This window comes from Halopseudomonas litoralis, from assembly GCF_900105005.1.
Taxonomy (GTDB): Bacteria; Pseudomonadota; Gammaproteobacteria; order Pseudomonadales; family Pseudomonadaceae; genus Halopseudomonas; species Halopseudomonas litoralis.
Map to the genome: position 1 here is coordinate 2,919,937 of NZ_LT629748.1, position 57,491 is coordinate 2,977,427.

Below are 57,491 nucleotides of genomic sequence, written 5' to 3' on the forward strand. Positions count from 1 at the left end.
GTGCAGCGTGACGATGCGCGGCAGACCGGCAACACTGCTGACGAAAGTCGCGATATCGTGATAGTTGCCCTGCACCACGATGCGGATCGGCAGTTCGATATAGAACTGCTGAGCCACTTCCGGTTGCAGGGTTATGGATTCGAACTCGAGACCGCTGTTCAGGCCCATCTGGGTGATATCTTCAAGCAGGCCCGGCACTTCGGTGTCGCTGGGCAGCTGCTTGAGCAGCGTACCAAAGCGCTCCTCGATTTCGACCAGCTGTTCCTTGTAGGCATCCAGATTGGCAGCCCTGAAGGACTTGTCTGCAAACTCCTTGCGCAGCGTCACTTCCTGACCCTTGGTACGTTCAAGACTGGTCTGCAGGTCCTTCAGGTGAAAGTGGTAACCGAGAAACAGCAGTACCGCGAAGACGAGTATGCCGACGATCACCTTCAACGCCGCAGGCCACGATCCTATATTGTTGAAGTCAAGATCGTTGATATCGACCTTCTTCAAGCTTTCCATGGATTGAGCAAAACTCATTGCTGCTGTTCTCCCTCAGCGGCTGGCGCACCCGGCTCGGTCTGGCGGACCGACATCTCGAATACGTTGGCCTGATCCAATGCTCCCTGGGTAACCGCTTTCACTGCGGTCAGATTCGGTGATGCCAGCCAGTCGGAAGCGTCCATCTGGCGCATGAGATTGGAAACCCGGCTGTTCGACTCGGCGCCGCCCTTGATGCTGATCACCGGCCCCTTCATGTTCACCGAGGTGAAATAGACGCCCTCGGGCAATGTGCGCGCCATTTCGTCGAAGACGCGGACGATGATGGGGCGGTTGCCTTGCAGGTCCTGGATGATCTTCATCCGGTCGAGCAGCTGGGTCCGACGGGCCTGCAGCTGTTCGATTTCCTTGATGCGTCCATCCAGCAGGCTGATTTCCTTACGCAGGAAATCATTGCGGGCATTCTGCTGATCGATCTTGCCGCTCAGATTGCGATCGCCGAGGAATATCAGCAGACCGGAAAACAGGACGATGAGCACCAGGATGCTGAGAAATTGCTTCTTGCGCTCTTCCCTGAGCTGCTCGCGCCAGGGTAACAGGTTAATGCGAGCCATCAGTCGAAACTCCTCATTGCCAGACCACAGGCGATCATCAGTGCCGGCGCGTCATTGCTGAGCGCTACCGCATTCACCTTGTTCGACAGGGTCATATTTGCAAAGGGGTTGGCCACCAGAGTGGTGGTGCCGAGTTTCTGCTGGATCAACTGGTCCAAGCCCGGGATCGAAGCAGTACCACCGGCAAGCAGGATGTAGTCCACATCGTGGAACTGACCACCGGCAAAGAAGAACTGCAGAGAACGCGAAACCTGCTGTGCGACTGCATCCTTGAACGGCCCCAGCACTTCGCCTTCATAGTCATCCGGTAGCCCGCCCTGCTTCTTGGCAAGACCGGCTTCGTCCTGGGACAAGCCGTAGCGGCGCTGGATCTCGTCGGTCAGTTGCTTGCCGCCGAACAGCTGCTCACGGGTATAGATGGTGCGCCCTTCGCTCAACACGCTCAGGGTCATCATGGTCGCGCCGATATCGATCACCGCAATGGTCAGCTCGCTCGGATCGCCGTTGAGCTGATCGATCACCAGTTCGCAGGCACGCTCCATGGCGTAGGCCTCGACTTCGACGACTTTCACATCGATGCCGGCAAGCGCCAGCGCGGCCTCACGGATATCGACATTTTCCCGGCGACAGGCGGCCAACAACACCTCGACTCGTTCGGGATTGCGCGGCGAGACACCCTGCACCTCGAAGTCGATGGAGACCTCGTCAAGCGGGTAGGGAATGTACTGATCAGCTTCCAGCTTGATCTGTTCTTCCATCTCGTCGTCATCGAGGCCGGCGTCCATCTCGATGATCTTGGTGATCACCGCCGACCCAGCCACGGCCACGGCCGCCTGTTTCAGAGACGTACGCGAACGTGCCAGCACCTTTTCCAGGGTCTGACCCACGCCTTCGAGCTCGATTATGTTCTTTTCCGCCACGGCACCCGGTGGAAGAGGTTCCACCGCGTACGCTTCCACCTTGTAGCGGTTTCCTGAGCGGCTGAGTTCAAGCAGTTTCACGGTGGTGGAACTGATATCGACACCCAGCAGCGTATTCGCTTTCTTCTTGATAAGCCCTAGCACAGCCAATTCCCTATCAGCATCCGCCACTTACGGGCGGTTTATATTTAACCGCATTAAATAACAGTCCTTGTCCCAGTGCAAATGGCTAAACCCAAAAAAATACGCTTATAATGCGGACTGTTAACCCGTTCTCATCACTATCTTACATTCACCGGCTTATTCAACAGGGAATGATCAGATCCCTCATGCGCGTGCTAATCATCCTGTTCTGGCTGCTCGTCGCTATCGCAAGTGCTCCTTTACTCGCGCTCAGCGGCGTCGCTCTGTATCTGACTCCGGCATTACCAGATGTAGATACACTGCGCGATGTCAAATTGCAAACTCCATTGCGCATTTACAGCGCAGACCACAAGCTGATCGCCGAATACGGCGAAATGCGGCGTTTACCAATAAGCTTCGAGCAGGTTCCTCAGGGCTTCATCGATGCCATCCTGGCGGCTGAGGATGATAACTTCCTCAATCATCATGGGGTCGACCCCATGAGCCTGCTGCGAGCGACTTCGGAGTTGCTGACTACCGGGCAGATCCAGACCGGCGGCAGCACCATCACCATGCAGGTGGCAAAAAACTACTTCCTGACCAGCGACCGGGTGTTTTCACGCAAGCTCAACGAGATCCTGCTGGCGCTGCAGATCGAACGCAATCTCAGCAAGCGGGAAATCTTCGAGCTGTACGTCAACAAGATCTACCTCGGTAATCGCGCCTACGGGATCGAGGCCGCCGCCCATGTGTATTACGGCAAGCCGATTTCAGAACTGCCATTGGCCCAGCTGGCCATGATCGCCGGTCTGCCGAAAGCGCCGTCCGCGTACAACCCCGTCGCCAATCCCGAACGGGCCAAGATCCGCCGTGACTGGATTCTGCAGCGCATGTTGTATCTGGGCAGCATCGACCAGGCCGCCCATGATGAGGCCGTGGCGGCGCCGATCACAGCGCGCAACCATGGCGCCAACCCTGAGCTGGAAGCGCCCTATGTGGCAGAGATGGCTCGCCTGGAAATGATCGAACGGTTTGGCACGGAGGCCTACACCGACGGCTATTATGTGTATACCTCGGTCGATAGCCGCCTGCAGACGCTGGCCAACCAAGCTTTGCGCGGCGGCCTGATCACTTACGATCAGCGCCACGGCTACCGCGGCCCGGAAGCTCGTCACCCTGACGCCAGTGCGCAGCAACTGCCGGAACTGCTCAAACCCTATCGCAGTGTGGGTGGTCTGCGCCCGGCGATCGTCAGCGAGGTCGACTCTGACTCCGCAAAGATCATGCTGGGCAATGGCGACAGCGGTACCATCGCCTGGGAAGCCATGCGCTGGGCTCGGCCGTACCTTAGCGCCAACAGTATGGGCCCGAACCCGCGCCAGCCGGCTGACATCCTGCAGCCCGGCGACGTAATACGCGTTCAGCGGTTGGAGGAAGACGGGCAGTACAAGCTGGCGCAGGTACCCAAGGCACAGAGTGCGCTGGTGGTTCTGTCGCCCCAGGATGGCAGCATCCAGGCGTTGACTGGCGGCTTTTCCTTTCTGCAGAGCAACTACAATCGTGTTACACAGGCGCGCCGGCAACCGGGCTCGTCATTCAAGCCATTCCTCTACAGCGCCGCACTGGATCACGGCTATACGCCCGCCAGTCTGACCAATGACGCCCCGTTGGTGTTCAACGATGGCAGTCAGAACGATGAGTGGCGGCCAAGCAACTCCAGCGGCGACTTCCTCGGCCCGATCCGGCTGCGCGAAGCGTTCTACCGGTCACGCAACCTGGTCTCGATTCGCCTGATGCAGGACATCGGTGTGGATGAGGCCTTGACCTATATGGAACGCTTCGGCTTCAGCCGCGAGGAGCTGCCGCGCAACCTGTCCGCGTCGCTGGGCACCCCTGAACTGACTCCGCTGCAGATCGCCACGGGCTATGCCGTCATCGCCAGCGGTGGCCATGCGGTCAAGCCATGGCTGATCGAGCGCATCGAGAACAGCGAACAGAAGGTGATCGACTTCGCCCGCCCGGCAGTCACGCCGCAGGCGCTGGCCGACCAGCAACGCCGGATCGATGCCTATGTCGGGCTGACACCCGGCCAGACGCCGCCCGAGGCCGAGCTCGCACCTGAGGTAATCGACCCGCGCACGGCCTATCAGATGACCAGCATGCTCAAGGACGTCATCACCCGAGGCACCGGCTCGCGCGCGCGGACCATGCAGCGCAGCGATATCGGCGGCAAGACCGGCACCACCAATGAACAGAAAGATGGCTGGTTCGCCGGATTCAACAGCGATTATGTAGCAACGGTATGGGTCGGCTTCGATCAGCCCAGCACCCTCGGCCGCCGCGAATATGGCAGCACCACTGCACTGCCGATCTGGGTGCAGTTCATGAGCGACGCGCTGAAAGACAAACCCGAGCACAGCCAGCCGCAGCCCGATGGCCTGGTGACGACCCGCGTTGACCCCATGACCGGCCGCAGCGCCCGTCCGGGCACACCCGGCGCCTTCCTGGAGGTTTTCAAGGAAGAGGACGTACCGCCACCGACCAGCGAGCTGGAAGCTGGCGGCTACAGCAGCGACGGAGGCATCACCCCTCTGGAATTGTTCTGACAGCCAAAATGCATTTGCGTGGCATACCATAAGCACCGGTACTGCCCCGCCATTCGCCACGGCAAGCTTGCTGCTTTTCGTACCCAACCGCTCTACTCTGACCTTGCTCCTACAATAACAAGCAAGGTGTCGAACATGCATGAGCATGAATATCTTGAGCGTCTGCGCGAGCTTCAGCGCCAGGCCTGGCCCGCTGGTCACGCCACCGAACCGCAGTATCCGCTGGGCCAGCGCCCGCTGACCGACTACCTGCGCCATTGGGCCGAGGTATCACCGGACAAGCCCGCCGTCCGTTATTACGGTCATGATCTGAGCTATGCCGAACTGCACGAGCTGAGCGACCGCTTCGCCGCCCTGTTGCTGGATCAGGGCGTACAGCCCGGCGACCGCGTTGCCGTATTCATGCCCAACTGTCCGCAACTGCACCTGGTGTTCTATGGCATTCTCAAGGCCGGCGCGGTACACGCCCCGGTCAGCCCGATGGCCACACCGACCGAGCTGGCCTACCAGTTGCAGGATTGTGGAGCCAGCGTCATGGTCTGTCTCGACCAACTGCTGCCAGTAGTGCGCCAGGCTGCCAGCGACACGCAGTTACGCGTGCTGATCAGCACCAGCCTGTCGGAAATCTGCCCCGCCGAACCGCCATTTGCCGTACCGGAACTGCTGCAGGCGCCCAAGCTTCCGGTTACCGACAGCATCGATCTGCTGCCGGCTCTCGCGGCAACTGAACCCCGAGCAGAGCTTCCCGAGCCGCAGCTCGACAGCATCGCCGCGCTGAACTATACCGGCGGCACCACCGGCCTGCCCAAAGGCTGTATCCATACCCATGGCGACATGCTCTACACCTGCGCCAGCTTCCTGCCCGCCGCGCTGGGACTGGACAATGAGCGCGTCAGCCTGAACTTCATGCCCGAATTCTGGATCGCCGGGGAAAACGCCGGGTTGCTGTTCCCGGTCTTCGGCGGCACCACCCTGGTATTGCTGGCACGCTGGGACCCGCTGGCCTTCATGGGTGCAGTGCAGCATTACCGGGTCAACCACTGCGGATTGCTGGTCGACAGCGCCGCAGAAATCCTCGATCATCCGCAGCGCGACGAGTTTGACCTCAGCTCCCTGAGCGTCACCAGCTGTGTCTCCTTCATCAAGAAACTCACCCCGGAGTACCGCCGCCGCTGGCGTGAGCTGACCGGTTGCACCCTGTTCGAAACCAGCTTCGGCATGACCGAAACCCATACCTGTGACACCTTCACCGCCGGCCTGCAGGACGATGACTTCGACCTCAAGTCCGCACCGACCTTCGTTGGCCTGCCGGTGCCCGGCACCGAGTTCAAGGTCTGCGATTTTGCCACCGGCGAACTGCTGCCGTTGGGCAGTGAAGGCGAGCTGCTGGTGCGTACACCCTCTCTGCTCAAGGGCTACTGGAACAAACCCGAAGCCAGCGCCGACGCATTGCGCGATGGCTGGTTGCACACCGGTGACAGTGGCGTCATCACCGAACAGGGCTTCATTCGCTACCTGGGCCGGCGCAAGGAAATGCTCAAGGTCAATGGCATGAGCGTGTTCCCCAGCGAATTGGAAGCCATGCTCGGCCAACACCCGGGCATTCTCGCTTGCGCAGTGATCGGCCGCCCGGATGAGCAGCGCGGTGAAACACCGGTGGCTTTTATCATCGCCAAACCGGGCACCGATCTGAGCGCGGAAACATTGCGGGAGTGGTGCCACGAGGTCATGGCCATCTACAAGGTGCCGGAGGTCAGACTGGTTGATTCGCTACCCATGACCGCTACTGGCAAAGTGAAAAAGAACGAACTACAGGAATGGATCTGATGCCCTTCAAACGTCTGCTGATTGCCAACCGCGGCGAAATCGCCATCCGCCTGGCCCGCGCTGCGGCTGAATTGGATATCCCCAGTGTGGCGGTGTATTCCGAAGACGACGCGGGCTCGCTGCACCTGCGCAAGGCTGATGTCGCTGTAGGGCTGCAAGGGCGTGGCGCCACAGCCTACCTCGACGGCCCGCAGCTGATTGCCATTGCCCAGGCGCATGGCTGTGACGCCATTCACCCGGGCTACGGCTTTCTCAGCGAAAACGCCGGGTTCGCCCGCGCTTGCACCGAGGCGGGCATCACCTTTGTCGGGCCCGACGCCGAGGTGCTGGAGCTGTTCGGTGACAAGGCCAGTGCCAGACGCCTGGCCATCAAGCACGACGTACCGCTGATACCTGGCACCAACCAGGCCACCGATCTGGAGCAGGCGAAAGCTTTCATGGCCGGCTTGCCAAGCGGCGCCGCTGTCATGCTCAAGGCCCTGGCCGGTGGTGGCGGACGCGGCATGCGCGCGGTGCACAGCATCGACGAACTGGACCAGGCCTTTGCCCGCTGCAGCTCCGAGGCACGCGCGGCCTTCGGTAATGGCGATCTCTACATCGAGCGGCTGATCCGCCGCGCCCGGCATATCGAGATTCAGATCATTGGCGATGGCCGCACCGTGAGCCACCTCTGGGAGCGGGACTGTACCTTGCAGCGGCGCAACCAGAAAGTAATGGAAGTGGCACCCGCGCCGGGGCTCGATCCCGCGCTGCGTGAACGCCTGCTGGCTGCCGCCGTAACGCTGACCGGTGCCGTCGGCTATCGTGGTCTGTGCACTGTGGAGTTCCTGGTTGACGAAGATAGCGGCGACTTCGTCTTCATGGAGGCCAACCCGCGCATTCAGGTCGAGCACACGGTGACCGAAGCCGTTACCGGGCTGGATCTGGCCCAGCTGCAGATTCGCCTGGCGGCGGGCGCCAGCCTGGTCGATCTCGACGTGGAACAATCACGCATTGCAGCGCCACGCGGTTACGCCGTGCAGTTGCGTATCAATCTGGAAAACATGCAGCCCGACGGCAGCGCCAGCCCCACCGGCGGCACCATCACCGCCTACGAAGCGCCCAGCGGCCATGGTGTGCGCGTTGACGGCTATGGTTACAGCGGTTACACCACCAATCCGGCCTTCGACTCGCTCTTGGCCAAACTGATCGTGCATGCCGCATCCGACTACAAAACGGTGTTGCGCCGGGCCTACCGCGCGCTCTGCGAATTCCGACTCGAGGGTGTCGCCAGCAACATGCCGTTCCTGCAGAGCCTGCTGCAGCATCCTCAGGTGCGCAGCAACGAGGTCACCACAGGCTTCATCGAAGCGCACGCTGCCACGCTGATCGGCGCTGATAATACAATCCACCCGCAGCTGTATGCCGCGAGCCAGATAACCGCAGGCCAAAACCTGTCAGCTCAACAGGTGGCGCCTGACGGCAGTCAACCGCTGAGCGCACCGGTGCAGGGCGTATTGGTGAGCATGGATGTTCAAGCCGGGGACGAAGTGGTCATTGGCCAGCCGTTGGCGGTCATGGAGTCGATGAAAATGGAGTTCGTGATCAAGGCCGATTGCAGCGGCATCATTCGCGCACTCGCCGCCGCTCCGGGGGGCAATCTGTTCGAAGGCAGTCCGCTGCTGTTCATCGAACCGAACGGCGTTGAGCAAGTACAGCAGACCAGCGAAGAGCAGCTGGATCTGCAGCATATCCGCACCGATCTTGACGAGGTTCTGCAGCGCCGCGCGGATCTGACCGATGCCCGGCGCCCCGAAGCCGTAGCCAAACGCCGCAAGACCGGTCAGCGTACCGCCCGCGAGAATCTCGCCGAGCTGCTGGATGAGGGCAGCTTCATGGAATACGGTGGCTTCGCCCTGGCCGCACAGCGCACTCGGCGCAGCCATGAGGAACTGTTGAAGATGAGCCCGGCCGACGGTCTGATCGCCGGTATCGGCGCGGTCAACAGTGACCTGTTTGATGCCGAAACCGCCCGATGCATGGCCATGAGTTATGACTACACGGTCTTCGCCGGCACCCAGGGCGTGATGAACCACAAGAAGACCGACCGCATGCTGGCCCTGGCGGAACAGTGGCGCCTGCCGCTGGTGTTCTTTGCCGAAGGCGGCGGCGGACGACCAGGCGATGTGGACAAGGTCGGTGTCGCCGGACTGGATTGCACTACCTTCATGCGCATGGCCAGGCTCAGCGGCCAGGTGCCGCTGGTCGGCGTGGTATCCGGTCGCTGCTTTGCCGGCAACGCTGCGTTGCTCGGCTGTTGCGATGTGATCATCGCCACCGAGAATGCCAGCATCGGCATGGCGGGCCCCGCCATGATCGAAGGCGGCGGACTCGGTCGCTTCACCCCGGAACAGGTCGGCCCGACCGGTGTGCAAGGGCCCAACGGGGTGATCGACGTGCTGGTCAAGGATGAAGCCGAAGCCACCCGCGCAGCCAAGCAGTACCTGTCCTATTTCCAGGGCGATCTGACCACGAGCGAATGTGCCGATCAACGCCTGCTGCGCCACCTGATTCCGGAAAACCGTCTGCGCGTCTATGACATCCGCCAGGTCATCGAGGCGCTGGCCGATACCGATTCGGTGCTGGAGCTGCGTCGTCAGTTTGCCCCAGGCATGATCACCGCGCTGATCCGTATCGGCGGCAAGCCCTTCGGGCTGATGGCCAACAATCCGATGCACCTGGGCGGAGCCATCGATGCGCTGGCAGGAGACAAGGCGGCGCGCTTCATGCAGCTGTGTCAGGCCCATGGTCTGCCCATGGTATCGCTGTGCGACACCCCCGGTTTCATGGTCGGACCGGATGCCGAGCAACAGGCCACGGTGCGCCATGTATCGCGCATGTTCGTCACTGCGGCCAGCCTGAACATTCCCTTCTTCACCGTGGTGCTGCGCAAGGGCTACGGCCTTGGCGCTCAGGCCATGGCGGCCGGCAGCTTTCACGCACCGATGTTCACCATCGGTTGGCCGAGCAGTGAGTTCGGCGCCATGGGCCTGGAAGGTGCGGTGCGACTGGGCTATGCCAAGGAATTGGCTGCGCTGGAAGACCCCGCCGAACAGCAGGCGTTATTCGACAAGCTGGTAGGCGAGCTGTATGCCCGCGGCAAAGGTCTGAGCATGGCCAGCTTCCTGGAGATCGATGCGGTCATCGACCCGGTGGAAACCCGGGATTGGCTGCTGCGAGGGTTGAGTTCGGCGCCGCCGGAGTCGCTGCAGGCGGGCACCCGGCCGTTTGTTGATACCTGGTAGTAGCCGGTGCGCTATATGCGCAGCCACTGCAACCCCTCAGCCATGACCGGCTGGTGACTGGCGATCAACAGCAGCCCCTGCTGTTGACGCCGCACCAGCGCCGCCATTACCTGTTCGCGGGAAGCGGCGTCCAGTCCGGCGAAGGGCTCGTCGAGCAGCAGTATCGGCCTCTCGGCCAGCAGCAGCCGCGCCAGCGCAATACGCCGCGCCTGGCCACCGGAGACCGCCGAGCCCAACTCACCGGGCAACAGTTGCAATTGCTGTGGCTGCCCCCTGACCCACTCCGCCAGAGCGACGTCCTCCAGCACCTGCCATAACTGTTCATCACTTGCCTGCGGGTTACCCAGACGCAGGTTGGCGGCCAGCGGCAGGGTGAAGATATCGATGTCCTGGGGCAGATAACCGATCACCTCCCGCAGGTCCCAGCCGGCCAGAGGCTGACCATTGAGCAGACATGCCCCACGGGACTCCATGTCCTCACCCGCCAATAGCTGCAGTAGCGTGGACTTTCCACCTCCGGACGGCCCCTGCACGAGCAGCGTCTCGCCCTGCGTCAGTTGCAGATCGATATTGTCTGGGCCATTCAACGCACCCGGCCAGCGTGCGCTGACAGAGGATAGCTGCAGCGACCAGGGCGCCTGCGGCCGCGCTGCCGATGAGTGTGACGGCGCGTCCTCACCCGCCAGGGCATTCAACCGGTCCCGCGCCGCCTGGCTCAACCCCAGCGCGATAAAACTGCCCGCCAGTGGCAGCAGCGCCTCATACAAGCCGAGCACTGTCAGCAGCGCAGCGAGCAACAAGGGCACCGACAATATCCCTTCCGCCATCAACGGCTGGCCTTGCCACAATACCGCCAACAAAGCGTACGCCAGCGCCACTTGCTGGAGCAGCGCCATGCGGCTGGTCAGTCGCTGTTGGTGGTCCTGTCGAGCGAGATGCTCACGGTCTCGCTGCATAAATGCCTTGCCACGCTCACTCCAGCGCTGCCAGATCAGCAGCGGAGTCAGCAACTGCAGGCTATCGAGCAGAAACTCCCGGCGCTCTTGCGCGTGGGCAACCTCATCACGTGCCAACCGCCCACCGCGCCAGTAACCCAGCCAGGGCAACAACCACGCCAACAGCAGTCCAGGCAGCGCCGCCAACAACAAGCTGTGATCCAGCAGTGCCAACCAGGCCAGCAGCATCACCAGCAACAGACTGGCCCAGGCCCAGGGCAGCACGACTCGCAACGGAAACTGATCAAGCAGATCGATATCTGCCACCAGCCGGTGCATCGCGCCCGCGCTGCGCAACGGCAGGCGCCGGCGTTGTGCGATGCGACTGAAGAGCTGACTACGCAGGTCTCGCAGCAGTCCCAATGCGGCATTGTGCGAGGCCAGGCGTTCGGTATAGCGGCCCACAGTGCGTGTCAGCGCCAGCAAACGGATGATCGCGGCAGGCACAAAGATATCGAGAGCATAACCAACGCCCGCCACCGCCATGCCAGCAAGTGCCGCCGCCGTGATGAACCAGCCGGAAACTGCCAGCAGCGCTATTGCCGAGAACAGCGTAACCGCGCCGAGCACACCGGCCAGCCACCAGCCACCCAGGCGGCTGTTGAGCAGGCTGCGCAGACGTATCACCGGCTTCTGCTGTTCAGTCATGTTTTTCTTCCAGGCTGACCCGCCGGTCCAGCCAGTCAAGCCCGACCGCATCATGGCTCACCAGCAGCAGGGTACGGCCCCGGCTGAGCCGCTCCAGCAGATCACCGATCAGCTCCGCAGTCTGCGGATCGAGGTGGGCGTGGGGTTCGTCCAACAGCCAGACCCGCGTATCACGCAGCAGCAGCCGGGCCAATGCCAGACGGCTCAACTGACCGCCGGACAGTCCCAGTCCCCGCTCGCCCAACGGCGTTTCGAGCTGCAGCGGCAATTGCCGCAGTAAAGGCCAGAGCCCGACTTCCTGCAGCACGCCGATCAACTCCTGGTCGCTGGCCTGGGGTGCTGCAAGACGCAAGTTGGCTTCTACCGTGCCTGCAACCAGCTCAGGCTGCTGCGCGAGAAACCCCACATACCGGTGCCAGTCACTGCGGCGCACCGCGTTCAGTGGCAGGTCGTCGATCAAGATCTCTCCGGCATGCGCTACAAAGCCGAGTAGCACATGCAGCAGCGTCGACTTGCCACTGCCACTGGACCCTTGCAGCCATACCCGTTCACCTGCAGCCAGCCCCAGACTCAGCGGCCGCAAGCGTGCTGCCGCGCCCGGCAGATCCACGCTGATATCACGACAGGCAATGGAGGGTGCATGGTCGAGCGTCAGCGGTTGGCTGCCGGGGTGCTGCCATACCTCCAACTGCAGCATGGGCAGCAATTCGGCGACCGCACCCTCGGCCTCCGCCTTGGCATGATAGTCAGTGCCCAGCTGACGCAGCGGCGCATAGAACTCCGGTGCCAACAGCAATATGAACAGTGCACTCTGATAGGGAACCGGAATCTCGCCCTGCGCCCAGGGCAGCATGCCGAGCAATCCCATGCCCAGATACAGGGCAACCATGGCGATGGCAATCGAGGCGAACAGTTCCAGTACGGCGCCGGACAGGAAGGCCATGCGCAACACCCGCATGGTCCGGCTGCGGTAGTCTTCGGCGGCCTCTTCGACCGCCTGCTGCGCTGGTCCCAGCGCCTGCAGATGGCGCAGGGTAGCCATGCCGCGCAACAGATCAAGGAAACGCCCGCTCATCTGTCCCAGCGCCACGAATTGACGCCGACTGGCCGTAGCCGCCGCCTGGCCCAGCAGCACCATGAACAGCGGCACCAGAGGGGCAGTCGCCAGCAGCAGCGCAGCGGCCAGCAGGCTATGCCAGGCTGTCGCCAGCAACAACATCAGGGGCACGATGAAAACCAGTTGGCGCTGCACCTGGTAGCGGCTGATATAGCCGTCCAGCGCATCCACCTGCTCCAGCAGGCGACTGCTCAGTTCGGCATCGACCCCCAGCCCACGGCGCGCCGGCCCGAGCATGGCCAGACGTTGCAGCAGCTGCTCACGCAGCTCCTGGCGTGCCCGCAGACTGGCCCGTTGCGACAGGCGTTCGCGGCCGTACTGCAGGCATGGCCGCACTATCAGGCATAGCGGCAAGCCAATCAGCCATGGCCACCATCGAGAAAGTTCGCGCGCCTGCGCAGCGCCCGTTTGCCAGGCAGTCAACCAGTGGCTGAAGAGGCTGGCCAGCAGCCAACTCTGCAGAATAAACAGGCCCGCCGCCGTGACCGCCAGCAACAGCGCAGCATTCAGCAAGCGCCGCTGCGGCACCAGCAACCAGCGCAGCCAGCCATCACTGCCTTCGGGAGCGGATAATCTGCTTGCGCTGTTCAGTGGTAACCCTCACCCACCCGTACCTTGCCGCGGAACACCCAGTAGGTCCACGCGGTATACGCAAGGATCACGGGAATCACGAACAGCATACCGATCAGCAGAAACAGCTGGGAGCCCGGTGCGGAGGCAGCGTCCCACAAGGTATAGTTCGGCGGCACCACATAGGGCCATTTGGTCACCAGCAGGCCAAGGTAGGTGAAGGCGAACATACCCATGGTGGCGACAAAGGGCATGGATTGCTGACGGCGTCGCAGGCTACGCAATACCAGAAAGGCGAACAGCAATGCCAGTAACGGGAAGATCCAGATCAGGCGGATGACGCTGAACCAGCGCTCGAAGGCCGCAGGGTCCACCGCTGGCGTCCACACACTGACCACGGCGAATACCAACAGCACCGCCGCCAGCAGCCAGGGAGCGATACGGTAGGCCCACTGCTGGATGTAACCTTCGGTCTTCATGATCAACCAGGTGCTGCCGAGCAGCGCGTAGCCAGCCAGCAGGCCCAGTCCGGTCAGTACGCTGAAGGGGGTGAGCCATTCCAGCGCACCACCCACATAACGCCCATCCACCGTATTGAAACCCTGGATATAGGCACCCACTACCGCGCCCTGGGCGAAGGACGCCACCATGGAACCACCCGCAAACGCCCAGTTCCACAGATTGCGCGAAGACGTGGCCTTGAAGCGAAACTCGAAGGCCACCCCACGGAAAATCAGCCCCGCCAACAACAGAAATACGCCGATGTACAGTGCCGGCATCAGCACCGAATAGACCAGTGGAAATGCCGCCAGGAGCCCAGCACCACCGAGAACCAGCCAGGTCTCATTGCCATCCCAGACCGGTGCCACCGAGTTCATCATCACGTCGCGCGCATCTTCATCCGGAGCGAAAGGGAACAGAATGCCCACGCCCAGATCGAAGCCGTCCATCAATACGTACATCATGATGCCGAAGGCGATGATCACCGCCCAGATAATGGTCAGGTCGATGCCATGCATGTCAGTGCCCTCCTTCTTCGATGCTCACATGGGCCGCCGACAGAGGCCGCTTCGGACGCTCGATGTCATGAACCTCATCATGCTGGTCAATACTTTCCAGCCCTGCCCTCAACACCCGCATCAGGTAATACAGGCCGGCGCTGAAGATCACTGCGTACACCATTATGTAACCCAGCAGGGTGAATAACACCATGCCCCCGGTCAGCGACGGCGTCAGCCCTTCCATATGGCTCATCTGCCCATAGACCACCCACGGGAACCGGCCCACTTCGGTCACTATCCAGCCGCATAGCACCGCCGCAAAGGGCGCAAAAGTCATCAACCGCATGGTGTTGAGAAACAGCGGCTGGCGCCAGTAACGCCCGCCGGCACGCAGGAACAGACCGGCCAGTGCGCAACCGATCATCAGCAATCCAATACCGACCATGACGCGGAATGCCCAGAACACTATCCATACCGGCGGCCGTTCCTCGGGCGCCACTTCCTTGAGCCCCGCCACCTCACCATTCATATCATGGGTCAGAATCAGGCTACCGAGTCTCGGGATACCTATCTCGAAATGGTTGGTCTCGTTTTCCTGATCGGGAATGGCAAACAACAGTAACGGCATGCCCTTCATGGTCTCCCAGTTTCCTTCCATGGCGGCGATCTTGGTCGGCTGATGTTCCAATGTGTTGAGTCCGTGATAATCACCAACCACGGCCTGGGTTGGCGCGAGGAACAGGATCAGCCACAAGCACATGGACAGCGCCCGGCGGTTGGCTTCCACATCCCGCCCCGTCAACAGGTACCAGGAACTGACCCCCGCCACCACGAAGGAGCCGGTTAGAAACGAGGCCAGTACCATGTGAGTGAAACGATACGGGAACGACGGGTTGAAGATCGCCTCGCGCCAGCTGCCGACGATGAACACACCCTCTGTCAGCTCGGTGCCGACAGGCGTGTGCATCCAGCTGTTGGCCGCGAGAATCCAGAAGGTGGAAATGAGCGTACCCAGCGCCACCATGCAAGCGGCGAACAGATGCACACCCGGGGGCACCTTGTTCCGGCCAAACAGCAACACGCCGAGAAAGGCCGCTTCCAGGAAGAACGCCGTGACCACTTCATAGCTGAGCATCGGCCCGATGAAATTGGCCGCAGCGTAGGAGAAATTGCTCCAGTTGGTGCCGAACTGGAAGGACATCACAATGCCCGAGACCACCCCCATGGCGAAGGCCACAGCGAATACCTGAACCCAGAAGCGCGACAGCCGCGTCCATACCGGATTGCCGGTCTTGAATGCCAGCGCCTCAAGAAAGGCAATGAAGGTCGCCAACCCGATAGTGAATACCGGGAATATGGCGTGAAAGCAGACCACAAAAGCAAATTGCAGGCGCGACAGCAACAGCGGATCCAGTTCCATCCGTGCAACTCCTTGTCGGAAGGTATGAATGCAGAAGGCCGCGTCAACCGATGATCAAGCCCATCGGCAGCGCGACGCTATTATCTGTGACAGGGTATTGCAGAATGCGTTCCCGGTATTGCACCGGGAACCGGGCAGTCAGAGTAACAACCAGAGCGTGACGCAGACCGGCAGCAGCAACGCGGTTCCTATGCCCATCAGGCTCATTGCCAGCGCGGCGAAGGCACCGGCTTCTTCGCCTTCTTCGAGTGCCCGCGAAGTACCGACCGCATGAGCCGCCAAGCCGAGCGCCATGCCACGGGCCGCCGGATGGGTTACACCGGTCACACTCAATAGCCATGGCCCCATGAGCGCGCCCAGTACGGCGGTGTACATGACGAAAGCGGCCGCCATCGCCGCCACGCCACCCAACTGCTCAGCAACCATCATGGCGATAGGTGTGGTCAGAGACTTGGGTGCCAGGGTCATCAGCATGGCGAAATCCGCTCCCAGCAGCCAGGCCAGCAGCAGCGTGACGACGGTGACAAACACGCCACCCACCACCAGGGTAGTCATTACCGGCCAGAAAAACTGCCGAATGCGCCGCAGGTTGTGATACAGCGGCACGGCCAGCGCCACCGTCGCCGGGCCCAGCAACATGGTCAGCGGAAACACCGCATCTCGGTAGACGGGATATTCCAGCCCCAGCAACCACAAGGCGCCAATCAATAGCACGATGGACACAATCAGCGGATGCAGCAGGGCCATTTGCGTGCGCTCATACAGCGCCAGGCCGAGCTGATAAATACCCAGCGTCAGCCCCACCAGAAATAACGGATGCGCCACCACCGCATCCCAGGCCGTCACCAGCGAGCTGTTCATACTTCCTCCCGGCGGACTTGGCGGCGTATCAGGTGCTGCATCAGATGACCGGCCAAGGGGACCACCAGAATGAATGACAGCGTCAGGCTGACCAGTATCGCCACAGCATCTGCTGTTACTTCGCTGCCGTACATCATGACGCCGGCCGCTGGCGGAATCAGCAGCAGAGGCAGAAAGCGCAGCAATCCCGAGGAGGCCATTTCCAGCGACTCACCCACCTTGCCGCGCACGCGCATGAATACCACCAGCAACGCCATGCCGATGATCGGACTGGGCAGAAAGGGCAGGAACATAATATTCAGAGCCGTGCCAATCAGCTGAAAAACGATAAGCCAGGTTAATCCACGTAACAGCATTTTCAGTTCATTCCAACAAATTGCGTGCTGACAAGATTACCATTCCACGGCCGCTATGGGGCGTTGCCGTGCGCTGTTCGCCGGCATGTGAGCGGAAGCAGTTTTCTTTTGCTGGAGAATCATTAATATGGCGCGCGATTCTCCCCATCCTTCACCCCGGAGCAAATGAATGCGCAAACTGATCAAGGGAGCCGCTGTCGGCGGTCTTGCCGTCGCCAGCGGCCTTGCCGCCGCCTCGCCTCTGCAATGGCAGAACAACAGCCTGACCTATCTCTATGGCAATGACTTCGAAGTGGATCCCAAGACCCAGCAGGCGGTCACCTTCGAGCACGTCAGCGGCTGGAGCTTCGGCGATCTGTTCCTGTTTGTCGACAGCATTCACTACAACGGCGCCAAGGATGCCAACGGCAACAACAGCACCTGGTATGGCGAGGTTGCACCGCGCCTGTCATTCGGCAAGCTGAGCGGACAACAGATCAGCTTCGGCCCGATCACCGACGTGCTGCTCGCCGGTACCTATGAGCGCGGCCGCGGCGACATCAAGAACTACCTGCTGGGGCCGGGCTTTGATCTGGCTCTGCCCGGCTTCGACTATTTCCAGCTGAATACCTATTATCGGCACTCCGATACACCCGAGGGCGTACGCGGTTCCTGGCAGATCACTCCGGTCTGGGCTGTGACCTTGCCGGTGGGCAAGTCAGATGTTCTGATCGATGGGTTCATTGACTGGATCGTTGATAACGACGGTGACGGCAAACATGCCAACCTGCACTTCAACCCGCAGGTCAAATACGACCTGGGCAAGGCGTTGGGCTGGAAGGCCAAGCAACTGTATACCGGTATCGAATACAGCTACTGGAAGGACAAGTACGGTATCGAGAATACCGCTGCCTTCGATACCAATCAGAACGTCACCAACCTGCTGGTCAAGGTGCACTTCTGATCCGGTCCAGTATCTGAACAGCACACCGGCGCTGGCTACAGCGCCGGTGTAACCTTCTCAGCTCAGCGACACCGCCTTCAGAATCCGCGTGCCTATGGTCACCAGCAGTACGGCTGAACCGAACAGCATCAATCCCACTCCCCACCCTTTGTCACGAAAGCTGAAACCGATTCCCAGCATGAGAAAGCCGAACAGCAACAGGCCCAGCATGGTGTGCAGTTGATCAGTAGGGATCATTTATACTCGTCTCTGGATTAACGCTCAGCGGCTGCCTGCCGCAGGCTTGATGGCGACATGGTACTTGCCCGCCATGACAGTGCCAAGGCGAGCATAGCCACCCTGCCGTTATTCCAACGCGCCCAGTGCGGGTCCGGGTGACATCATGGTCAGCAGACCGACAAAATCCTCCAACTCGATATTCTGCCCGTTGAGATTGATCATGCCGTCGGCGTAACGCAGGTTGGAGAGAATATTGTCGCCTTCCAAGATACCGAGCTGCATCATTTCCGCCATGCCCGCGACCATCTCCGCTGCCATCACCGCCTCCTGCTCCACTGCCGCCGCATCGGCTTCTGGCTGGAACAATGCCTTGTAACGCACCATGTCGCTGAGCATCGGTTTGGACAACACCAGATTCGCATCCAGACCGCCCACCAGTTGCTGCGCCAACAGCGCCGGTGGCTGATCGAAGGAATCCGGGCTGTGCAGATCCACACCCAAGGTGAAGCGGCTTTCACCATTCGCGGTCCGGATCGAGAAGTTGTCCAGCGCCAGCCGCGGCTTGCCCTTCAGCAATTGCTGTAGAGCGGCGGCAAATTGCTGCTTCAAGGCCTCTGGATCATCCGGCTCAAGGCCCATGCTCAGCGTGTTGTACATGCCCATCAGCGCCGCAGTCGCCTGCGGGTCAAGCCGGCCAAGACTCCAGTCCATACGCACTGAACCCAGCGAGTTGCCGTCATAGTTGACTGAGCCCACCTGGTAATCGAGCGCGCCCTTCACGCCATCGGCGCCGAGTGTTGTGGTATCGGACTGCACAATATCCCGCAGGACCAGCGCCGGCTTGTCGGCGACCTCCACGGCCAGGCTATCGAGCGTCAGATGACCATCACCGAGATACAGTCCGAAGCTGTCATCGCGCTGGCGATCCAACTGGAACCCTCCGCCCACCAGGCTGACACTGGCGTCTTCTCCGTCGATCTGCAACGAGTCGAACCGGCCGCTGAGTACAACCTTACTGCCCGTGGTGTCGGTCTCGAAATCTGCGTCCAGGCCAGAGAAGGTCATATGGCTACCGGACTCGCTCAGCGTCATCGGCACGACATGCAGATCACCGGTGATGCCGTTGCCGTAACCGATATTGCTGGTGATCGTCAGGGGGGATTGCCCTGCGCTGGCGACGAACAACTCGGACATGGTCTCGCTGGGCTCCAGCACGGCATGACTGGTCGCCATGACCGGCATCCACTGCAAGGAAAGCAATCGCGACACCGGTATCGGGCCATGCTCTATACGGTCACCGATAAACAGATCAAGCGCAGGCTCATCACCGCTGGCCGCCTGCATTATCAGGCGATAACGGGCCGTGCTCGAGAGTATTCCTCGCTCGAACGCCACCAGCTCCAGCGCCACATCCGTATTCGGGAACTGTGCCGCCAGCTGTTCATTGCCCTTGCGAATGGAATCCTGCAATACCGATTCCAGCTGGGAGCCGGTGTACCAGCCTCCGCCTGTGCCTGCGACTGCCAATATCCCCAGCGTCACTGCAGCTATCCCTGTCTTGTTCATCGCCTGATCCTTGTATGTGAATGCGACTGATCTGTGTTGAGCAGCCAAGCCGCACAAATCTGCCACAGCGTTCGACAGATTGCATCTGTTTCAACAAGACGACTATCATCCTTCGCCCCCGCCAGCCCTACTGAAGGACACCCATGTTCTATCTCATCGCCGTCACGCTGTTATGGGCCGTCTCGTTCAGTCTGATAGGCGAGTATCTGGCCGGGCAGGTTGATAGTTATTTTTCCGTATTGACCCGTATCGTTCTGGCAGCGCTGTTGTTTCTGCCGTTACTGCGACCGCGGCAGTTGCCCAAGGGTATGGCGCCCGGCTTGCTTGCCGTCGGCGCGCTGCAGTTCGGGTTGACTTATATCTGCCTGTACCTGTCCTTCGAGCTGCTCACCGTGCCCGAAGTCCTGCTGTTCACCATCTTCACGCCGCTGTACGTAGCGCTGGCAGACAATGCCCTGCGGCGACGCTTCAGTTCCGGACCGGTGGTCGCCACCCTGATTGCCGTAGTGGGTGCGGGTATCATTCGCTATGACGGTATCAGCAATGATTACGTGAAAGGCTTCCTGCTGCTGCAACTGGCCAATATCGCCTTCGCCGCGGGCCAGGTGGGCTACGCGCATCTGGTGCGCCATTTCCGCGCGGACACCCGGCAACAGTGGCATGGTTTCGGCTTCTTTTTCATTGGTGCACTGCTGGTGGCACTACCCGCCTGGATAATGCTGGGTGATCATCAGAAGTTGCCGCAGACACTGGTGCACTGGAGCGTACTGGGCTGGCTGGGATTGATCGCGTCGGGACTGGGTTTCTTCTTCTGGAACCGGGGTGCCACACTGGTGGATGCAGGTACCTTGGGCATCATGAACAATGCGCTGATTCCAGCTGGCCTGGTGGTCAATCTGTTGATCTGGAATCAGCAGGCCGATCTGCCACGCCTGCTGCTCGGAGGCGCGGTGATCGGGCTGTCGCTCTGGTTGAATCTGCGTTGGGACAGCTGGATCAGCCGGGTCAGAAAATCAGCATCAGCAGACCGATGATCACCACCAAGCCGACCAGAAAAATGATGCCTGCAGTGCTGGCGAGAAACTTCAGCATAAAAAACTCCTGAGTTCGAGGTATGTAAAGGTTTCGACCCGGGCAGCGGTTATACAGTTCAGCTTTTCCTTGAACCGCACTTCATTCGGAATTACCGGGCAGGAAGCGGCTCAGAACCTGTTTTGCAGATTGCTTGATGATGCCCCGCTGATTCGGATCGCCTTGTAGCAAGGCTTTGGCATAGGCCTGAGCCTGTTCGAGCTTGATGTGCGGCGGCAGCGGCGGTACATCCGGGTCGGTCTTGAACTCGATGACCACCGGCCGGTCAGCCGCCAGCGCTTCCTCCCAGGCGGCGGCCACCGCGTCTTCGCGATCGACATAAATACCTTTCAGCCCTATCGATTCGGCGAAGCGGTGATAAGGCACACTGGGAATGTTCTGCGAGGCTTCAAATTTGGGATCGCCCTGCATGACCCGTTGTTCCCAGGTCACCTGATTGAGGTCCTCATTATTGAATACGGCGCAGATCCACTGGCTGTTGTCCCATTCCTGCCAGTATTTGGCGACGGTAATCAGCTCGGCCATATTGTTCATCTGCATGGCGCCGTCCCCTACCAGCGCCACCACTGGACGGTCGGGATGGGCAAACTTGGCAGCTATCGCGTAGGGAACCGCCGCGCCCATCGAGGCCAGCCCACCGGACAGCGAACATAGCATGTCGCGGCGAATCTTCAGGTCCCGCGCATACCAGTTGGCGCAGGAGCCGGAGTCGCAGGTAACCACCGCCCGATCCGGCAATCGCGGTGACAGCTCGAAGACCACTCGCTGCGGATTGATCGGGTCGGCTGCCACCATGGCGCGGCTTTCCAGCGTTGTTTCCCAGTCGCCACGCCATGCCTCGACGTCCCGGCGCCAGCTGCGGTCAGTCTTTTCTGTCAGCAGCGGCAACAGCAGACGCAGAGTCTCGGCGGCATCCCCCTGCAGACTCACCTCCATCGGATAGCGCAGACTGAGCATGTCTGCCTTGATGTCTATCTGCACACCCCTGGCCTGGCCTTCTTCGGGCAGAAACTCAGAATAGGGAAAGCCCGAACCTATCATCAGCAGCGTGTCGCATTGGGTCATCAGCTTGTAGCTGGGCTCAGTACCCAGCAGACCGATGGAACCGGTGACCCAGGGCAGATCGTCGGGCAGCACCGCTTTACCGAGCAGCGCCTTGGCCACCCCAGCGCCGAGTTTTTCGGCAACCTGGATGACTTCTTCAGTCGCGCCAAGCGCACCCGCACCGACCAGAATGGCCACCTTTCTACCGGCGTTCAGCGCCTCGGCAGCAAGCTCAAGGTCTTGCTGGTAGGGCACGATTTTTGGCCGGCTGTAGCCAATGCCGGAATGCAGGGTACCGTGGGCACGCTGCGGCTCGGTGTATTCCACGTCCTGCAGATCATTGGGTAAAATGATCGTCGCCACCTTGCGCTCGCCGTATGCCGTGCGTATTCCCCGGTCCACCAGATGCCGCACCTGTGCCGGCGCACTCGCTTGCTGCACAAAGGCACCGGATACGTCCTTGAACAGAGAGACCAGGTCCAGTTCCTGTTGGTAATGACCACCCAAGCAAGTGCGCGCCTGCTGTCCGACAATCGCCAGTACCGGCATGTGGTCGAGGCGTGCGTCATACAGCCCGGTTATCAGGTGTGCCGCCCCTGGGCCGGATGTCGCCAGGCACACACCCAGGCCGCCACTGAACTTGGCATCGGCAGATGCCATGAACGCAGCCATTTCCTCATGCCGGGCCTGAATGAAACGAATCTTGCCATTGGCTCGATTAAGCGCGCCAAATACGCCGTTTATACCATCCCCGGGATAACCGTAGATGCGCCGCACACCCCACTCGTACAGGCGTTCGACAAAATAATCACTGACTGTGGTCGGCATGGGGCAACCTCCTCGGCGGGACCGTTTCAGCACCCGAATAACCGATCGGCTTCAGGCGCCTTGATATCTGCTGATGAAATTGTGACCGGGCACAGCGCGAGGGGGTTCAGGTGAAGTTTTCTGATAAACGCGCATTTATCAAATTGATGTCGTTGCTTCTGGCGGCCGAAAACCGGATGCTCGGTCCATACAGCCACCTGACTGGATTTACCGGCCCCATGACAGAACAAGATAAAGCGTCATCCTCACGTTGCTATACATTTTCGCCACGCTATACCGACCTGGATACCTGGCGCCATGTGAACAACTCCCGCATCTATCAATTGCATCAGGAAGCGCGCGTACGCGCCCATGTCAGCCGTTTCGGCCAGGATGCCTGGTTCTCCGATGATGCCCGTCTACGTCCGGTGCGCAGCATCACCGACTATCGGCAGGTCAGTTGGTACGGCAGTGATATCGACGCCCGCATCAGCGTGACCGCCTGCGACGAGGACAGCTTTCGTGTGTACAGTGAGCTGCATCAGAATGGCGTGCTGGTAGGAACTCAGGATTGCCTGATGGGCGCGTTCGAGGATGGCCGGCGGATCGCGTTACCGGCAGATATACAACAAGTTATGGTGGATGCCAGCACAGGCAGCGCCGCGCCGCTGGCACCGGCCGACTACCGTGACCACCTGTACCACGCGCACAACTTCGCCATCCGCCAGCAACTCACCCCACGTTATGCCGACGTGGACGCCGACAGCCAACGCAGCGAAGCGGCCCTGGCGCTGTACATGGAGCAGGCTCGCTCAACCGGCGTTCGGCAATTGGACTTTGCCGGCCTGGGCGTATTGGTTGCCTCGGTGGACGTCAGTTTCGAGCATTATCAGGCTGGCTGGACGCCGTTGGAGCTGGCTGCCGGCATCAGCCGGATCGGCAACAGCTCCTTTCTGTTCACCAGTTGTGCGCTGCACAAGGACGAGGTTCAGGTCAGTGCCCGCAGTGTAATGGTGGTAATCGACCCCACCACCAACCGACCGGTGCCGATTTCACCGGCATTGCGCGAGCAGTTGGAGGCGTGGTTTATCTGAGGTAGTCCGCGATCCTGGCTAGCCCGGAGAGACGTGTGGGCGACCCTTTCGCGGGCAAGCCCGCTTGTACCCCACACACGAGCTGTCTTGCTCAGCCCTGGTCGCCGCCCGCTACAGGCACAATGGTGCCCGTGATATAGCCAGCGGCATCCGAGGCCAGAAACAGGATGGGTTCGGCCTGCTCGTCGAGCGTGCCGTAGCGGTGCATGAAGCTGCTGTCGTTGGTCTGATCGATCAACTGCTGATACCAACCCTTCTCCCGCTCGCCCTGCTCTTCGGTATTGCGTGGCGTCAGCCGTGGCGGCGCTTCTGTACCACCGGGAGCGGTGGCGTTGACGCGGATGCCCTGCTCGGCATATTCGAAGGCCAGGTTCATGGTCAGTCCATTGACCCCGGCTTTGGCCGCACCATAGGGCACACGCATCAGACCGCGGGTAGCCACTGAGGAGACGTTGACGATGGCGCCCTTCTGCTGCTCGACCATATACGGCAATACCGCTCGGCAGCACCACAGGGTCGGAAACAGCGAACGCTGGATTTCCTTCTGGATCTGCTCGGGCTGGTAATGCTCATAGGGCTGCGCCCAGATGGTGCCGCCCACGTTGTTGATCAGCACATCGATGCGGCCGTATTCCTGATGAGCACGCGTCATGACGCTTTCGGCGCCCTCCCAGGTTTCCAGGTCTGCCTGCAGCGCCAGGACCTGCACACCCTGTTCGCGCAGATCGGCTGCCACACCCTGCACGTAATCGCTGATATCCACCAGCACCAGCCGGGCGCCTTCAACGCCGGCCAGCTCAGCAACCCGTTTGCCGATGCCCTGTGCTGCACCGGTAACCACCATCACCTTGTCGGTGAAGCGCGCGTTCATGCGGCCTCCTGCGGCGCCACACTCGGCGTGAAGCGTTCATAGTGGAAGGAGTTCGGCTTGATGTTCTGCTCGCGGAAGTAGCCCAGCACCGCATCCACCATGGGTGGTGGCCCGCACAGATAGACATCCACATCACCACCGTTCAGCGGCGCATCCTGCATGTGGTTGGTGACATAGCCCTTGTTCGGGTGGGCGCTGTCCGGGCTGGAGGTCACGGTCTTGAAGGTGAAGCCGTCGATGGCATCAGCGAACGCCTGCAAGGCCTGAACACAGACCAGATCCTCGTCACTGGTAACACCGTAGACCATGTGTACCGGCTGATCGGTGCCACGCGCCTTGAGCTGCTCAAGCATCGACAGAAAGGGTGCCAGGCCTGTACCGCCGGCCAGCATCACTACCGGGCGCTCTACCGGACGCAGATAGAAGATACCCATGGGGCCGGCCAGTTTGACCTGATCACCGGTTTTCGCTCCACCCACCAGCCAGGAGCTCATCAGCCCGCCCGGCACGTTGCGAATCAGGAAGCTCAGCTCCCGGCTACCGGGCTCAGAGCTGAACGAGTAGGCGCGCGTTTCATCGCTGCCGGGCACCTGAATATTCACATACTGGCCGGGCAGGAAGATGATATCGGCATCGGCAGTCACCTTGAGCTCGATCGCGGTGGGTGAAATCAGGTTCACCTCGGCGACGCTGCCTGTGGTTTCCATGATGCCGGTCTTGCACATCGTGGAAGCGACCGGAACGTTCACTACGCAATCGGTGGAAGGCACCATCTGGCAGGTCAGCACCAGACCCTGCTCGGCTTCATCCTCGGTCAGCGCTTCTTCGAGGTATTCCTCACCCAGATCGTATTGGCCCTGCTGGCAACTCCCCTTGCAGGTGCCGCAGACCCCATCGGAACAATCCATGGGCAGGTTGATCTGGCTGCGGTACGCCGCGTCCAGTATGGTTTCACCCTCATTGCAATTGATGAAGCGGGTAATACCGTCTTCAAAGTTGAGTGCGATGTTGTAACTCATATCGGTGGCTCCCGATCGGTACGCCCGATCAATTACAGGTGATAGATATCAATCACCTGATTGATGTAATCGTTGTTCAGAATGACCTTCTTCTCGGTGATCACCGGCTGCTCGCCAATGGTGTCCAAGGTGTAGAAAGCGGTGCCGAAGAACATCTGGGTGGTGTGGTAGCGGTGGCTGTTGGTCTGCCAGTTGAAGCGCAGTTTGACCGTGCCCTCCTGCTGCTCCAGCACCTCCAGATTGGTGCGCAGATGCGTGGTGCGCGGCTCCGGCATGGACGTAGCACCGGAGCGCTCGGTCTTGATCCGGTACACACGATCTTCCAGCCCCTGACGGTTGGGGTAGTAGATCAGCGACAGCTCGGTCTGCGGGTCCTCGGTAAGGGTGTCCTCGTCATCCCAGCAAGGCATCCAATACACGGCATCCTCGCGATAGCACTGCAGCCACTCATCCCACTGGCGATCATCCAGCAGACGCGCTTCGCGATTGATGAAAGCCTGAATCTGTTCGAAATTCATGCTCATACGGAAGTCTCCTGTGCGGCAACGGCAACGAAACGGGCACGCTCGGTCTCAACGGCGCGCAACATTTCCTCGACCCAGTGCTGATGATGCGTCACGTACAGACCTTCATCCTCTGGCTTGGCACCGCTGAGAATGGGCTTGAGGTCGATGCGCTGAGCACCTTCGTCCGCACCTTCGATCCAATGCGCGGCACCACGGCTCATGTCATTCCACTTCAGGCCTTCGGCGTTATAGCCTTGCTGACAGGCGCGGAACTCTTCCAGGTCATCCGGCGTGCCCATGCCACTGACATTGAAGAAGTCTTCGTATTGACGAATGCGCTTGGCACGCTCGTCCGCCGGCTCGTTCTTCGGCGCCCAGCAATAAATGGTGATCTCACTCTTGTTCAGCGAAATCGGACGCAGCACACGAATCTGGGTGGAAAACTGATCCATCAGATACAGGTTCGGATAGATGCACAGGTTCTTGGTGGTATTGATAATGGCATCGGCACGCGCCTCACCCACCTTTTCCTGCAGACGCTCCTGATGCTTGAATATCGGGCGAACCTGCGGGTTGGTCAGACGGGTCCAGAGCATCATGTGGCCATGCTCGAAGGAGTAGAAGCCGCCCTCGCTGGACCAGCTCTTGGCGTCGACTGCCTCGGTACCACCCTTATCGTAATTGCGCTGGCCCATGGTCGACAGATAGTTCCAGTGCACGGTACCCACGTGATAACCATCAGCGCCGTTTTCCGCAGCCAGCTTCCAGTTGCCTTCAAAGGTATAGGAGGAGGTTCCCCGCAGCACTTCCAGACCGTCTTCGGCCTGATCGACAATATTGTCGATGACCTTGGTGGTTTCACCCAGGTATTCCTGCAGCGGCAACACATCGGCATTCAGGCTGCCAAACAGGAAACCACGGTAGTTCTCGAAGCGCGCCAGGCGCTTGAGGTCATGCGAACCATCAGTGTTGAAGTTTTCCGGATAACCGCCCTTCTTCTGGTCACGCGCCTTGAGCAGCTTGCCATCGTTCTTGAACGTCCAGCCGTGGAAGGGGCAGGTGAACGACGCCTTGTTGCCACGCTTCTTGCGGCACAGGGTGGCGCCGCGGTGTGAACAGGTGTTGAGCAGCGCCTGCAGTTCACCTTCCTTGGAGCGGGTGATGACCACAGGTTGGCGGCCCAGCGTCAGAGTGAAATAGTCGCCGGGGTTTTCCACCTGGCTTTCGTGGCCGAGGAATACCCAGTTACCTTCGAAGATGTATTTCATCTCCAGGTCAAACAGCTCCTGGTCGGTGAAGATGCTGCGATCGCAACGGTAGTTGCCGCTAACCGGATCGACTTCCACTGCACCGCGGATCTTTTTTTCGAGTTGGTCGAGTTGACGAGTCATATTGGTAACTCCAATCTTTTATTTTGACACCCAGTGGGGCGCTGACCTCAGGCGACAGCAGCGCCTTCCAGCGCACGCTTACGCTCGTGACGTGCCTGCAGCTCGGCCTTGTCGGTGGAGACCAACTGGAAGTTGAATTCCACTTCGGTAATCGGGCCCGTCACACCATGCTTCTCGCCATCGGCGGAATGCTCGACCGAATGCGCCTCGACTACCAACTCATCGCGGGTCGCGAAGGCGAAGTCGTCGTAGGTGAACTCATCGCCGGCCAGGTTGATCTGGGTGGTCAGGTGCTTGTGACCGGGCGCCGAAATAAAGAAGTGAATATGTGCCGGACGCTGACCATGGCGGCCCAGCTGATTCAGCAGCGTCTGGGTGGAACCCTCGGGCGGGCAGCCGTAACCGGACGGAGTGATTGATTGAGCAACGTAGCGGCCGTTCTCGTCAGTCTTGATCCGGCGACGCAGGTTGAAGTCACTCTGCGACTTGTCGAAGTAGGAATAGTTACCCTTGGAGTCGGCATGCCAGACATCGACAATGGCGTTGGCCAGCGGCTTGCCGTCTTCATCAGTGATCTGACCTTTGAGCAGCATGGCCTGACCAGTCACATCCGTACCATCGTCCATCCGGGCAAAGCCCTCAACCAACGGCGCACCAGCCACATACAGCGGGCCTTCGATGGTGCGCGGGGTGCCACCAGCCAGACCAGCAGCCTCGTCCTCGGCATCCATACGGATATCCAGGTACTTATCCATGCCCAGGCCCGGGGCCAGCAAGGACGCTTCACCGTTCTTGCCCAGTTCGCCAACGTAGTAAACAGCACTCCAGAACTCTTCCGGAGTGACATCGAAATCTTCAATCAACTGGAATACATCGCTCATGAAGCGATGCACGATCTTTTTCACGCGCTCATTGCCGCCTTCCACGTGGAATCCGGCAACTTTTTTCAGCAGTTCCTGTACTTCGGCAGTTTGGGTGGTTCTGATTGTCATCGTTATATTCCTCATTATTTATTCTTATTGCCTGATCACAGCTTTAGCGTTGGCAATGTTATTCAATGGCGCCTGTTTGCCTGACGGCGCCTGGTTCACAGCTGGTTATCAGCGGTCATCCTCATGAATCGAAGACGGATGACGACACAGGGGCGCGACGGTGATATCCATATAAGGGAACAGTGGCAGGTTGCTGATCAGGTCCTGCAGTTCAGCGTTGTCCTGCACATCGAAGATACTGACGTTGGCGTAGCTGCCGGCCACCCGCCACAGGTGACGCCATTTGCCCTGGCGCTGCAGCTCATGGGAGTAGGCCTTTTCCCGCGCCTTGATTTCATTGGCCACTTCCGCCGGCATGTCCTGGGGAATATTGACCTTCATCTCGACCTTGAACAGCATGGTTATCTCCTCGATTATTTGCGGCGGTATTCAGCCAGCTTGTCTTCGTCAATTTCGACACCCAGGCCCGGGCCGGCAGGCAGGTCCACGCCGTTGTCATGGAAGTTCAGGGACCTGACCACGATGTCATCTTTCATCAGCAGCGGACCGAACATCTCGGTGCCCCACTGCAGGGTTTCCAGGGTTGACCAGGCATGCAGCGAGGCTGCCGTACCGATAGTGCCCTCCAGCAGCGTGCCGCCATAAAGGCCAATACCCGCGGCCTTGGCGACTGCCGCCTGTTCCAGAGCACGCAGTGGGCCACCCGCCTTGGCAATTTTCATGGCCACGGCACCGGAAAAACCTTCCGCCGCCAGCTTGTACATGTCAGTCGCGTCCGCCACGGCTTCATCGGCCAGAATCGGAATGTGAAACTTGGAGGACAGACGCGCCAGCGCAGCAAAATCCTTCATCGGTGTGGGCTGCTCCACCAGATCAATACCGGCAGCCTGCAACTCGGCCATACCTTTGGCGGCAGTCGCCTCGTCCCACGCCTGGTTCACGTCAACCCGGACGCTGGCCTGATCACCGACGGCAGCCTTGATCGCTGCCACATGGCGTACGTCATCCATCAAGGGGCGTGAACCGATCTTCAGTTTGAAATCGCAGTGACGCTTGGCGGTGATCAAGGTCTTCGCTTCGTCGATATCCTTGGCGGTATCACCACTGGCCAGGGTCCACAGCACCGGGATGTGCTGATGTATAGCACCGCCAAGCAGAGCCGACAGGGGCTGGTTCAGACGCTTGCCGAGCAGATCCAGCAGGGCGGTTTCAATAGCCGACTTGGCCAGATTGTTACCACGGCTGGAGCGATCCAGCATTACCCTCAGGGTATTGATGTTATTTGCCAGCTGACCAATCAGCTGTGGCTTGAAATAGGTGTCGATGGTAAGTTTGACGCTCTCGGGACTTTCCGGACCGTATGCCAGACCGCCGATGGTGGTCGCCTCGCCCAGCCCTTCAAGACCATCCGAATCCTTGATGCGCACGATTACCATGGTCTGTACGCCCAGAGTCGTCATCGAAAGCTTGTGCGGCCGGATGGTCGGGATATCGACCAGGACGGCTTCAATGGATTGGATAATGGCGGACATGTGTTCTCCGAATTCGAGGCAAAATAGCTGTGAGTCGAACAATATGAAGTTTTGGTTATGCCGACCAATATTGATTAAGTAACCAGCGATACCCTGGAGGTATAGATGGAGCTAAGACACCTGCGTTATTTCGTCGCAGTCGCGGAACAACGCAATTTCACCCGCGCTGCCGAGAAGCTGTTCATCGCCCAGCCGCCCCTGACCAGAGCCATCAAACAGCTTGAAGAAGAGATCGGCGTGGAGCTGTTCATCCGCAAAGCCCGAGGACTGGAGCTGACCTCCGGCGGCACCTACTTCCTCGCTCACGCACAGCAGATCCTGGACAAGGTAGAAGCCACCATCGCCGATACGCGGCGCATTGCCACGAACCGCAAGACCATTTTTTCCATCGGCTTCGTACCTTCGGTGTTCTACGGCCAGCTGCCGCTGATGGTGCGCCGCCTGCGGCAGAACAAGAATCTGGAGATAGTGCTGCACGAACTGAAAACCCGGGAACAGATCGATGCCCTGAAAGCTGGCAAGATCGACATCGGTTTTGGTCGACTACGCATCGAGGACCCGGAAGTGGAGCAGCAAAGCCTGTTCGACGAACCGCTGATCGCCGCCCTCCCCGCCGGCCACCCGCTCACAGCCCGCCCGCCGAGCATGAAGGAGCTGTCTGAAGTGCCCATGGTCGCCTTCCCCTCCAGTGCCGGCCCCAACTTCGCCGACCTGACGCTGGGGCTGTTCCGGCGGCGCGGACTCAAGGTCAACGTCATCCAGCAAGTCAATGACCTGCAGACCGCCCTGTCACTGGTCGCATCGGACATGGGCTTCACCCTGGTACCCGAACAGGTGCGCCATCTGCAGCGCGAAGATGTCGAATTCATGCCGCTGGAGGATGACAACATCACTACGCCGGTCATCGCCTCCCGACGCAAGGGCGAAAACCCCAACGCCATTATGCGACTGACCAACACCATTCTGGCGGAGCTGGTGAACAACCGGATGACCGGTCGCTATCCCTGAGAAACACTGCGGGTCGACGCATTGCACTTGACGGAACAAATCAGCTGGACGCAAGATGTTCGCATGAAAAACATAAGTTCGCATTGCGAACTCCGAACAACCAGTCAACCGGATGGGAATCACATGACCTTCTGCACTCACAACGGCCGCACCATCAGTTACCGCCTGCTCGGCCAAGCCAGCAACCCACTGCTGGTACTGGCTCATCCGCTGGGCATGACGCAAGGTATCTGGGATGACATGCTGCCAGAGCTGCTCGGCAAGTTCCGCGTCCTCACCTGGGACCTGCCCGGCCACGGCGCCAGCAGCGCCTGGGCAGAAGGCTCCGACGCCATAGAAGCCGAAGATCTGGCTCAGGAAGCCCTGACTCTGGCCAAACTGGCCGGCGCTGATCAATTCCACTTTGCCGGCACCTCCATCGGCGGCGTGATCGGCCAGCAACTGCTGAGCCAGCATGCCGACAAACTGCTGTCCGCCACCCTGACCAACACCGGCCCGGTGATCGGTACCGCAGAAGCCTGGGGCCAGCGTGCCGACATGGTCATGGAAAAAGGCCTGCAAACCATGGCTCCCGACCTGGTACCCCGCTGGTTCGGCCCGCAAGCCTGCGCTGACCAACCGGCACTGGTACCCGGCTGGTGCGTACAACTGGGCCGTACCGACAACCGCAGCTACGCCCTGCTGTGCCTGATGCTCGGCCGCAGCAACTTCAGCGATGCATTCAGCAATGTTCAGGTACCGCTGCAGATCATCGCCGGCAGCGACGACATCTCCACCCCGCCTGCGTCATTGCAAGCGCTGGCAAAAGCACTGGGTGCAGCTGAGCCGGTGGTGTTGGACAAGGTGGGGCATGTGCCGGCGGTGGAGTGTCCGGCGCGGTTGGTTGAGTTGTTGAAAAAGCTAGGCTGAAGGTCTAGCGTTTCCCAGCTGTGAATGGATACAGGGCGCAATGCCCTGTATCCGGGGGTGTCATAAATTTTGTGTTTGGGCATAACATGTTGCAGCAGAGGATGCATGTATGCCGACCAAGAAGAAGCCGGGGCGTGAAACCCCGCGAGACCTACCAGCAATTCCCAAAGAGCTGATTGATCAGTTCGTCAATGGCCCGATGAGCGCTGAAGCCATTCAGGATGCCTCGATGGCGTTCAAGAAGGCGTTGATCGAGCGGGCCCTTGGTGCCGAGCTAGGGCATCACCTTGGCTACCCTGAAGGTGCTGAGCGCCCAGAGGGGGCGAGCAACCAGCGTAACGGCCGGAGCGGCAAGACAGTGCTCACCGATGATGGCCCGCTGCGTCTGGACATCCCCCGAGACCGCGACGGCAGCTTTGCCCCGATCCTGATTCCCAAGCATGAGCGCCGCTTTACCGGCTTTGACGACAAGATCATTGCCATGTATGCCCGAGGCATGACGGTTCGTGAAATCCGAGCCTTCCTGGCCGAGCAGTACGGAACCGATGTTTCTCATGACTTCATCAGTTCGGTTACCGATGCCGTATTGGAAGAGATTAGCGCTTGGCAGCAACGCCCCTTGGAGCCAATGTACCCGGTCATCTTTTTCGATGCCTTGAGGGTCAAAATTCGGGACGAGGGCCTGGTTCGCAATAAGGCCGTTTACCTAGCGCTTGGGGTGTTACCGGACGGTACACGGGATATTCTGGGCATCTGGATCGAAACGACGGAGGGCGCCAAATTCTGGATGAAGGTGTTCAACGATCTGAAGACCCGAGGCGTAGAAGATATATTGATCGCCGTGACTGACGGCCTGAAGGGCATACCTGAAGCCCTGAGTGCGGTGTTCCCGGATACCACCTTGCAGACCTGCATTGTACATCTGATCCGCAACAGCCTTGATTATGCAGGCTGGGACAAGCGCAGAGAGCTGGCCAAAGCTCTCAAGCCCATCTATCAGGCGCTCAACGCCGAGGTCGCAGCGCAGGCTTTGGACGCGTTTGAAGCTGGGCCATGGGGTAAGCAGTACCCGACGGTCACAGCAGCCTGGCGGCGTGCGTGGGATAGGGTCATTCCGTTCTTTGTGTTCCCGCCCGCCATACGAAAGGTGATCTATACGACCAATGCGATTGAAAGCATCAACGCTCAGTTGCGTAAGATCATTAAAACCCGGGGCCACTTCCCAACGGATGAGGCCGCGACGAAGTTGATCTGGTTGGCGCTACGTAATATCACTGCCAACTGGGGTAACGCGGCACATGACTGGAAAGCCGCTATGAATCAGTTCGCGATCCTATACGAAGATCGCTTCACCAGGCCGACCTGGTAAGTGAGGGCCTACCTGATGGCAGGCCATTAACGGCCCGAACACAAAAAATCTGACAGTCCCCTGTATCCCAATAGCCTTACCCTCTAATCCATCAGTTCAAAATCAATGCTCATCGGCTTACTGCCAGTGTGCTTCTGGTAGCGTACCCGGCCGTGATACGTGAAGGGGGCCGCTTTCCCATTTTCCAGTTTGTTCTCCCGAATAAACAAATGAATCGGCAAACCACTTGCCTCTTGCTGAATTATGGCTTGCCCACGACTACTCTCCGGGGAGGTTTGATTCTGCGTTTGCCAATGAAAGTGTCGATCGTCTACCCAGCGATCCAAGTAACGTAAATCCGCCGCTTTCCCCTGCTTATTGAGAGTAACCAGTAAGATATGCGCACTGGGATTACGCAAGACGACATGGCCACTATGCCAACTGCCCGGATTGAACACTTGGCCAAATAGGCCTGGGATTTCCTCCCGCATAAAGCGCTGCCCCACCTCCATCGACAAAGGGTCAATCACGCTCTTTAGTCGGGCGAAGGTTCGCAGCTGCTCACGCAGCTCATCAGTCACGATGATGTCGGCATAGTCCGGATTATTGGCCCTAAGGGTATATTGCCCAGCGGCGTCCTTTAGGGAAGGTCTGAAAAAGACTTCCTGAAAAGGTAAAATGCGTCAGCGCCATTTTCGAGACCACCGCATGAAACAGATGAGCTTTGCAGACGCCGAATACGCTGGTAAACGTAAGCAGACCCGCCGTGAGCGCTTTCTGCTGGAAATGGATCAAGTGGTTCCCTGGAAGCCATTGCTGGCGCTGATCGAGCCGCACTATCCCAAGGGCGAAGGTGGTCGACCTGCTTACCCGCTCGACGCGATGCTGCGAGTTCATCTGATGCAGAACTGGTTTGGGTACAGCGATCCAGCGATGGAAGAAGCGCTGTATGAAACCACCATCTTGCGACTCTTCGCGGGCCTTCAACTTGATCGCATTCCGGATGAAACCACTATTCTCAAATTCCGTCGGCTGCTGGAACGCTACGGCCTGTCCACGGCGTTGTTCGAAGTGGTCAATCGTTACCTGGGTGAGCACGGGCTAATGCTGCGCCACGGCACCGTGGTCGATGCAACCATCATTCATGCACCCAGTTCGACCAAGAACAAAGAAGGTAAGCGCGATCCCGAGATGCATCAGACCAAGAAGGGTAACCAGTATTATTTTGGCATGAAGGCCCACATTGGCGTTGATGCTGAGTCAGGGCTGGTTCACAGTCTCGTGGGGACGGCGGCCAATGCGGGCGATGTTACTCAGGTAGACAAGCTTCTGCATGGCGAAGAAACCCATGTATGCGGTGACGCCGGCTATACCGGCGTTCAGAAACGGGATGAACACAAAGGGCGCAAGCAGGTGGTCTGGTCGATTGCGATGCGCCCAGGCAAGCTCAAGACATTGAGCAAAACCAAGCTGATCGAGAAAGGCTTGCGCCGAATCGAGCGGGCCAAAGCCAGTACACGAGCCAAGGTCGAGCATCCGTTTCGAGTGATCAAATGCCAGTTCGGATTCACCAAGGTGCGCTACAAGGGCCTGGCGAAGAACACGGCCCAGTTGCATACCTTGTTCGCCCTGGCCAACCTATGGATGGCCCGAAAACAGCTGTTAAGTGCAGGATAAATCCGCCCGGAGTACTGGGTACAGCGGCCTGGATGGCCGAAAAGGGGCTGCAACGCGCTGAAAACGCGACTGAGGGCGATGAAATCGTTCCTGAAATGTTTTTTTTGTGAGTCGAGGTCATAATCGCCGCCCATATGGCCGGTATTTCAGACCTTCCTTAGTACTTTACGCAGCAAATACTGGTTATCGCCGGCCGCATCTTGACGCTCAATCGCCAAAATCTCCCCGGTAAGCTTGCCGGCACTCGAAGGGCTAATCACTTCACACAGCAAATAATCACCATCATGGATGGGTGACTTGCCTCCATTCATGGAGTTGCCTGCAGCATGAGCAATGAAGTGTCTTTCAGAGTCTAGCTGCCCGATACCAGAATGCACCTTCCGGTACTCCGGCTCACCTGCATCGGCTGACTTAAAGTGGCCGCAAGCGATTTTCAGACTCGGAAAGTAGGGCAACTCCACTTTGTCTGGACGGGAAGTGATAGGAGTAACAACCGCGCTGGTTACCCCTATCCGAGCGACATAGGTGGCCAAGCGGAAATCGACCAGCTCCTGCACCATCTCCGAGAAGGTCAGTAAATCGGCTTCTGCGATATTTGCCAGACCAATAAACCGTCCATCCTCTACGGCAAAGAACCGCCCACCAGTCCATGCAGCTATTGGGTTTTTCTTCCAGTAAGTCAACCAGCCAGGCGGGCAAAAAACAGCGTTTTGGTAGTCTTCCGGCAAGTCAGCTTGAAGCGTTCGTCTACGCTGCAAGACCTGCCAGGAGCGCTCGGCCAGCGCCTCAACGTGCGGTGCCTGTTGCCAGCCATCCAGTTCCTGAAACGCCTCCAACAACACTGCCTTGTAGCTTTTCGTCATCGAAGTTACTTCGACTTCTCGTAAGAAATCCAAGTGCTTGGCAATCAGCTCTTTCTCACTCTGGGACAGAGTCATGCTCAAGCTCTGCCAACAAGCCAAACCAGTTGCCATATTGCCTGCGCATACCAGTCAGGCTAACCCCAGAGTGATAAAACTCCGTCAACGTGGGGCGTCGGCCAAGCGAGTCACTCAACGCCCGATAATCGCTCTCCACACTGCCGCTATCGAGCGACTTGAGGAAGTCAATAAACTGCAGGTCATAGTTAACGTAGCAACCTTCAGGCAGATCCAGGTTTTGCCGTTCGACAGCATTAGCAAACGCTGCCAGCCCCTTATATGTCATGGACTGCCCCATCAGCGCCATAGGCTTGTGTAAGAAGCTTTTGTGGTTAGCAACGAAGTCCAGAACAACCAGCTTTTCTTTCTCTGCCGCCTTGCGCAACCCTCGCCCTAACTGTTGAAGGAAAAGGATTTTTGACTCTGTGGGGCGCAGCATCATTACGGTATCGATAGCCGGCAAATCGACGCCTTCGTTGAACAGGTCAACCGAAAAAAGCACCTCTAGTTCACCGCTGGTTAGCTGATCTAATGCCTCACCACGGGACAATTGAGAGCTAGCGTATACCGCGGCGGCTTTCACTCCCTGTCTGCTGAAGTAATCTGCCATAAAATCGGCGTGCCGAGTCGATACGCAAAAGGCCAATGTCCTTGTCTGCGCACGATCCCGCCAGGTGCTTAAGGCATGACGTGCCCGACCTAGAGTAGCCAGCTTATTATTCAGTAGCTCGGGGTCAAACCGCCCGTTGCGCCAAGGGATGCTTTGGTAGTCCACATCGTCATCAAAAATGCCAAAGTAGTGAAATGGCACCAATAACTTGGCAGACACCCCAGCAAATAAATTGCTCTCGTATACAAGATTGTCATCGCATAACGACAAGATATTTGCGCTATCTGAATCGCACCGGGTTTCGTGGAGGCCTCAACTCTTGAGAGAATGAGGCATGAAGAAATCTAATAGCTATTCCCCTGAAGTCCGTGAACGTGCTGTGCGCATGGTTCTGGAGAACCTGAAGGACTACCCCTCCGAATGGGCAGCCATCGAATCCATTGCGCCCAAGATCGGCTGTGTCCCCCAGACGCTGCATGGCTGGATACGCACTGATATTGGCCACCGCCCCGGCCAGACGACCGAGGAACGAGAACGCATCAAGGCTCTGGAACGCGAGAACCGGGAACTGCGCAAAGCGAACGAGATTCTGCGCCTGGCCAGTGCGTATTTTGCCCAGGCGGAGCTCGACCGCCGCAACAAACCCTGAACGCCTTCGTTGACGAGTACCGTGACCGCTACGGAGTCGAGTCGATCTGTCGGGTAATCCAGATCGCTCCGTCCGGTTATTACGTGCATGCAGCCAAAGCCCGTCAACCCGAACTGCGAAGCGCTCGTGCCAAACAGGACGAGCTGTTGAGCGATAAAATCCAGCGAGTCTGGGATGACAATATGCAGTGCTATGGCGTCGTGAAAGTCTGGAAGCAACTCAAGCGTGAGGGCATTGATATTGCTCGCTGCACGGTACAGCGGCTGATGCGTCAACTGGGCCTGCAGGGCGTTCGTCGCGGTCATGTGATCCGCACCACCATCCCGAATGAGAACGCGATTTGTCCGCTGGATAGGGTCCAACGCCAGTTCCATGCGGATCGACCCAATCAGCTATGGGTGTCCGACTTTACTTATGTTTCAACGTGGCAAGGCTGGCTCTACGTCGCCTTCGTGGTCGATGTATTTGCCCGGCGTATCGTTGGCTGGCGGGTGAGCAACAGCATGCGAACAGACTTCGTTCTGGATGCCCTGGAGCAAGCGCTGCACGCTCGACAGCCGAGCCGCATGGACGGCCTGATACACCATAGCGACAGGGGTAGCCAATACGTCTCCATCCGATACACCGAGCGTCTCGCTGAGGCCGGCATAGAGCCCTCTGTAGGCAGCAAAGGCGATAGCTATGACAACGCTTTGGCTGAAACCATCAACGGGTTATACAAAGCGGAGCTGATCTATCGGCAATCCTGGCGTAGTCGCGAAGCCGTGGAAATCGCCACTTTGAAATGGGTTCACTGGTACAACCACCAGCGGTTGCTGAGCTCGATTGGGTATATACCCCCGGCAGAAGCTGAGGCAAACTTCTACCAGCAACAATCCGGTCAGACCATGGCGGCCTGACTTAAACGAAATGGCCTCCATAAAACCCGGTACGATTCAATCAGTACGATCGGGGGTGGCCGTAAGCCCCAACATAAAGGAAGGAGCAAAGTAGCTCAGCAATCGATGATAGGTCGGAGCTGACGCATGGTGGAATTCATCGATGACGATGTAATCAAAATGCTGTGGTTTAAAGCGCTCCAAATGCTCAACCTTGCCCAGCGTTTGCACAGATGCGCAGAGCACATCCACCTGCGTATCCCGCTGCTGCCCCTGATAGAAACCAATCCATGCAGAAGGCCTGATACGAGCAAAGGTGGCGGCCGCCTGATTTAGTATTTCTTCCCGATGAGCGACAAACAGCACCCGCCTCGCACCCATCTGAACAACATCGAAAGCAGACAACCAGGTTTTTCCTAAGCCCGTTGCAAGAACCACTAAGCCCCGCGTATAGCCTTCTTCACGTGTTGCTATCAGGGCTTGCAGTGCCTCATCCTGAATCGGCGTTGGTGTGGGCGGCGGATCACTTTCATTGCTACCGGCCTCCACTGGTTGCAGTGGCTGAACCCGCCGTCTTTCATAATCATCGATCCAGGTGTCGGTTAAGGGCACCGCTCTGGGGTTGTGAAACAGCTCTTCAAAGCGGCCTCGTGATTCCAGATAACCATCGTCGCCCGGATAATCAACTCGATAATTCCACTCCAGACCGTGCTGTAAAGCCTGCCGACTGATGTTACTAGAACCGATAAAAGCTCTACCCCAAGACGGACTTTCTAGCGAGCCGCCGGCAAATAAGTAGGCTTTCATATGGAAGCTACTACTCGCGGCTTCATACACTTTTATTTCTGCACCCTGCTCTTGCAGCAACATCAGGAGGCGTAATGCTTCGGGATCGGTGACGCCAAGGTAGTCACTGGTAATAATTCGAATATTTGCGGCAGATGGCCCTTCCGTCCGGGTCAGAGCATCAAGCAAATCAGGCATGAGAAGCCGTAGCCCAGTGCTTTTAACAAAAGCCACGGCCATCTCAATTTCATCGGCTTCATGTATTGATGCACACAAGTGCGGTAAGAATGGGTTTTCAGTACCACCGACAATCAGTTTCTTGGTCATTCCACCGCAGCCTTAAACAGCAAAAGGTTGAACCACTGCTCTACTCGCCCCGGACGCTGGTCTTCCGTAAGCCAGGACTCCTGCTCAACGCAGCCTATAAGGTGTTGCGTCCACTGCTGCACTCGCTGCTCGTTGGCATCGGTAAAAAAACGCTCATCTTTGACCCGCTCCCCATCACCATACTATGTAGTGGTCTAATGAAACCGGACACCAACTAGGCGACAATACTCGCCATTGAGAGGTGTTCGATGACAAGAAAGCGACGTACTTTTACCCCTGAATTCAAACAGGAAGCAGCCAGCCTGGTGCTGGACCAAGGCTACAGCATTACCCAAGCCAGCACATCGCTGGGCGTGGTTGAAAGCGTCCTGCGCAAGTGGGTTAAACAGCTCACTGAGGAGCGGCAGGGTGTCACCCCTAAAGGCAAAGCCATGACACCAGAGCAGCAGCGCATTCAGGAGTTGGAAGAGCGGTGCCGGCGGCTGGAGATGGAGAAGACCATCCTAAAAAAGGCTACCGCTCTCTTGATGTCGGACGACTGGAAACGTACACGCTGATTGACCAGTTGAGAGAGCAGGCCCCCGTTGACATGGTGTGCGCAGCCTTTGATATCAACCGTTCCTGTTACTACGAACACCGCCAGAGGATACAGCGTGTGGATGCTGAGCGTGTAGCCCTGAGGGCCCAGATTAACGAGCTGTTCAACAAAAGCCGCAGCTCGGCAGGTAGCCGCACCATCAAGGACATGCTGAACGATCAAGGCGTCGGCATCGGCCGCTTCAAGGTGCGCCGTTTGATGGGAGAGCTTGGCCTGATTTGTAAGCAACCAGGCCCCCATAAGTACAAGCAGGCCACCGTGGAGCGGCTAGATATCCCCAACCGTTTGGACCGGGAGTTCGATGTGGCGCAACCAGATCAGGTCTGGTGCGGTGATATCACCTATATCTGGACCGGGCAGCGCTGGAGTTATCTGGCGGTGGTACTGGACCTGTATGCCCGTCGCGTCGTCGGCTGGGCCATGTCTGACACCGCTGATGCGGACTTGGTGGTACAGGCCTTGGAGCATGCGTGGGAGCAGCGTGGGCGCCCTCATGGGGTGATGTTCCATTCTGACCAAGGATCACAGTATGCAAGTCGCAAGTTCCGGCAGAGGCTGTGGCGCTTCCGTATGGTGCAAAGCATGAGTCGTCGAGGCAACTGCTGGGATAATGCTCCTATGGAGCGGCTGTTCCGCAGTCTGAAAACGGAATGGATACCGCCGATGGGGTATCACAGCCTGGCAGCTGCCCGGAAGGATATCAGCAACTACCTGATGGGGTACTACAACCAGAAGCGTCCCCACGCCTTCAATGGCGGGCTCGCTCCGGCGGTGGCCGAAGAAAAACTTAAAACTGTGTCCGGAATCAGTTGACCACTACACTTGAAGCTGCAGTAAAGAACGCCCCCGCCCAGCAGCGCTTCCCACAAACGAGAAAACGCCTCTGGCAGCTTAGTTTCTGGCACGTGCAGCAAACTGGCGCAGGCCCATATGCCGCCGTAACGGGGAGTTTCTTTAAACTGCTCAAACATTTGGACCGCAACGGACTGGCCAAGCAACTCACTAGCCTTTATCGCCATAGCTTCGCTGGCATCAAAAGCTCCCACGGGGTAGCCCAATCCTTTAAACGCCGTCGCATCGCGTCCCGAACCGCAGCCTGCATCCAGTATGGGTTTCCCTACCGGCACATGCTGTAGAAAGCGTGCGTAGAGCGCGTCCATGTTCACGCCCACCGTATCCCGGTAGAACTGCTCTGAATGGGTGTCGTAATAATCAGCGCTGTCGATCAACGGTCGTTGCCCCCGATTCAGCCAGCTCAAGGCGCTGTCCGCGCAGGGCCAAACTGCGATGGTAATCATCACGCTCGGAGTGCTGTCGCTGTTTCAACGTTCGATAGTCTGTCGCTTCCATTGCTCCTCCCGGATCACACTACAGTCCTTACTACAGGGGCTGGATCCATTATGCATGGAAGGACATCACAATAAAGCCATTTGGCATCATTTCAGGTGCGCCACAATTTAGGCGCCTCGGTGACATCGCTTATTTTCCATCACTCTTGATTGGCTGCAGGGCTGACTTTGAACCTGTGTGTATATCTAGCTGAAAACACCATAAGGAGATCTTGACGCGCAGCAGGCAGACAATTGCCCTGCTTGTAGAGCATGGATGGTATGAAGTAGCGCATCTCCGAGGCACTCGATAACATTCAGGACGCGCTGGCACTGCATTTTGAAGGTTTGCTTGCAGATGGCGAGCCGCTACCGCAGCCAAGTGAAATTGACGCTCATGCGCTGAACCCGGACTTTGCTGGCGGTGTGTGGGCGCTTGTCGATTTCGATATAACCCCCTATCTGGGTAAGGCTGTCCGCTTCAATGCGACCTTACCGGAGTATCTCCTGTCGCGAATAGATGATTATGTGAAGCACCATCCAGAGCAAAAGAGCCGCTCCGGCTTTCTGGCTGACGTCATTACGGGTTCTGCAGCAGGCCTGAGCTGTCCGGGTCGCGCTTCGCACGCCGTCGCCGCGAGGCGGCGCGTCCTACAGGTGAAGCAACCAGACTAGAGCACTGTTTGCGGCGCAACAGCTCGCTGTCGCAGGCGGGGCATAAACTCCCAGGCTGCTGTAGCGAGACGGTGCTGGATGCGCGGGGTTGCCGGGAGGCGAGGAAGACAATGTGTGCATTGTGGGGATGGGTAGCAGTCCACCACTGGGGCGGACTGCTGGGGGAGGGTTAGACGCGCTCGATGAGCGTAGCAATCCCCTGTCCCACACCTACACACATGGTGCAGATGGCGTAGCGGCCGCCGGTGCGTTGCAGTTGCAGCGCGGCGGTCATCAACAGGCGGGCGCCGGACATGCCCAGTGGGTGACCAAGAGCGATGGCGCCGCCGTTGGGGTTGACCCGGGCGTCGTCGTCGGCGATGCCCAGTTCGCGCATGACCGCCAGGCCCTGTGCGGCGAAGGCTTCGTTGAGTTCGATGACGTCGATGTCATCAATGCTCAAGCCATGTTTGTGCAGCAGTTTGCGGGTGGCCGGTACCGGCCCGATGCCCATGATGCGCGGCTCGACACCGGCGGTGGCCATGCCCAGCACCTTGGCGACCGGCTTGAGGCCGTGCTTCTGTACTGCGGCTTCGCTGGCGACCAGCATGGCGGCGGCGCCGTCGTTGACGCCGGAGGCGTTGCCGGCGGTGATGCTGCCGTTCTCACGGAAAGGCGCTTTCAGTGCAGCGAGCTTGTCCAGGCTGGAGGCGCGGGGGTGCTCGTCCTTGTCGAAGATCAGCGGTTCCTGCTTGCGGCGCGGGATTTCGACGGCGACGATCTCTTCATCGAACACGCCGTCGGCCTGGGCCTTGGCGGTCTTTTCCTGTGAGCGCAGGGCGAACAGGTCCTGGTCTTCACGGGAGATATTGAACTGCTCGGCGACGTTTTCCGCGGTTTCCGGCATGGAGTCGATGCCGTACTGCTTTTTCATCAGCGGGTTGACGAAGCGCCAGCCGATGGTGGTGTCTTCGATCTTCTGGCCGCGACTGAAGGCGCTGTCGGCCTTGCCCATGACATAGGGTGCGCGGGACATCGACTCGACCCCACCGGCCAGTACCAGCTCCATTTCACCGGCACGAATGGCGCGGAAAGCAGTACCTACCGCGTCCATGCCCGAACCGCACAAACGGTTCAACGTGGTGCCGGGGACGCTGGTCGGCAAACCGGCCAGCAGCGCCGACATGCGGGCGACGTTGCGGTTGTCTTCGCCGGCCTGGTTGGCGCAGCCGAGCATGACCTCTTCGATGGCGGCCGGGTCCAGATCCGGAGTCTGTTCCAGTACCGCTTTGATGACCTGAGCTGCCAAATCATCGGGGCGCACAGTTGACAGGGTGCCACCGAAACGGCCGATGGCCGAACGGCGCGGGTTACACAGATAAACGTTACTCATCACTGACCTCGACTTGTGTTATTGACCGGCGTGGTGTGCGGCGGTGCGTGCTTTCAGTGCACGCAGCACAGTCAGTTCCTGCTCGGTCGGTACTGGGGTGGTTTCCAGTGTGTCGGCAAAGCGGATCTCCCAGCCAGTCGCCTCGATTACCTGCTCGCGGGTCACGCCCGGGTGCAGCGAGGTGACTACCAGCTCCTTGCTGGCGGCGTCAGGCTTGAGGATACACAGGTCGGTAATCACCACGGTCGGGCCACGACCGATGTTCGGCACGTTGTCCCGCGCCTTGCCATCACGACCAAAGCCAACGGTGGTGATGAAGTCCACGTCCTTCACGAAGGTACGCTTGGAGTGCTTGACGGTGATGAAGACTTCCTTGGCGTTGGTGGCGATTTCAGGTGCGCCGCCACCGCCGGGCAGGCGTACCTGCGGATTGCGGTAGTCACCGATCAGCGTGGTGTTCAGGTTGGCATAGCGGTCGATCTGCGCCGTGCCGAGAAAGCCGACGCTGATATGACCGCCTTGCAGCCAATAGCGGAACATTTCCGGTACCGACACGGTAGTCAGAGCCGATGCGCACAGCTCGCCGTCACCAATGGACAGCGGCAGCACGTCTGGCTTGGTCTGCAGCGTGCCGGATTCATAGATCAGGGTGATGTCTGGCGCGTGGGTCAGACGGGCCAGGTTGGCCGCCTCACTGGGCAGGCCGATACCGACAAAGCAGGTCATGTCATTGGTCAGCGCTCGTGCAGCGGTGACGCTCATCATTTCCGAGGAGGTGAATTCAGTAGTCATCTCAGGCTGCTCCATTCTCGAATACGTTATCTTTCAGCCACGCCTGGAACAGATCACGATCACGCGCGATGGCATCCCACTCTTTATAGAAGGCGTTGTCACGATCGTAGTAACCCAGCGCGTAGGACGGTGCAGCGCCCTTCTCGGCCACTGCAATGGCGCTGATGGCCCAGGATGGCAATACACAGGCATTAACCGTTGCACCGAGGTCATCAACGATCTCTTCCACCGTAACGATGCTGTGCTTGGCCGCCAGAACGGCTTCCTTCTGCACGCCAACGATACCTTCCACCAGCACGTTGCCTTTGCGGTCGGCGCGCTGTGCATGGATCACTGCAACATCGGGACGGATCGACGGTATTGCCGCCAGCCGCTCACCCGTGAAGGGGCATTCAATGAACTTGATCTCGTCGTTGACCTTGGGCAGGTCACTGCCGATGTAGCCGCGCAGTACTGCCAATGGCAGACCGGACGCGCCGGCTTCATAGGCGTTAGCCATGGCCGCATGGCTATGCTCGACAAGCTCCAGACTACACGGCCACTCTTTCTGGACCGCATCACGCATGCGGTGCAGCGAGCCGACGCCGGGGTTGCCACCCCAGGAGAAGATCAACTTCTTTACGCAGCCAGCGCCGATCAATTGGTCATACACCAAATCCGGAGTCATGCGGATGAGCGTCAGATCGCGCTTTTTCTGACGAATCATTTCATGGCCAGCAGCGAACGGGATCAGATGAGTGAAACCTTCCATCGCGACGGTGTCACCGTCATGAATATACTTTTTCACCGCATCCCGCAGAGAGAGGAACTCAGCCATCACATGTCTCCATCGATGTTATGATTTATGTTCGCAGTGCGAACTAAAGTTTTATATGCGAACATAATGGCGCAATTGATTTCCCTCAGTCAACACCGTCTTTGGTCTTATGCAAAATAACGAGACATTGTTCGGCATGCGAACAATGTTAATATCGGCTCACCTCATTCATTTCAGGAGAAACCGTTATGGATAACAAACTTCAACCCGGTGACCGGGATTATGTCGCTGCGCTGGCATCCGGGCTGTTAATCCTGAAAGCCTTTGACGCCGAGCACCCGCGCATGACCCTCACCGAGATGGCCAGCCGGACCGACATGGACCGCGCCAAGGCGCGGCGTTTTCTGCTGACCCTGGAGGCGCTCGGCTATGTCAGGCGCAGCGGTCGGGATTTCGAACTGACTCCGCGGGTGCTGGAGTTGGGACATGCTTTCCAGGCGTCCAATCAGTACCGCGCTGTCATCCAGCACTATCTGCAGGACATCACCGCCGAGATAGGCGAGTCATCGTCACTGAGCGTGCTGGATGGTGCTGATGTGGTCTACGTGGTGCGCTCGGCTGCACCGCACCGGTTGATGGCGATCACCCTGTCGGTCGGCACCCGGCTACCGGCAGCCTATACCTCCATGGGTCGGGTGTTGCTGGCTCAGCTGGCAGATGCGCAACTCGACAAGCTGCTGACCCAGGTCAAACTCCAGCCGCACACGCCGCATTCGCTGATCGACATGGCCGCGCTGCGGGCGGAGATCACCAAGGTCGGACAACAGGGCTACTCCATCGTCGATCAGGAGCTGGACCTGGGGTTACGCTCGGTGGCAACCCCGGTGTTCGCAGGCAATGGCGATCTACTCGGCGCGATCAACATCAGTACCAACGCCGCGCGGGTGCCAATCGAGGTGTTGCTGGATGATTATCTGCCGCGCCTGCAGCGCATGGCCGAGACTGTACACAAGACGGTACGCTCGGCCGCGGGCTGAGTCTCGGCCCCCCCCACAATCAAACCGCCAACCTCTGCCCACCCCTGGAAAAGTGTTACCTGACAACTGTTACCCGGCAAACTGCTACCCCACCAGGTAGCGGTAACACTTAACGGGGAGAACGGTAACACTCTCGCTTCGCCCACCTGCCACGAAATCGCGCACAACCACCCAACCCATTGATATTAAAGGAAACGAATAACTTGGCACGACAACTGCTTTGTTATACGTACAACAAAAATAAAAACCGAAACCAGCAAGACCCATAACAAAAACAAGATTCAGCTCTACACATAACAAAAACAAAACGTACGAGTGCAGCAAACTGATTTTTTTGGAGAATGGGAAATATCCGCAAGCGAGCAATATGCTCGATTGGAACCGAGAAGAATAAAAAGTTGCTCAAGCAACCCACCGGATCCGATGTCAAACCTGACCACTGCCGTTTCCTGAGCGTCCAAAGCAATCCGCTTGCTTTAGGAAGCCCAGATGGGCTCAACGGTGTGGCAATGCCACCTCGCCAAAAAGAACAAGAAACAGCTCACAAAACAAAAATAAAAAGCATTTAAAGGGAGCGAAAGCTCCCTTGAGCTTTTCCAGCCCCAGGAAAAGTCCAATCGGCTAGTCCAGCCACCCCCCCCGCACCATGTACAGCTTCGCTCGTTAGATATGTCCTGTAGATCAGAGCAACCATTCAATCGGCAATATAGACATTTGCGAAGGCGGGTCTGGTGTCATGCGATGCCGCGTCATGCAGACACCGCAGCACTCGGAGAGTGGTAACCTACCCGCAAACCATTGCCCTTGCGATGATCGTACGATGATCACAGCAAGGATACGCCGCCATGAAAAAAGAGTATGGAAGTCTATGCCTGGGGCTGAGACGAGCCAGCAGAAGTTGGTCATTTGCGAGCATTGCGATTCGGTATACCAACGCCCTGCCCTCGCCCTTAAGCAAACGGCCCACTGTCGCCGTTGCGGCGCCTTGCTGGATCGCGGCAGGCGCCTGAGCACCGATCAGCTGCTGGCTTTGACTTTTGCAGCGGCCATCCTGTTTGTGTTCGCCAATACCTTTCCCATCATGGGTATCAGCATGCAAGGGCTGAGTAATGACGCCACACTGTGGTCCACCGTCGAAGCACTGGCCCAGGGCCGGATCACCCTGATTGCTCTGGTCACGGGTCTCAGCATCATCTTCGCGCCGGCCTTGCAGATCATTCTGCTCGCCTGGGTACTGATTTACGCACGCCGTGGGCGTATGGCGCCGGGATTTCGCATATGCATGCGCACCCTTGAGCACTTGCGCCCCTGGAGCATGCTGGAGGTCTGCCTGCTCGGTATTCTGGTAGCCATCATCAAATTGGCCGGCATGCTCGAGGTTCACCCCGGCATCGGCTTGTGGGCGATGTCCATGCTGACGGTGCTGATCATCCTGATCGGCGGACGCGATGTGCGTGAGTTATGGGACGAGCTGGAAGTCGCTCCGCAATGAGTCTGCCTCCCTATGCGGCAGAACTGGGGCTGCAGTTGTGCCACGACTGCGGCAACACCTGCCAACTCGATGATGAGCAGTGCCCGCGTTGCTGGTCAGGGCTGCATGCACGCAAACCCAATAGCATTGTCCGTACCTGGGCGCTGTTGATCGGCGCGCTGATTCTGTATCTGCCAGCCAACCTGCTGCCGGTGATGTATACCGACATGTTCGGCAACGGCAGTGAGAGCACCATCTTGAGTGGTGTCATCGAATTCTGGCGCGGCGGCTCATGGGATATAGCTCTGCTTATTTTCATAGCCAGCGTCGTGGTGCCCTGCATCAAGTTCTTCGTGCTCGGGTTGCTGCTGATCACCGTGCAGCGCCGCTCTCGCTGGGCGATGCGCGAGCGGGCGCGGCTGTACCGTTTTATCGAGACCATCGGCTACTGGTCGATGCTTGACGTACTGGTGGTTGCCCTGGTGGCGGCACTGGTGCAGTTCCGTGCACTGAGCACCATAGAGCCGCGCATGGGCATTCTGTTCTTCGGCCTGGTCGTTGTGTTGACGATGATGGCTTCAATGACTTTCGATCCGCGATTGATTTGGGATGCAGAGAAAAACGATGTCAGATAACACCTACCACAGCTCCTCCCGACCCGCTCCCGGCGAGCCGGAAATCAGACAACGCCGTGTGCGCATTTCGCTTATCTGGCTGGTCCCTATCGTGGCGGCACTGGTGGGGCTGTCCATGGTCCTCCAGAACTGGCTCTCCGCCGGCCCACAGATCACTGTCAGTTTTCTAACGGCTGAGGGGCTGGAAGCCAACAAGACCCAGGTCAAATACAAGAACGTGGTTATCGGTCGGGTGACCGGTATTACCTTGAGCGTGGATCAGACTCGAGTACTCGCCACCATAGAGCTGGATCAGAACACCGACGCCTTCGTACGAGAAGACGCTCAGTTCTGGGTGGTCCGCCCGCGCATCGGCGCCAGCGGCGTCTCGGGTGTGGATACCTTGCTGTCCGGCTCTTTCATCGGTGCGGACCCAGGCGATGCCACTGACACCCGCCGCGAGTTCATAGGTCTGGAAGCGCCACCGCCGGTGACTTTCGGCGTGGAGGGCAAGCAGTTCATCTTGCGTACCAGTGATCTCGGTTCGCTGGGCATCGGCTCACCCGTGTATTACCGCCGCATTCCCGTCGGCCAGGTGGTTTCCTACGCGCTGAGTGAAGATGGCACGGGTGTGTCGGTGCAGATATTCGTCAATGCTCCCTATGATGACTTTGTTACCGAGGACACGCGCTTCTGGAATGCCAGCGGTGTGGATGTCTCCCTCGCCGCCGACGGCTTCAAGGTCAATACCCAATCGCTGTCATCGATCCTTGCCGGGGGGATAGCCTTTCGCGCACCTGCTTACAGCACCGACACCGAGCCTGCCATCGAGGAAAGCGAATTCGCGCTATTCAACGATATGGCCCAGGCGATGGCACGCGATGACGGGCCGGCGCGCTTCGTACAGATGCGTTTCGACCAGACGTTGCGCGGACTGAACGTCGATGCACCCGTGGAGTTTCTCGGCGTACCCATTGGCCGAGTGGTATCAGTCAATCTTGATTACGATGAGCAGAGGAAAAGCTTCCCGGTGGTGGTGGGCGCCCTTATCTACCCCAACCGCCTGGGCACAGCGAATGACAAGCTGCTCGCTCTGATTGAAGGTGACGATGAAGAACGCAGCGCACATTTGATCCGCTCGTTAGTCGAGAATGGCTTGCGTGCGCAGGCTCGGACCGGAAACCTGCTGACCGGCCAGCTGTACATCTCTCTGGATTTTGACAGCCGCGCCGCCGAGGTGGTGTTCGATCCCCATGCCCAACCGCTGGTCATCCCGACCATTCCCGGCAGCTTTGACAAACTGCAGGAACAGCTGCAGGCCGTGGTGGACAAGCTCAGCAAAGTACCCTTCGAATCCATGGCGAACAATATCGACGGTAGTCTGAGTGAACTGCGCAAGACCATGGAGCAGGTCAACAACGGCGTGCTGCCCCAGCTGCAACGCACACTGGAACGTTCAGAGCAGACACTTGAATCAGCCAATCAGGCGATGGCAGACGGATCACCCCAGCGCCAGCAAGTGGGTGATGCCCTGGAGGAAGCACAGCGGGCAATGCGCTCGGTACGCGTGCTGACGGACTACCTGAGCCGCCATCCTGAATCCCTTATCCGCGGCCGCGGCAACGCCGAGGCGCCCGCCAGCTTCAAGGGCAGCGCCACTTCACGCGAGCTTAATATGGAGCCTCAACAATGATCCTGCGTTCCTGTCTGTTAGCACCCCGCAGGCTACTGGTTCTGGGTAGCCTGTTGGCGCTGAGCGCCTGCAGTTCAACACCCATGCGGTACCACACACTCATCCCGACGCAGCCAGCTGAAGCCGCTGCCAATGCCCCATCGGTTGAGTTTCAGCTGCAGCTGATGCCGGTGCGTATCCCCATGCAGGTCGATCAACCCAGTCTGATCGTGCGCGAAAGCGATGGACAGCTGAGCATTCTGGAAACGGCCCTCTGGGCCTCGCCACCGGCAGATGAGTTCCATGACGCCCTGGCGTTCGCGCTGGAACACCGGCTGGGCGTCCGCGATCTGGCGGGTCTGCCGGCCAATCCCGAACGCCCTGTCATGAGCATACGCACCGATGTGCGCCGATTCGACTCCTTGCCAGGCAGCCATACCGCACTGGATGTGGTCTGGAGTCTGGAACTCAAGAATAGCCAGAAACAGCGTGCCCTGACCTGCGCAAGCCAAATCAACGAGCCGGCCACCACCGAAGTTGCCAGCCTGGTGCAGGCTCACCAACGCTCGATCGGAAAGCTGGCAGAGGAAATTGCCGGGGCAGCTCGAAAGCTAGCTCAAGATGGCAACACGACTTGTCTGTGACAGGACTCTATCGCCTCTAGCGCTTTCGCCTGCGGCCAGCGCGGTCCAACTGTTTAGATGCGCCCCTCACAAGCGCCCCGCAATCGAGGGGCGCTTCCACCTGCCGATCGATAGTCAGTAGCTCTTGTAAGGCAGAAACTTGCCTGACAGCACTACATTGACCCGGTCACCTTTGGGATCAGCCTGGCGTTGAATATCCATGGAAAAATCGATCGCACTCATGATGCCGTCACCGAACTCCTCGTGAATAAGCTCCTTGATGGTGGTGCCATACACGCTGACGATCTCGTACCAGCGATAGATGAGTGGATCAGTGGGCACTGCACTGGGCAGTGAACCTTTATAGGGCACAATCTGCAGCCAAGCTACCGCCTCGTCAGGCAATTCGAACAGCTTACCCAGCACCTCCGCCTGCCTCTTATCAAAGGTCATCTGGCCAAGGCAACCTGCGGTCACAAACTCCTTCGATAAGCCCACAGCTTCGGCGGCGTGCCTCCATTGCAGGCCTTTGCGTACCTTCGCGGCGATTATCAGGTGGGTTACTTCTTCACGACTTGAGATCATGCTGTACTCCTCGATCTGGCAGGAAATGCCGATTTGGTAAAAGAGGAGAAGCAAGGAGTGGGCCAGCAGCAGATAAGCTGCGTAGAAACGAAAAAGGCCCGCATTTCTGCGGGCCTTTCTATTCGTGGTGCCGGCACCAAGAGTCGAACTCGGGACCTACTGATTACAAGCGGGTCGTTTCTCTGTTTCTGGATGTTTCCCAAACCATCATTTCTTCCCTGTAAGGCCCGTGCTACAAGGGCTTAAGGCATCAACTTGTATCTCTGCGTTTCTGTGGTTTCCTGAGAGTCCAGCGAGAAGCTGTGACCAAAGCTGTGACCAAGCTATCAGGAAGTATCATTGAAAACGAACAAACCGAAAGTTGTAAACGACCAAAAAGTGCGGGGCATGCAGCCTAAATCTGCGCCACTGGTGGAGAGTCTGCCTGGCCGGGGTAATGGCGCACTGCTTTTCAAGCGCCCCAATGCTAATCCCCCTGTCTGCTACTACCGCTATCACGTCAATGGCAAGCAAAAGCTTATCAAGTTAGGAGCTTATCGCCGCTATCCCAGGGATCCCGGATTCAGCCTCCCTGAACTACGGGACATGGCCACCCAGTATGCTCGCATAGCGACGACCCACGGTGATGTTAAAGCGTACCTGACTAGCCAACGGGAAGAGGAAGCCGAGCGACAGAAAGCACTTGAACGGGCTGCCGAGGAACGCCAGCGCCTTGAACAAATTGAAGCGGTGCACGGTACGTTCCAAGAGCTGTTTCTAGATTACATTGAATCTCGAAGAGAAAAAGCCACTCAACGCGTGGTAAAGGAGCTCGAGCGCATATTTGATGTCGACATGCTTCAACTGAATCGCACCGGGTTTCGTGGAGGCCTCAACTCTTGAGAGAATGAGGCATGAAGAAATCTAATAGCTATTCCCCTGAAGTCCGTGAACGTGCTGTGCGCATGGTTCTGGAGAACCTGAAGGACTACCCCTCCGAATGGGCAGCCATCGAATCCATTGCGCCCAAGATCGGCTGTGTCCCCCAGACGCTGCATGGCTGGATACGCACTGATATTGGCCACCGCCCCGGCCAGACGACCGAGGAACGAGAACGCATCAAGGCTCTGGAACGCGAGAACCGGGAACTGCGCAAAGCGAACGAGATTCTGCGCCTGGCCAGTGCGTATTTTGCCCAGGCGGAGCTCGACCGCCGCAACAAACCCTGAACGCCTTCGTTGACGAGTACCGTGACCGCTACGGAGTCGAGTCGATCTGTCGGGTAATCCAGATCGCTCCGTCCGGTTATTACGTGCATGCAGCCAAAGCCCGTCAACCCGAACTGCGAAGCGCTCGTGCCAAACAGGACGAGCTGTTGAGCGATAAAATCCAGCGAGTCTGGGATGACAATATGCAGTGCTATGGCGTCGTGAAAGTCTGGAAGCAACTCAAGCGTGAGGGCATTGATATTGCTCGCTGCACGGTACAGCGGCTGATGCGTCAACTGGGCCTGCAGGGCGTTCGTCGCGGTCATGTGATCCGCACCACCATCCCGAATGAGAACGCGATTTGTCCGCTGGATAGGGTCCAACGCCAGTTCCATGCGGATCGACCCAATCAGCTATGGGTGTCCGACTTTACTTATGTTTCAACGTGGCAAGGCTGGCTCTACGTCGCCTTCGTGGTCGATGTATTTGCCCGGCGTATCGTTGGCTGGCGGGTGAGCAACAGCATGCGAACAGACTTCGTTCTGGATGCCCTGGAGCAAGCGCTGCACGCTCGACAGCCGAGCCGCATGGACGGCCTGATACACCATAGCGACAGGGGTAGCCAATACGTCTCCATCCGATACACCGAGCGTCTCGCTGAGGCCGGCATAGAGCCCTCTGTAGGCAGCAAAGGCGATAGCTATGACAACGCTTTGGCTGAAACCATCAACGGGTTATACAAAGCGGAGCTGATCTATCGGCAATCCTGGCGTAGTCGCGAAGCCGTGGAAATCGCCACTTTGAAATGGGTTCACTGGTACAACCACCAGCGGTTGCTGAGCTCGATTGGGTATATACCCCCGGCAGAAGCTGAGGCAAACTTCTACCAGCAACAATCCGGTCAGACCATGGCGGCCTGACTTAAACGAAATGGCCTCCATAAAACCCGGTACGATTCAATCAAGCTTAGGTCTTGCTCACATGCGCTGATCGCTAATAATCGGAAGGCAACAACAAGGTCGTTACGCTGCGGTCTCCTTCAGTGATGACCCATAGCTTGGGCGATCCCTCTACCGGAATAACATAACTAGAGAACTGAATCGCCCCCAGTATTCTAGACACTCGCCAGACTCTGATAGTGGCGCTTTTCGAACTCGATCGGTGACATGTCACCACTCGTGCCGTGTCGGCGCCTTGGGTTATAAAACATCTCAATGTAATTGAACACGTCCTGCCTTGCAGCCTCGCGTGTTGGATAGATCTGCCGCTTGATCCGCTCCCGTTTGAGTAACTGAAAGAAGCTTTCAGCGACTGCGTTGTCATGGCAGTTCCCGCGACGGCTCATGCTACCCACCAGGTGATTCGCTTTCAGGAAGCTCTGCCAGTCTCCACTGCTAAACTGACTGCCTTGATCCGAATGAACCATGACACAGCCTTGCGGTTTGCGACGCCACACCGCGGCTAACAGCGCGTCTAGCGCCAAGTCAGACGTCATGCGCGGCTTCATCGACCAGCCGACGACCTGACGCGAGAACAAGTCGATAACCACGGACAAATACAACCAACCTTCGTAGGTGCGGATGTAAGTTATGTCTGTCACCCAGGCAACATTGGGCGCTGATACATCGAACTGGCGATCCAAGTGATTGGGTGAGACTATCGCAGGCTTCCCACCGTAATGACCAGGGCGGCGGCGATAACCTGTCTGTGAGCGCAATCCCTCGCAGCGCATGAGGCGGGCTACCCTGTGTTTGCCGCAAGCCTCACCAGCTTCACGAAGATCCAGGTGGATTTTTCGATAGCCATACACGCCGCCGCTTTCCAGCCATGAGTGTTTAATCTGGCCTAACAACCGCTGATCTTCACGAGCCCGATCAGACAGCTTGTTGCGGCACCAGGCGTAGTAACCGCTAGGGTGCACAGTCATCATTTTGCACAGGCGGCGCACGGGGTACAGGTCCACTTGGCTCTGAATAAACGCGTACCTCAATCGGACTCTCTGGCGAAGTACGCGGTGGCCTTTTTTAATATATCTCGCTCTTCGGATACGCGTTTCAGTTCGGACTTCAATCGACGAATCTCGGCCTGAAGCTCATCGTCCTGCTGCCGCTGCTCCGTGGGCTTGGAGTAGCGCTTGATCCACTGATAAAGGCTGTGCCCTGACACGCCCAATCGGGCGGCGACCTCGGCAACAGAGTGGCCTCGGTCAGCCACCTGTTTGACGGCTTCAATTTTGAATTCTTCGGTGTAGCGTGAGTTGCTCATGGGACCTCCTGGGTGCCTTGATTATAAGGCCTGGAGGTGTCTACGAAACTAGGGGCGATTCATTTCTTGACCTTCTGCGCATCCTTCGGAGCAAGCTGGGTAGTCACCGCGACCAGGTCGTCGAGAGCTCCATACAATCCATCGTCTTTTTTTATCGATTGGAAAGCCTTCCGCAACGCTGCGCGTCGATCTTTCTCCGTGGCGGTTACGTTGAAGGTGACGTCCTGGTTGTCGCTTGTCCATAGCCCCAGACAGTCACACACGACTTTGTGCAGGTAGCCTAGCGTCGGCAGTTGATTGCTGGTTGGCAGCATGGTTGTTTCCTCTATGTGAAGTTCTGGGCCAAGCCATCCTAAGGAAACGACAATCTCACACTAAGTATCAAAATCGCGATTACTGTCGCCGCCTGGATCCAGAAGCGCTCCTAGCGCTCGCCCATCCGCCGTGCAATCACCGAGCATACGTCAGGGTGCTGACTGATTGCCGGTTCGTTTATTCCAAAATCACTGTTGGCGAACCATCAAATCCGCAGCATAGCGATACCTCCGCTCTATCTAGGTTAGAATCTGAAGTAATCATATCTACAGGACAGGCATCCACGATGGATGCCCACAAGGAACCACGTAATGCCCCTCACGCTGCAACAATTGGAACGCCATCTGTTCAAGGCCGCCGACATTCTGCGCGGCAAGATGGACGCGTCCGAGTTCAAGGAATACATCTTCGGCATGCTGTTTCTGAAGCGCTGCTCCGACGTATTCGAGGAGCGCTATGAGCAAGTGGTTGACCAAGAACTGAAGGCTGGAAAGAGTCGGGCTGATGCCTATGTCTCAGCATCCAGCCCGCGCTGGTACAAGCGCGACGGCGGTTTTTGGGTTCCCCAACAATCACGTTTCAGCCACCTGGTCAACGAAGCGCACCTCAATGTCGGCGACCTGCTGAATAAGGCGTTGGCCGGGATCGAGGAAAGCAATGCGTCCCTGGAAGGCGTGTTGGAGCACATCGACTTCACCCGCAAGGTCGGCCAGAGCAAGATTTCTGATCAGAAGCTGCGTCAGCTCATCACGCATTTCGGCGAGGTCCGGCTGCGCAACAGCGATTTCGAGTTTCCCGACCTGCTGGGTGCGGCCTACGAGTACCTGATTGCTGAATTCGCCGACTCTGCCGGTAAGAAAGGTGGCGAGTTCTACACCCCACGCTCGGTGGTGCGGCTGATGGTCAACCTGCTCAAGCCGACCCTGGCCCATGACGTGTATGACCCATGCTGCGGCTCCGGCGGCATGCTGATCGCCGCCAAGGAATATATCGACGAGCACGGCGAAGACGGCCGCAAGGCCAACCTGTTTGGTCAGGAATACAACGGTACTGTCTGGTCCATCGCACAGATGAACATGCTGCTGCACGGCATCAGTACCGCCTGGCTGGAGAATGAAGACACCCTGGCCGATCCCCGGCATATCGAAGGCGGCGAGCTGCGCCGCTTCGACCGCATTCTCACCAACCCACCGTTTTCCATCAACTGGGGCCATACCGAAAAAAGCCCGGATGGCAGCCTGGCCTGGAATCCGGCGTTCCGTGAGGAGCGCTTCCGTTTCGGCGAGGTGTCACTGGGCTCCAAGAAAGCCGACCTGATGTTTCTCCAGCACATGCTTGCCGTGTGCCGCGATGAAGGCATGGTCGCCACCGTACTGCCCCATGGGGTGCTATTCCGCGGCGGCGAGGAGAAGGGCATCCGCGCCGGCATCATCGAAGAAGACCTGCTCGAAGCAGTCATCGGCCTGCCGGCGAATCTGTTCTACGGAACCGGCATCCCCGCCTGCATATTGATTCTGCGTCAGCAGAAACAGGACGGCGCCAACCGCGTCAGCAGTAAGCCGGTCGCGCGCCAGGGCAAGGTGCTGTTTATCAACGCCGACCGTGAATACTTCGAGGGTCGGGCGCAGAACTTCCTGCTGCCCGAACACATCGAGAAAATCTCCACTGCTTTTGACGAATTCCGCCAGATCGACGGTCTCAGCGACGTGGTGGACATCGCTACCCTGCGCGAAAACGACTACAACCTGAACATCCGCCGTTATGTGGACAACGCACCGCCGCCCGAACCCCACGACGTGCGCGCTCACCTGCTCGGCGGCGTGCCCAAGGCCGAGGTGCAGGCCAAGGCCGTACTGTTCACCGCCCACGGCCTCGACCCGCTGGATCTGTTCGCCGAGCGCGATGCGCAGTATTTCGACTTCCGCAGCGAGCTAACCCGCCGCGCCGATCTCAAACCCGCCATCGAAGGCAACGCAGGTTTGCAGATCAAGGAAGCCTCGATACGCGCCGCCTTCGAGGCGTGGTGGAGCGAGCACAGCCCGCGCATCACCGCCCTGGCTGGGAAACTCGACGACAGCGCCGCGCTGGTTGATCTACGCAGCGAGCTGCTGGCCAGCTTCAGCGAAACGCTGGAGCGCATCGGCCTGCTCGATCCTTTTCAGGTGCGCGGTATCGTTGCCGGCTTCTGGTACCAGAGTAAATATGATTTCCTCGGTCTGATGGCACGTGGCAGCAGCGGCGTGATGGATGCCTGGCGTACCAGCGTGGTCACCGCCCTGGAAGACAAGGCCAGCAAGCATAGCCCGCTGGAACACAAGCTGGTCAAGTTCCTGCTCGGCGATTTCGTCGCCGGGCTGGCCGAGCTGGAAGCGGAGAAAGCCGAACTTGAAAGCCAACTCAAGGCCGCTACCCCAGCCAAGGGGGCGGAGGGTGACGAGGTGGAAAGCGAGGCGGAAGCCGGCGATGACGAGGAAAACGCCGTTGACGAAGCCCAGCTCAAGGCCTGGAAAGCCGATCTGGCCAAGGTGAAGAAGCAGCTCAAAACCCAGAAGGACAACTTCGCCAGCCACCTGAACAAGGCCGTTGATGGTCTGGACGAGCAGCAAGCCGCCGAGCTGTTGCTGACCATCCTGCACAACGACATGCAGGCCATCGTCGAGCGCTATGTCGCCGCGCAGCGCAAGCAGATCGTTGCCGCCTTCGAGAACTGGTGGGATAAGTACCGGGTGACGCTGAACGAGATCGGACAGAAGCGCGATGCGGCGGCAGAGGCGTTGCAGGAGTTCCTGAAGGGGTTGGGGTATGTCTGAGACTCTGTATGAGCAGCGTCCTTTAGGGGACGCAGTAGAACGGCATATTGGCGGCGGGACGCCCCCACGGCAGGTGCCGTCCTACTGGAAAGGGGAAATCCCCTGGGCCTCAGTCAAGGACTTCCCTGAGCAGAAGGGCGTGATTCAGGACACCGAGGAGCACATTTCCTCTGCAGGCCTTCATGCCAGTGCCAGCAACCTGATTCCTGCACAAACGCCGCTGGTCTGCACTCGGATGGCAGTCGGCAGGGCTGCGTTGCCGGTGATCCCCATGGCGATCAATCAGGACGTGAAGGCGCTTTTTCCTGCCTCGGGTGTATCCGCCGAGTACTTGTTGAAACTAATTCAATACATCCAGCCGCTTGCCGAGGGCAGGG

The 57,491-nt window shown here is 58.6% G+C and carries 52 protein-coding genes, 2 pseudogenes and 2 other annotated features (2 of these 56 only partly in view); of the genes and pseudogenes, 22 read left to right on the top strand and 32 right to left on the bottom strand.

Going from position 1 to position 57,491, the window contains the following annotated elements; translation table 11 throughout:
• The 3 genes in view from BLU11_RS13990 to BLU11_RS14000 are tightly spaced (each overlapping or abutting the next) and all read right to left on the bottom strand, a layout consistent with a single transcriptional unit that may run on beyond the window.
• Window positions 1-522 carry the 5' portion of a type IV pilus inner membrane component PilO gene (locus tag BLU11_RS13990; protein ID WP_090274391.1) on the bottom strand. It extends 102 nt beyond the left edge of the window, so only the first 522 of its 624 coding nucleotides appear in the window; the start codon lies at window positions 520-522; the stop codon falls past the left edge of the window.
• On the bottom strand, window positions 519-1,097 hold the full coding sequence (locus BLU11_RS13995) for a PilN domain-containing protein (RefSeq protein WP_090274393.1): 579 nt from the start codon (window positions 1,095-1,097) through the stop codon (window positions 519-521). Before BLU11_RS13995 ends, BLU11_RS13990 begins: the two co-directional genes overlap by 4 nt.
• Complete coding sequence (locus tag BLU11_RS14000; RefSeq protein WP_090274395.1) at window positions 1,097-2,161, bottom strand: pilus assembly protein PilM; 1,065 nt, start codon at window positions 2,159-2,161, stop codon at window positions 1,097-1,099. Before BLU11_RS14000 ends, BLU11_RS13995 begins: the two co-directional genes overlap by 1 nt.
• Window positions 2,162-2,346: 185 nt before the next feature.
• Here BLU11_RS14000 and BLU11_RS14005 point away from each other — a divergent pair, with 185 nt between their 5' ends.
• The 3 genes from BLU11_RS14005 (at window position 2,347) to BLU11_RS14015 (ending at window position 9,857) form a co-directional block, all read left to right on the top strand.
• Window positions 2,347-4,746, top strand: a complete 2,400-nt coding sequence (locus BLU11_RS14005) for a penicillin-binding protein 1A (RefSeq protein ID WP_090274397.1) — start codon at window positions 2,347-2,349, stop codon at window positions 4,744-4,746.
• Between the two features lie 135 nt (window positions 4,747-4,881).
• A complete protein-coding gene (locus BLU11_RS14010) occupies window positions 4,882-6,573 on the top strand; it encodes an AMP-binding protein (RefSeq protein ID WP_090274400.1) in 1,692 nt (563 codons plus the stop codon).
• Entirely contained in the window at window positions 6,573-9,857 is a 3,285-nt protein-coding gene (locus tag BLU11_RS14015) for a carboxyl transferase domain-containing protein (RefSeq protein ID WP_090274402.1), read from the top strand. Before BLU11_RS14010 ends, BLU11_RS14015 begins: the two co-directional genes overlap by 1 nt.
• An 11-nt stretch (window positions 9,858-9,868) precedes the next feature.
• Here BLU11_RS14015 and BLU11_RS14020 read toward each other — a convergent pair whose 3' ends face one another.
• From BLU11_RS14020 to BLU11_RS14045, 6 genes are all read right to left on the bottom strand, one after another.
• Window positions 9,869-11,500 (bottom strand): amino acid ABC transporter ATP-binding/permease protein, encoded by a 1,632-nt coding sequence (locus BLU11_RS14020; protein ID WP_157718681.1) that lies wholly within the window; start codon window positions 11,498-11,500, stop codon window positions 9,869-9,871.
• Entirely contained in the window at window positions 11,493-13,145 is a 1,653-nt protein-coding gene (gene cydD, locus BLU11_RS14025; protein ID WP_231702209.1) for a thiol reductant ABC exporter subunit CydD, read from the bottom strand. The genes BLU11_RS14020 and cydD overlap by 8 nt, the downstream gene beginning before the upstream one ends.
• Window positions 13,146-13,204: 59 nt before the next feature.
• Window positions 13,205-14,206, bottom strand: a complete 1,002-nt coding sequence (gene cydB / locus BLU11_RS14030; RefSeq protein ID WP_090274408.1) for a cytochrome d ubiquinol oxidase subunit II — start codon at window positions 14,204-14,206, stop codon at window positions 13,205-13,207.
• Window position 14,207: 1 nt separating this feature from the next.
• Window positions 14,208-15,608 carry a cytochrome ubiquinol oxidase subunit I gene (locus BLU11_RS14035; RefSeq protein WP_090274410.1) on the bottom strand — a complete coding sequence of 467 codons (1,401 nt, stop codon included), beginning with the start codon at window positions 15,606-15,608 and terminating at the stop codon, window positions 14,208-14,210.
• Window positions 15,609-15,746: 138 nt separating this feature from the next.
• Entirely contained in the window at window positions 15,747-16,469 is a 723-nt protein-coding gene (locus tag BLU11_RS14040) for an LrgB family protein (protein WP_090274412.1), read from the bottom strand.
• Entirely contained in the window at window positions 16,466-16,825 is a 360-nt protein-coding gene (locus BLU11_RS14045; RefSeq protein ID WP_090274414.1) for a CidA/LrgA family protein, read from the bottom strand. Before BLU11_RS14045 ends, BLU11_RS14040 begins: the two co-directional genes overlap by 4 nt.
• Window positions 16,826-16,994: 169 nt before the next feature.
• On the opposite strand from BLU11_RS14045, the gene BLU11_RS14050 reads away from it, so the two are divergent.
• Entirely contained in the window at window positions 16,995-17,768 is a 774-nt protein-coding gene (locus tag BLU11_RS14050; protein WP_090274415.1) for an outer membrane protein OmpK, read from the top strand.
• Window positions 17,769-17,825: 57 nt separating this feature from the next.
• Here BLU11_RS14050 and BLU11_RS14055 read toward each other — a convergent pair whose 3' ends face one another.
• Window positions 17,826-18,005: a hypothetical protein gene (locus tag BLU11_RS14055; RefSeq protein ID WP_090274417.1), complete on the bottom strand. Its 180-nt coding sequence runs from the start codon at window positions 18,003-18,005 to the stop codon at window positions 17,826-17,828.
• Between the two features lie 108 nt (window positions 18,006-18,113).
• Window positions 18,114-19,553, bottom strand: a complete 1,440-nt coding sequence (locus BLU11_RS14060) for a YdgA family protein (RefSeq protein WP_090274419.1) — start codon at window positions 19,551-19,553, stop codon at window positions 18,114-18,116.
• A 143-nt stretch (window positions 19,554-19,696) separates the two neighbouring features.
• Here BLU11_RS14060 and BLU11_RS14065 point away from each other — a divergent pair, with 143 nt between their 5' ends.
• Window positions 19,697-20,587: a carboxylate/amino acid/amine transporter gene (locus BLU11_RS14065; RefSeq protein ID WP_090274421.1), complete on the top strand. Its 891-nt coding sequence runs from the start codon at window positions 19,697-19,699 to the stop codon at window positions 20,585-20,587.
• On the opposite strand, the gene BLU11_RS19865 is transcribed toward BLU11_RS14065, so the two are convergent.
• Both BLU11_RS19865 and BLU11_RS14070 read right to left on the bottom strand, forming a co-directional pair.
• The gene (locus BLU11_RS19865) at window positions 20,559-20,645 is read right to left on the bottom strand and encodes a small membrane protein YohP (protein WP_157718723.1); all 87 of its coding nucleotides are present in this window, start codon (window positions 20,643-20,645) and stop codon (window positions 20,559-20,561) included. The genes BLU11_RS14065 and BLU11_RS19865 overlap by 29 nt on opposite strands.
• Before the next feature lie 81 nt (window positions 20,646-20,726).
• Window positions 20,727-22,517 carry a thiamine pyrophosphate-requiring protein gene (locus BLU11_RS14070; RefSeq protein ID WP_090274423.1) on the bottom strand — a complete coding sequence of 597 codons (1,791 nt, stop codon included), beginning with the start codon at window positions 22,515-22,517 and terminating at the stop codon, window positions 20,727-20,729.
• A gap of 218 nt (window positions 22,518-22,735) precedes the next feature.
• On the opposite strand from BLU11_RS14070, the gene BLU11_RS14075 reads away from it, so the two are divergent.
• The gene (locus BLU11_RS14075) at window positions 22,736-23,590 is read left to right on the top strand and encodes an acyl-CoA thioesterase (protein ID WP_157718682.1); all 855 of its coding nucleotides are present in this window, start codon (window positions 22,736-22,738) and stop codon (window positions 23,588-23,590) included.
• 91 nt (window positions 23,591-23,681) lie between these two features.
• On the opposite strand, the gene benD is transcribed toward BLU11_RS14075, so the two are convergent.
• The 7 genes from benD to BLU11_RS14110 form a co-directional block, all read right to left on the bottom strand.
• A complete protein-coding gene (gene benD / locus BLU11_RS14080; protein WP_090274427.1) occupies window positions 23,682-24,461 on the bottom strand; it encodes a benzoate diol dehydrogenase BenD in 780 nt (259 codons plus the stop codon).
• Complete coding sequence (benC, locus tag BLU11_RS14085) at window positions 24,458-25,480, bottom strand: benzoate 1,2-dioxygenase electron transfer component BenC (protein WP_090274429.1); 1,023 nt, start codon at window positions 25,478-25,480, stop codon at window positions 24,458-24,460. The genes benD and benC overlap by 4 nt, the downstream gene beginning before the upstream one ends.
• 32 nt (window positions 25,481-25,512) lie before the next feature.
• Entirely contained in the window at window positions 25,513-26,004 is a 492-nt protein-coding gene (gene benB, locus BLU11_RS14090; protein ID WP_090274431.1) for a benzoate 1,2-dioxygenase small subunit, read from the bottom strand.
• Window positions 26,001-27,377: a Rieske 2Fe-2S domain-containing protein gene (locus BLU11_RS14095; protein ID WP_090274433.1), complete on the bottom strand. Its 1,377-nt coding sequence runs from the start codon at window positions 27,375-27,377 to the stop codon at window positions 26,001-26,003. The genes benB and BLU11_RS14095 overlap by 4 nt, the downstream gene beginning before the upstream one ends.
• 47 nt (window positions 27,378-27,424) lie before the next feature.
• Window positions 27,425-28,369, bottom strand: coding sequence for a catechol 1,2-dioxygenase (gene catA / locus BLU11_RS14100; protein ID WP_090274435.1), 945 nt, complete (start codon window positions 28,367-28,369; stop codon window positions 27,425-27,427).
• A gap of 108 nt (window positions 28,370-28,477) precedes the next feature.
• Entirely contained in the window at window positions 28,478-28,768 is a 291-nt protein-coding gene (catC, locus tag BLU11_RS14105) for a muconolactone Delta-isomerase (protein WP_090274437.1), read from the bottom strand.
• 14 nt (window positions 28,769-28,782) lie between these two features.
• Window positions 28,783-29,901, bottom strand: coding sequence for a muconate/chloromuconate family cycloisomerase (locus BLU11_RS14110; protein WP_090274440.1), 1,119 nt, complete (start codon window positions 29,899-29,901; stop codon window positions 28,783-28,785).
• A 105-nt stretch (window positions 29,902-30,006) separates the two neighbouring features.
• On the opposite strand from BLU11_RS14110, the gene BLU11_RS14115 reads away from it, so the two are divergent.
• From BLU11_RS14115 to BLU11_RS14125, 3 genes are all read left to right on the top strand, one after another.
• Window positions 30,007-30,909: a LysR family transcriptional regulator gene (locus BLU11_RS14115; protein ID WP_090274442.1), complete on the top strand. Its 903-nt coding sequence runs from the start codon at window positions 30,007-30,009 to the stop codon at window positions 30,907-30,909.
• Window positions 30,910-31,032: 123 nt separating this feature from the next.
• Window positions 31,033-31,818 (top strand): alpha/beta fold hydrolase, encoded by a 786-nt coding sequence (locus tag BLU11_RS14120; protein ID WP_090274444.1) that lies wholly within the window; start codon window positions 31,033-31,035, stop codon window positions 31,816-31,818.
• Window positions 31,819-31,927: 109 nt separating this feature from the next.
• Window positions 31,928-33,187, top strand: coding sequence for an IS256 family transposase (locus tag BLU11_RS14125; RefSeq protein ID WP_090271862.1), 1,260 nt, complete (start codon window positions 31,928-31,930; stop codon window positions 33,185-33,187).
• A gap of 83 nt (window positions 33,188-33,270) precedes the next feature.
• Here the strand turns inward: BLU11_RS14125 and BLU11_RS14130 are convergent, their stop codons facing one another.
• On the bottom strand, window positions 33,271-33,747 hold the full coding sequence (locus BLU11_RS14130) for a DUF3427 domain-containing protein (protein ID WP_090274447.1): 477 nt from the start codon (window positions 33,745-33,747) through the stop codon (window positions 33,271-33,273).
• 127 nt (window positions 33,748-33,874) lie between these two features.
• On the opposite strand from BLU11_RS14130, the gene BLU11_RS14135 reads away from it, so the two are divergent.
• Window positions 33,875-34,843, top strand: a complete 969-nt coding sequence (locus tag BLU11_RS14135; protein ID WP_090276209.1) for an IS5 family transposase — start codon at window positions 33,875-33,877, stop codon at window positions 34,841-34,843.
• Between the two features lie 146 nt (window positions 34,844-34,989).
• Here the strand turns inward: BLU11_RS14135 and BLU11_RS19440 are convergent, their stop codons facing one another.
• Window positions 34,990-35,781 (bottom strand): S24/S26 family peptidase, encoded by a 792-nt coding sequence (locus BLU11_RS19440; RefSeq protein ID WP_197674200.1) that lies wholly within the window; start codon window positions 35,779-35,781, stop codon window positions 34,990-34,992.
• Window positions 35,762-36,643: a DEAD/DEAH box helicase gene (locus BLU11_RS19445; RefSeq protein ID WP_197674201.1), complete on the bottom strand. Its 882-nt coding sequence runs from the start codon at window positions 36,641-36,643 to the stop codon at window positions 35,762-35,764. The genes BLU11_RS19440 and BLU11_RS19445 overlap by 20 nt, the downstream gene beginning before the upstream one ends.
• A gap of 64 nt (window positions 36,644-36,707) precedes the next feature.
• On the opposite strand from BLU11_RS19445, the gene BLU11_RS14145 reads away from it, so the two are divergent.
• A protein-coding gene (locus tag BLU11_RS14145) for an IS3 family transposase (RefSeq protein ID WP_090272669.1) occupies window positions 36,708-37,921 on the top strand; the annotation gives its coding sequence in 2 pieces (ribosomal slippage) (window positions 36,708-36,984 and window positions 36,984-37,921; 1,215 coding nt in all).
• Window positions 36,977-37,093 (top strand) — a sequence feature (AL1L pseudoknot). (Overlaps the previous gene by 117 nt.)
• A 36-nt stretch (window positions 37,922-37,957) precedes the next feature.
• Here the strand turns inward: BLU11_RS14145 and BLU11_RS14150 are convergent.
• Complete coding sequence (locus BLU11_RS14150; RefSeq protein WP_197674202.1) at window positions 37,958-39,013, bottom strand: DEAD/DEAH box helicase family protein; 1,056 nt, start codon at window positions 39,011-39,013, stop codon at window positions 37,958-37,960.
• A 248-nt stretch (window positions 39,014-39,261) separates the two neighbouring features.
• On the opposite strand from BLU11_RS14150, the gene BLU11_RS14155 reads away from it, so the two are divergent.
• Window positions 39,262-40,424, top strand: a protein-coding gene (locus tag BLU11_RS14155; protein ID WP_090272001.1) for an IS3 family transposase whose coding sequence is annotated in 2 segments (ribosomal slippage) — window positions 39,262-39,517 and window positions 39,517-40,424 — 1,164 coding nt in all. Because the reading frame shifts where the segments join, the coding sequence is not laid out codon by codon here.
• On the opposite strand, the gene BLU11_RS14160 is transcribed toward BLU11_RS14155, so the two are convergent.
• Window positions 40,334-40,870, bottom strand: coding sequence for a class I SAM-dependent DNA methyltransferase (locus BLU11_RS14160; protein WP_157718683.1), 537 nt, complete (start codon window positions 40,868-40,870; stop codon window positions 40,334-40,336). The genes BLU11_RS14155 and BLU11_RS14160 overlap by 91 nt on opposite strands.
• Window positions 40,871-41,233: 363 nt before the next feature.
• Between BLU11_RS14160 and BLU11_RS14165 the strand changes: the two are divergent.
• Window positions 41,234-41,512: pseudogene (locus BLU11_RS14165) on the top strand (type II toxin-antitoxin system HicB family antitoxin); the annotation flags it as partial.
• A 271-nt stretch (window positions 41,513-41,783) separates the two neighbouring features.
• Here the strand turns inward: BLU11_RS14165 and pcaF are convergent.
• From pcaF to BLU11_RS14180, 3 genes are read right to left on the bottom strand one after another with little or no spacing between them, the layout of a single operon-like run.
• Entirely contained in the window at window positions 41,784-42,986 is a 1,203-nt protein-coding gene (gene pcaF / locus BLU11_RS14170; RefSeq protein WP_090274454.1) for a 3-oxoadipyl-CoA thiolase, read from the bottom strand.
• Window positions 42,987-43,004: 18 nt separating this feature from the next.
• Window positions 43,005-43,778 carry a CoA-transferase subunit beta gene (locus tag BLU11_RS14175; RefSeq protein ID WP_090274456.1) on the bottom strand — a complete coding sequence of 258 codons (774 nt, stop codon included), beginning with the start codon at window positions 43,776-43,778 and terminating at the stop codon, window positions 43,005-43,007.
• Window position 43,779: 1 nt separating this feature from the next.
• Window positions 43,780-44,595 (bottom strand): CoA transferase subunit A, encoded by an 816-nt coding sequence (locus tag BLU11_RS14180; RefSeq protein ID WP_090274458.1) that lies wholly within the window; start codon window positions 44,593-44,595, stop codon window positions 43,780-43,782.
• A 188-nt stretch (window positions 44,596-44,783) separates the two neighbouring features.
• On the opposite strand from BLU11_RS14180, the gene BLU11_RS14185 reads away from it, so the two are divergent.
• The 5 genes from BLU11_RS14185 to BLU11_RS14205 all read left to right on the top strand — a co-directional run bounded on the left by BLU11_RS14185 (window position 44,784) and on the right by BLU11_RS14205 (window position 49,973).
• Window positions 44,784-45,572 carry an IclR family transcriptional regulator domain-containing protein gene (locus BLU11_RS14185; protein ID WP_090274460.1) on the top strand — a complete coding sequence of 263 codons (789 nt, stop codon included), beginning with the start codon at window positions 44,784-44,786 and terminating at the stop codon, window positions 45,570-45,572.
• Between the two features lie 868 nt (window positions 45,573-46,440).
• Window positions 46,441-47,064, top strand: coding sequence for a paraquat-inducible protein A (locus BLU11_RS14190; RefSeq protein WP_090274462.1), 624 nt, complete (start codon window positions 46,441-46,443; stop codon window positions 47,062-47,064).
• Window positions 47,061-47,678 (top strand): paraquat-inducible protein A, encoded by a 618-nt coding sequence (locus BLU11_RS14195; RefSeq protein ID WP_090274464.1) that lies wholly within the window; start codon window positions 47,061-47,063, stop codon window positions 47,676-47,678. Before BLU11_RS14190 ends, BLU11_RS14195 begins: the two co-directional genes overlap by 4 nt.
• Window positions 47,668-49,350, top strand: a complete 1,683-nt coding sequence (locus BLU11_RS14200) for a PqiB family protein (protein ID WP_090274467.1) — start codon at window positions 47,668-47,670, stop codon at window positions 49,348-49,350. The genes BLU11_RS14195 and BLU11_RS14200 overlap by 11 nt, the downstream gene beginning before the upstream one ends.
• Window positions 49,347-49,973, top strand: coding sequence for a PqiC family protein (locus BLU11_RS14205; RefSeq protein WP_090274469.1), 627 nt, complete (start codon window positions 49,347-49,349; stop codon window positions 49,971-49,973). The genes BLU11_RS14200 and BLU11_RS14205 overlap by 4 nt, the downstream gene beginning before the upstream one ends.
• Before the next feature lie 114 nt (window positions 49,974-50,087).
• On the opposite strand, the gene cynS is transcribed toward BLU11_RS14205, so the two are convergent.
• Window positions 50,088-50,537 carry a cyanase gene (gene cynS / locus BLU11_RS14210; protein WP_090274471.1) on the bottom strand — a complete coding sequence of 150 codons (450 nt, stop codon included), beginning with the start codon at window positions 50,535-50,537 and terminating at the stop codon, window positions 50,088-50,090.
• Window positions 50,538-50,876: 339 nt separating this feature from the next.
• On the opposite strand from cynS, the gene BLU11_RS14215 reads away from it, so the two are divergent.
• Window positions 50,877-51,419: an Arm DNA-binding domain-containing protein gene (locus tag BLU11_RS14215; protein ID WP_090274473.1), complete on the top strand. Its 543-nt coding sequence runs from the start codon at window positions 50,877-50,879 to the stop codon at window positions 51,417-51,419.
• Window positions 51,420-51,430: 11 nt separating this feature from the next.
• Window positions 51,431-52,644 (top strand): IS3 family transposase gene (locus tag BLU11_RS14220; RefSeq protein ID WP_090272669.1). Its coding sequence is split into 2 segments (ribosomal slippage): window positions 51,431-51,707 and window positions 51,707-52,644, totalling 1,215 coding nucleotides; the frame shifts between segments, so codons are not numbered across the junction.
• Window positions 51,700-51,816 (top strand) — a sequence feature (AL1L pseudoknot). Its footprint overlaps the gene before it by 117 nt.
• A gap of 73 nt (window positions 52,645-52,717) precedes the next feature.
• Here BLU11_RS14220 and BLU11_RS19870 read toward each other — a convergent pair.
• The 3 genes and pseudogenes from BLU11_RS19870 to BLU11_RS14230 all read right to left on the bottom strand — a co-directional run.
• Window positions 52,718-52,819: pseudogene (locus BLU11_RS19870) on the bottom strand (plasmid related protein); the annotation flags it as partial.
• A gap of 19 nt (window positions 52,820-52,838) precedes the next feature.
• Window positions 52,839-53,989 (bottom strand): IS3 family transposase gene (locus tag BLU11_RS14225; RefSeq protein WP_090274475.1). Its coding sequence is split into 2 segments (ribosomal slippage): window positions 52,839-53,752 and window positions 53,752-53,989, totalling 1,152 coding nucleotides; the frame shifts between segments, so codons are not numbered across the junction.
• 59 nt (window positions 53,990-54,048) lie between these two features.
• On the bottom strand, window positions 54,049-54,303 hold the full coding sequence (locus BLU11_RS14230) for a hypothetical protein (protein ID WP_090274478.1): 255 nt from the start codon (window positions 54,301-54,303) through the stop codon (window positions 54,049-54,051).
• 312 nt (window positions 54,304-54,615) lie between these two features.
• On the opposite strand from BLU11_RS14230, the gene BLU11_RS14235 reads away from it, so the two are divergent.
• Together BLU11_RS14235 and BLU11_RS14240 are read left to right on the top strand one after the other, a co-directional pair.
• Window positions 54,616-57,114, top strand: a complete 2,499-nt coding sequence (locus BLU11_RS14235) for a type I restriction-modification system subunit M (RefSeq protein WP_090274480.1) — start codon at window positions 54,616-54,618, stop codon at window positions 57,112-57,114.
• Window positions 57,107-57,491, top strand: partial view of a restriction endonuclease subunit S gene (locus tag BLU11_RS14240; protein ID WP_090274483.1) — the start only. 932 nt of this gene lie beyond the right edge of the window; the window shows 385 of its 1,317 coding nt (coding positions 1-385); its start codon is at window positions 57,107-57,109; its stop codon lies beyond the right edge, outside the window. The genes BLU11_RS14235 and BLU11_RS14240 overlap by 8 nt, the downstream gene beginning before the upstream one ends.

Bases quoted from the DNA above. Each gene is read 5' to 3' on its own strand.
- BLU11_RS14230 (WP_090274478.1), bottom strand. From the start codon at position 54,303: ATGCTGCCAACCAGCAATCAACTGCCGACGCTAGGCTACCTGCACAAA.
- BLU11_RS14045 (WP_090274414.1), bottom strand. From the start codon at position 16,825: ATGCTGTTACGTGGATTAACCTGGCTTATCGTTTTTCAGCTGATTGGC.
- BLU11_RS14110 (WP_090274440.1), bottom strand. From the start codon at position 29,901: ATGTCCGCCATTATCCAATCCATTGAAGCCGTCCTGGTCGATATCCCG.
- BLU11_RS14200 (WP_090274467.1), top strand. From the start codon at position 47,668: ATGTCAGATAACACCTACCACAGCTCCTCCCGACCCGCTCCCGGCGAG.
- benD (WP_090274427.1), bottom strand. From the start codon at position 24,461: ATGAACGCGCGCTTCACCGACAAGGTGATGGTGGTTACCGGTGCAGCA.
- BLU11_RS14120 (WP_090274444.1), top strand. From the start codon at position 31,033: ATGACCTTCTGCACTCACAACGGCCGCACCATCAGTTACCGCCTGCTC.
- BLU11_RS14020 (WP_157718681.1), bottom strand. From the start codon at position 11,500: ATGACTGAACAGCAGAAGCCGGTGATACGTCTGCGCAGCCTGCTCAAC.
- pcaF (WP_090274454.1), bottom strand. From the start codon at position 42,986: ATGAGTAACGTTTATCTGTGTAACCCGCGCCGTTCGGCCATCGGCCGT.
- BLU11_RS14065 (WP_090274421.1), top strand. From the start codon at position 19,697: ATGTTCTATCTCATCGCCGTCACGCTGTTATGGGCCGTCTCGTTCAGT.
- BLU11_RS14095 (WP_090274433.1), bottom strand. From the start codon at position 27,377: ATGACTCGTCAACTCGACCAACTCGAAAAAAAGATCCGCGGTGCAGTG.
- BLU11_RS19865 (WP_157718723.1), bottom strand. From the start codon at position 20,645: ATGCTGAAGTTTCTCGCCAGCACTGCAGGCATCATTTTTCTGGTCGGC.
- BLU11_RS14005 (WP_090274397.1), top strand. From the start codon at position 2,347: ATGCGCGTGCTAATCATCCTGTTCTGGCTGCTCGTCGCTATCGCAAGT.
- BLU11_RS14175 (WP_090274456.1), bottom strand. From the start codon at position 43,778: ATGACTACTGAATTCACCTCCTCGGAAATGATGAGCGTCACCGCTGCA.
- BLU11_RS14010 (WP_090274400.1), top strand. From the start codon at position 4,882: ATGCATGAGCATGAATATCTTGAGCGTCTGCGCGAGCTTCAGCGCCAG.
- BLU11_RS13995 (WP_090274393.1), bottom strand. From the start codon at position 1,097: ATGGCTCGCATTAACCTGTTACCCTGGCGCGAGCAGCTCAGGGAAGAG.
- BLU11_RS14190 (WP_090274462.1), top strand. From the start codon at position 46,441: ATGCCTGGGGCTGAGACGAGCCAGCAGAAGTTGGTCATTTGCGAGCAT.
- BLU11_RS14205 (WP_090274469.1), top strand. From the start codon at position 49,347: ATGATCCTGCGTTCCTGTCTGTTAGCACCCCGCAGGCTACTGGTTCTG.
- BLU11_RS14135 (WP_090276209.1), top strand. From the start codon at position 33,875: ATGAAACAGATGAGCTTTGCAGACGCCGAATACGCTGGTAAACGTAAG.
- BLU11_RS14055 (WP_090274417.1), bottom strand. From the start codon at position 18,005: ATGATCCCTACTGATCAACTGCACACCATGCTGGGCCTGTTGCTGTTC.
- BLU11_RS14125 (WP_090271862.1), top strand. From the start codon at position 31,928: ATGCCGACCAAGAAGAAGCCGGGGCGTGAAACCCCGCGAGACCTACCA.
- benC (WP_090274429.1), bottom strand. From the start codon at position 25,480: ATGAGTTACAACATCGCACTCAACTTTGAAGACGGTATTACCCGCTTC.
- BLU11_RS14115 (WP_090274442.1), top strand. From the start codon at position 30,007: ATGGAGCTAAGACACCTGCGTTATTTCGTCGCAGTCGCGGAACAACGC.
- cynS (WP_090274471.1), bottom strand. From the start codon at position 50,537: ATGATCTCAAGTCGTGAAGAAGTAACCCACCTGATAATCGCCGCGAAG.
- BLU11_RS14150 (WP_197674202.1), bottom strand. From the start codon at position 39,013: ATGACCAAGAAACTGATTGTCGGTGGTACTGAAAACCCATTCTTACCG.
- BLU11_RS19440 (WP_197674200.1), bottom strand. From the start codon at position 35,781: ATGACTCTGTCCCAGAGTGAGAAAGAGCTGATTGCCAAGCACTTGGAT.
- BLU11_RS14195 (WP_090274464.1), top strand. From the start codon at position 47,061: ATGAGTCTGCCTCCCTATGCGGCAGAACTGGGGCTGCAGTTGTGCCAC.
- BLU11_RS14185 (WP_090274460.1), top strand. From the start codon at position 44,784: ATGGATAACAAACTTCAACCCGGTGACCGGGATTATGTCGCTGCGCTG.
- BLU11_RS14070 (WP_090274423.1), bottom strand. From the start codon at position 22,517: ATGCCGACCACAGTCAGTGATTATTTTGTCGAACGCCTGTACGAGTGG.
- catC (WP_090274437.1), bottom strand. From the start codon at position 28,768: ATGCTGTTCAAGGTCGAGATGAAGGTCAATATTCCCCAGGACATGCCG.
- BLU11_RS14015 (WP_090274402.1), top strand. From the start codon at position 6,573: ATGCCCTTCAAACGTCTGCTGATTGCCAACCGCGGCGAAATCGCCATC.
- cydB (WP_090274408.1), bottom strand. From the start codon at position 14,206: ATGCATGGCATCGACCTGACCATTATCTGGGCGGTGATCATCGCCTTC.
- BLU11_RS14180 (WP_090274458.1), bottom strand. From the start codon at position 44,595: ATGGCTGAGTTCCTCTCTCTGCGGGATGCGGTGAAAAAGTATATTCAT.
- BLU11_RS14075 (WP_157718682.1), top strand. From the start codon at position 22,736: ATGACAGAACAAGATAAAGCGTCATCCTCACGTTGCTATACATTTTCG.
- catA (WP_090274435.1), bottom strand. From the start codon at position 28,369: ATGACAATCAGAACCACCCAAACTGCCGAAGTACAGGAACTGCTGAAA.
- BLU11_RS14040 (WP_090274412.1), bottom strand. From the start codon at position 16,469: ATGAACAGCTCGCTGGTGACGGCCTGGGATGCGGTGGTGGCGCATCCG.
- BLU11_RS14035 (WP_090274410.1), bottom strand. From the start codon at position 15,608: ATGGAACTGGATCCGCTGTTGCTGTCGCGCCTGCAATTTGCTTTTGTG.
- benB (WP_090274431.1), bottom strand. From the start codon at position 26,004: ATGAGCATGAATTTCGAACAGATTCAGGCTTTCATCAATCGCGAAGCG.
- BLU11_RS14235 (WP_090274480.1), top strand. From the start codon at position 54,616: ATGCCCCTCACGCTGCAACAATTGGAACGCCATCTGTTCAAGGCCGCC.
- BLU11_RS14050 (WP_090274415.1), top strand. From the start codon at position 16,995: ATGCGCAAACTGATCAAGGGAGCCGCTGTCGGCGGTCTTGCCGTCGCC.
- BLU11_RS14060 (WP_090274419.1), bottom strand. From the start codon at position 19,553: ATGAACAAGACAGGGATAGCTGCAGTGACGCTGGGGATATTGGCAGTC.